We start from the raw sequence: 57,671 nt of genomic DNA on the forward strand, positions 1-57,671 counted from the left end.
TGCTTGTTGGTATGATTCCGCCACTATTCCTGTGGACAGGCGGCTACCCGGAAAAAGATTTTGTAACGGCGTTCGGGGAAGCTGATGGCGCAACGTCCATTTTAATTGCTGCTTTTGTGGCAGCTGTTGTGGCACTGGTCATGGGGATGCAGCAAAAGCTTTATTCGTTTAAAGAATCCATGTCCATCGTAGTCACCGGTTTCCGCAGCATGATGATTGTCTACATTATTTTGACGTTGGCTTGGTCAATTGGCAGTGTGACAACTGAACTTGGAACGGCAGAATATATTGTGAATTTTGCTGAACAGACAACATCACCGGCTATCATTCCGATATTGCTTTTCTTAATCGGTGCCATTGTTGCCTTCACCACAGGAACATCATATGGTACGTTTTCGATTATGATTCCGATTGCCATGCCGCTCGCTGTTTCAATGGATATTTCGATGTACCTGGCAATTGCTGCTGTATTTAGTGGCGGGATTTTCGGGGATCATTGTTCACCGATTTCCGATACGACGATACTGTCCTCGGCAGGCTCTGGAAGTGACCATATTGATCATGTTAATACGCAGATTCCTTATGCTATAACTGCGGGAATCAGTGGTGTCGCCGCCTTCCTGACAGTCGGAATGACAGGTTCAATTGTGCTGGCTATCATTGTTGGTGCTGTTGTATTATTCATCCTGGCCTTTATCTTGAATAAAGTGTGGGGCAAATCGATACCAAATGAACAAGAAGTAACGGTGTAACAAAAAACGGATTGCCGTAATGCGGCAGTCCGTTTTCTTTTCCTGCTTCATATCGGGCCGTTTGTATCGGTAACTTTAATTTTTCTGCATCGATTAATTCCACCTTCCCACAAAGTATTCGACATTTTTTGAAAAAACCTGTTTGCGTGAGGATTAAATTGACTTTGGTTAAGCGTATAGATAAACTGGTATATAGTAAAATAAAGTTTAATGAGGTGAGTATATGTTTAATTTGGCCTTGGTTATGGGGATTTCGTTATTAGTTGTCATTATGATCATCAATATCTTTATTACGATGGCATCATCACCTGGAGGTTATGGCATTTACATTCCCGGCGCGGTGGTGTTCGCTGCTGGTATCATCATGGTGACGATTTCATCATTTGCAAAAATTGAAATGATTGGATTAGGTTTTGGTGGATGGGGCGGCGCCAGTCTGTTTGCCGCAGCAGTTGGCTTTATTATAACGTCACTCGTTGAAACCTATAGGCATTCATGATTGAGAAATGTTAGAACAGATATCTGCCTGTCGAGCAAGGCAGATATTTTTACGTTCTGCAGGGCGCGCTGAACATGTGCAGGGGAATACAACAACGACAGAAAAGAGATCATAGCAACAGAAGACCAATTTAAGCCGGGAATTTTAATTTTCCCGGCTTAAAGTTTTGTCACTTCATCGGCAATCACCAAGGCATCTTTAGGATCAGTCTTGTCCATTAAAACACTATCAGGAATTGCTGCAACCGACTGGTAAGCTTGCCATTCGAATGGTAGACTGGTGAAAGATTTGCTTTTTTAATGGGGATGTTAGGATGGACTTATTTTTTCAAGTTGTGTTACCGATAATGGCGGTATTTGGGGCGGGTTTCCTGCTGCAGTGGATTCGTATACTTGATGTGAAGTCACTTGCCGCGGTATCGATTTACATATTTCTGCCTGCCTTGGTATTTACAAATCTATATGAAGCCAACTTTAATCAGGGTTACACGATTATTGTCATATTTGCGTTCTTCTTATTATTTGCCATGATCTTTTTCGTGAAGATGTTTGCGTGTATATTTAAATGGCGGGAATCGGTGGAAAGCGGTGCGATTCTGACGACTGCATTCATGAATGGCGGGAATTACGGGGTACCGGTAATCCTGTTCTGTGTCGGTGAGGCGGCCATGCCGTATGCCATCTTTTTGATGGTACTTCAGACGATGATCATGAACGTATTCGGGGTGTATTATGCTTCGCGCAGTACGAGCGGGTTTTTCCGGGCGTGCAAGACCATTTTAAAAATGCCGGCAACGTATGCCGCGGTTATTGGGATCGGGCTTCAGGCATTATCAATCAATATACCGGAATCGGTTTATTCGACCCTGACGATGTTAAGTGATGCGGCTATCCCGCTGATGATGGTAATATTAGGGATGCAGCTCGCATCGATTACGTCACTGTCATTCAACTGGCAGGTGATTTTTGCGGCGGCGGGGACACGGATGATTTTATCACCATTGCTTGCGTTTTTGTTTATTTGGCTGGTGCCGGGCGATCCGGTAATCAACGCTGTCCTTGTTATTGTAGCAGCCATGCCCAGTGCTGCCACGACAACCATGTATGCGATTGAGTTTGATTCGGAACCCGATCTTGTTTCCAGCATCACGCTCGTGACAACATTGGTGAGTATTGTGACCGTTACGGTGCTGTTAAACGTTATAACGTAGTAAGCAGGCAGCTGGCTGGGCTGGGGTGAATTGGATAAAAGCCAAAGAGAGTTAATCGGGTACGGCCCGCGTATCTCAGCGGAAGAATGCGGCTTAATGGTGTAAAGGTGTACTGTACAATTGGTGCGATTGTCGTAATTGGTTGGATTCTTTCGATATTATTGCTGGGTTTATCATATTGTTTTATTCGATTGGGGCAGGGCGGTTATTAAATCATATTCAAAATTCCAAGTATCATGAGCAAAAATGGAGGCAGCAGTGTGAGTTGCTGCATCCACTTTTTGGCTGACAAAAAGATGCCCATCCGGACACCACATAATACAAATAGCCCACTCATCAAAGCGATTGAACATGCTGTTATCATGGCTGAATACCCGAGCATAGCAGCGCCCAGTCCTGCTCCGAAAGCATCAATTGCCAGAGCGAACCCCAATAAAACCGCTTCCGTTAGCGATATGCTCCCCGATTGATCCAAATCGGCCTGGTAGGGCTCCCTCATGACGGTTCTGAAATTGTCCCATGCTTCTTCATCGGCAGCGATTTTAGAGGGTGCTTCCTGTTTCGAGCGGACAACATTGTATAAACAGTACGACCCAATAAGGAGCAGAATAATTCCGCCGATATTATCTGTCAGACCAGGTGTTATGAATGACTTGATCACATTGCCGATTGTCATCGATATATAGACGATCAAACCGGAACAGAGCATGATGATCCCTAATGCTGCAAGCGGCACATGGACACGTCGTATGCCATATGACATGCCGACGCCGAAACCATCAATACTGACTCCGATAATCAAGAGAATTAGTCCGGTATAATAAAGCATCGATATCAGTTTCCTTTCCGCTTTGATCCCGTATGTATCTGATCTAAGATAGTGTATGGATTTTTGCGGGATGCGTGAAAACATACATAGCCCTGCAAATTGTGTTACAGTAGCAACATAGAGTTTTTACAAGAGAGGATTTATGACATGAGCAAAACAGTTGTATTAGCTGAGAAGCCTTCTGTCGGCCGGGATATTGCCCGTGTCTTGAATTGCACGAAAAAGGGCAACGGCTTTCTGGAAGGTTCAAAATATATCGTGACATGGGCACTGGGGCACTTGGTAACTCTGGCAGATCCTGAAATATATGAAGATAAATGGAAAACATGGCGCCTTGATGATTTGCCGATGCTCCCTGATCAGTTAAAACTGGTTGTCATCAAAAAATCCGGCAAACAATTCAATGCAGTCAAATCACAATTGAACCGTAAAGATGCCAGCGACATTGTGATTGCCACCGATGCCGGACGTGAAGGGGAACTGGTCGCCCGCTGGATCATTGAAAAAGCGCGTGTCAACAAGCCTGTGAAGCGGCTCTGGATTTCATCCGTTACCGACAAAGCCATCCGTGAAGGCTTCAAAAACCTTAAGCCGGGCAAGCAGTACGAAAATCTTTACGCTTCAGCCGTCGCGCGTTCGGAAGCTGACTGGTATGTCGGGCTGAATGCAACACGTGCACTCACAACGAAATTCAATGCCCAGTTGTCGACCGGACGTGTGCAGACACCGACCCTTGCAATGGTCAGAGCAAGAGAAAAGGAGATTAACGCATTCAAGCCACAGCCATTTTACGGTATTGAAGCCAAAACAAGTACCGGCATGACACTGACGTGGCAGGATGGCAAAAACAACAGCCGGATTTTTTCAAAAGACAAGGCGGAAAAACTGCTGAATCAACTGAAAAACAAACCGGCAAAAATTGTCAATGTGCATAAAGCTTATAAGAAAAAACATGCACCACAACTGTACGATCTGACCGAATTGCAGCGGGATGCCAACCGAATTTTCGGCTTTTCCGGGAAACAGACGCTCTCCCTGATGCAAAAATTGTATGAGCAGCATAAAGTTCTCACATATCCACGGACGGATTCCCGCGTGCTTTCAACAGATATCGTGCTAACGTTGAAGGACCGATTGAAGGCTGTTAATGTGGATCAATATGCGCATATCGCAGGCAAATTAATGAAAAAGGAATGGAAGCTGCCGAAATCAGTCGTTGATAATGCCAAAGTATCCGACCACCATGCGATTATCCCGACGGAAGAGTCCCCCGTACTGGCCGATTTGAATGATAAAGAACGGAAAATTTATGACCTTGTCGTGAAACGGTTTCTGGCTGTTCTGTCCGATCCGCATGAATACGAACAGCTGACGATCGAAGCGGAGATTGACGGTGAGCGTTTTACAGCCAAAGGAAAAAATATCAAAAAACAGGGTTGGAAAGAAATTCACAGCGGTGACGGTGAGCGTGATGAACAGCAATTGCCGGCTGTCCAACAAGGTGCCACCCTTTCCGGAATTAAAATCACGCTGACGAATGGTGAAACCAAGCCGCCGGAACGTTTTACGGAAGGGGCGCTCCTCCAGGCGATGGAAAACCCGGTCCGCTACATGAATCAGGATGAAAAGCATTTGGCCAAAACCATCAGCAAAACCGGCGGAATCGGTACCGTGGCCACACGGGCTGATATCATCGAAAAACTGTTCAACAGTCAGCTTATGGAATTGCGCGGCAAACATATTTTTACCACATCGAAAGGACGGCAGCTGCTTGACTTAGTTCCGGAAGATTTACGCTCGCCTGCGCTCACGGCCCAGTGGGAAAATAAACTTGGACAGATTGCGGAAGGCAAGTTGAATAAAAAGCACTTCATCAATGATATTAAAGGCTATACAAAAGAGGTTGTCCAGCAGATTAAAACGAGTGACGAGACGTTTAAGCATGACAATCTGACCGGCAGCAAATGCCCGAATTGCGGTAAACTCATGATGGAAATAGACAACAAGAAGGGCCGGATGCTTGTCTGCCAGGACCGGTCATGCGGTTACAAGAAGAATATTTTCAAACGGACGAACGCCAGATGTCCGAACTGCCATAAGCGGATGGTATTGCGCGGTGAGGGTGACGGGAAAACGTTCACGTGTCAATGCGGCTTCCGCGAAAAACTATCCGCATTCAACAAACGGAAGGAACAGGAGAAAAGTCAGAAAGTCTCCAAAAAGGATATCAACAAATATTTGAAAAACCAGGATGACGGGTTTAAAAACAATGCATTGGCAGAAGCACTGTCGAAGTTAAAAGAATAGACTTACGGTCAGGATCCCTGCAGCAGCAGGGATTTTTTTATTTTTAATGCGGTTTGCATTCCGGAGACGAACTCTATCCGTCAGTCAAATCTCAAAAATAGTCATTAAACATACTAGTTTTATAGGAATAATTATGTTATTGTATAAAAATGATAAATTGCCAACTGTATTGCATACTATGCATGACTGTTCGACAAAGGAGGAGCTGTGATGGGCAATAAAAGTGAAAAGAAAACCGGGTTTGCCCGTTTTCTTAATGTTATCGAACGCATCGGGAATAAATTGCCTGATCCGTTTATGCTGTTTGTATCACTTGCTATCATCGTTATATTATTATCCTGGTTTATTTCTCTGTTTGATGTGACGTTCACACAGCCTGGCAGCGATGAACAAACCTCAATTAAAAATCTGTTGTCCGGTGCAGGGCTGCAATTTATGGTCACGTCTGTCATTGAGAATTTTGTCGGCTTTAAACCGCTTGGAATCGTGCTGACGATGATGCTTGGGGTCGGGCTTGCAGATAAAGTCGGTTTGTTGGAAACATTTATTAAAAATACGATTTTGCGAGCACCAAAGGCGTTAATCACATATGCAGTCGTATTCACTGGTATCCTCGGAAATCTGGCTGCGGATGCTGCGTTTGTGATTGTTCCGCCGCTTGCAGCGATGGTTTTCTACAATGTGGGAAGACATCCGCTGGCGGGGCTGGCTGCTGGGTTTGCCGGTGTCGGAGCAGGTTTTACGGCCAATATTATTGTGGCCAATACGGATGCTGTGTTATCAGGGATATCCACTGAAGTCATGCAGACGATTGAAGGTGCTCCGATTGTTACACCTGTCGACAATTGGTTCTTTATGTTTGTTTCAACACTTGTGCTGACAGCAGCCGGCGGATTGATTACGGAAAAGATTGTTGAACCAAGGCTCGGTCAGTATGAAGGTGGGTTAACGAAAGCATTTGAGGAAACGACGGCATTGGAAAAGAGAGGTCTTCGCAATGCTGTTATAGCGGCTGCCGTTTATGTGGCACTGCTTGTTCTTGTTTTGGTTTGGCCGGACTCCCCGCTGCGCAATGACCAGGGCGGTATGATTCCATCACCATTCATCTCCGGTATCGTTCCGGTTATTATGCTGTTTTTTATTACAATCGGTGTTGCCTACGGGGTAACATTGAAAAAAATTGAAAACACACGGTCAATCGCTAAATATATGGGGGAAGCGATGAAGGATCTGTCAAGTTTTATCGTGCTTATTTTTGCTGTATCCCAGTTTATTGCCTATTTCGAATGGACAAACATTGGTTCATGGCTGGCGGTCACGGGTGCCTCATTCCTGGAGTCGGTTGACCTGACGGGTATTGTTGCAGTTGTGCTGTTTATACTGCTGACGGCTTTGTTGAATCTGTTCGTCTACAGCGGTGCGGCACAGTGGGCACTTGAAGCCCCGGTATTTCTGAAAATGTTCTACTTTTTGGATTATCACCCGGCTTTTATTCAGGCGGCCTATCGTATTGCCGATTCGTCTACCAATATTGTGACCCCAATGAATCCATACTTTGTGATTGTCTTGGCATTTATGAAGGAATACGATAAAAAAGCCGGGCTCGGGACGCTGATGGCGCTCATGCTGCCGTACAGTCTTATTTTCCTGACGGTCTGGATACTGCTGTTTTTAGCATTCGTATTGTTCGGCATTCCATTTGGACCGGGTATCGATGTTCACGTGTAGATTTTAAATGGCTTCTCAGGGGGTCATTTTTTTATTCATAATTTTCGAAGTCTATGATAAACTGTATAAAGATTAAAATAATTGAAATAATGACGAAGGGGGAACGAAAAATGTCGAACAACGAAGAATTAGAACGGACAACCGGGGACAGGACGATTCAAAAGCTGGATTTCCGGCTCGGGCCATTTGGTGCAGCGGTTCCTTTATTATTCTTTGTCGTCTGGGCGATTACCATCAGTGTGATGCAGTTATCATCCGAAGTGGCTCTGGTATTGGGTGCTGTCATCGGTCTGACACTGGGCTTATTGCTCTGTAGAAGCAAGTGGGCAGACTATGCTCAAGGGTTATTTGACGGTCTTGCACAGCCGGTTGGTGTCATTGCCATGGTGGCATGGTTTTATGCCGGCATGTTCGCACAAGTTCTGCAAGTGGGCGGTCTTGTCGAAGGATTGGTGTGGATTGGATCCGTCACGGGTGTGGAAGGCGGCATGTTCGTTGCTTTAACGTTTCTGTTGGCAGCAACGTTTTCAACGGCTGTCGGTACCGGGTATGGAACGACGGTTGCGTTTTGTACGCTGATGTATCCGGCCGGTGTTGCGGTAGGGGCAGATCCGACATTTATGTTTGCGGCCATTTTGGCTGGAGCCGTGTTTGGTGATAACCTGGCACCGGTATCAGATACGACGATTGTGTCCGCAACAACCCAGGATGCTGACGTACCAGGGGTGGTCAGGAGCCGTTTCAAGTATTCGGTTGTCGCGGCAGTACCGGCTGTCATTTTATTCGCAATCTTTGGCGGCGGTGGTTCACAAGCCGGCGGGACTTCCATAAGTTCCGTCATTGAATCGGTCAATGCGAGCGGTCTGATGATGCTGATACCTTTTGCGTTGGTTCTTATACTTGCTTTATCCGGCCAGCATCTGCTGACATCATTGACATGGGGGCTCATCTCAGCCATTCCAATCATTTTACTCCTGAATTTGGGAACGTTCGGTGACATTCTAAGTTTCAACCCGGATTCAGATGCGATCGTAGAAGGTGCCCTGGTTGATGGATTAACAGGCTATTTTAATATGGCGATTCTCATTCTATTAATTGTAGGGGCTGCACATATCATGCGATTGGGTGGCACAATGGCGGCTATTACGAAAGCGTTAGTGAAATGGATTAAAAATTCTGTCCGCCGGGCCGAGGTGTCGATATGGGCAATTGTCGCATTGCTGAACAGCTCGATCACGATCAATACTGCAGCTGAAATCGCAGCAGCACCGTTTGTTAAGGAGATCGGATCAAAGTATAACATTCACCGATACCGCCTTGCCAATATTCTTGACGCGGTGACATCTGCTTTGGGATATATATTCCCATGGGGTGCACCGGTACTGCTGGGCTGGTCAACAATCCAGACGATGCAGGGGCAGTATGACTGGTTGCCGATCGTTGAGCCTACTGCGGTGTTCCCATTTGTTTTCCAAGGCTGGTTCCTCTTCATTGTCATGCTGATTGCCGCATTGACTGGATGGGGATTGCGCTATGAAGGGAAAAACGGTGAGGAATTGAAAGAAAAACCGCGTGATTAAAACGATTCATGATATGGGATTAGAAAGGATGGAATGGCTGAATGGCCGTTTCATCCTTTTTGTATTATTCATATGGCAAAATCAACTTGAATTTAAAAACAAACAAGCTTCAGTCACTGAAAAGCTATAATTGACGGGGTGGCGATTTTGCTGGCGGATATGGTTAAATAAGAAAGACAATTGTCTTTATGTCAACGCCGGAAAATATATAAGATGGATAACCTTTTAAGGAAAATAGGGACTCACTGTAATGACTTGATAAAAGCCAGGTTTTTCAAGGGAGCGAAAAATATGAAGCATGCAGATATCGACATTATCAAAACGGCTGTGAATCCATTTTACAGTGCCATGAAGATCCATTTATATTATATTGATGGTCTCTTGATTGATACAGGTCCGTTCATAAGGAAAAGACATCTCATTCCTGCTTTCAAGACAAGGGATATCCGTCAAGTTGCTCTGACACATAGTCACGAAGATCATGCCGGGATGGCCCGATGGATTGGTGACCATTTTTCGGCGGATATTTTTTGTCATGAAAAAGCCGTTTCTTTCATAAACAAGACCCCATGGTATCGCAGATTATTCTCCGATCAACATTTAGGTTTTACGGCACGGGCATATCCTGACGTTATTCGAACGGCTCAGTATGAATTTTTACCGATTGCAACCCCGGGGCATACGGTGGATCATGTATGTCTCCTGGAACCGAATAAGGGTTGGCTGTTTTCAGGTGATTTATATATCACCCCTTATCCGAAAGTGTTTTTGAAACAGGAATCAATTAACGCTTATATCGATTCATTGAACAAACTGATGCCATATGATGTTAACACGATTTTTTGTGCACATGAGGGTTTCATCCATAATGGGAAGGAAATGCTGAATCGAAAGCTTGATTACTTGCTGAATATCCGCCGGGACGTGACTGAACTCCATCAGTCAGGCTTTACGGACAGGGAAATCAAGAAACGTTTATTTCCCGATAAGGTTCGCCTGGAATTGATGTCATTTGGCTTATTTTCCCGCCTTAACCTGATCCGGTCGTGTTATCGGGAGTGATTGTCCGTCATAAGTTTTCATACAAATGACGTATAGATATGTAAGATAATATGATGAACCCGACATATTAGGGAATATACTTTTTACTTCGGGCACAGGTAAGATTGAATTATAACATTTTTGAAGGAGGATCAGCATGGCAGATGTAAATCAGATATTCACGGAAATTGAATCAGCAATTAAGGAAGATCCAAGCCGTACGAAAGGGGTGGAAGCTGTTTATCAGTTTAACCTGGACAATGGGATACACCAGATTGTTTTTAACGGTGAGCAAAGTTACACCGCTGATGGTGAACAGGAAACGCCAGATTGCACATTAACGATGAGCACAGATGATTTCAAAAAAATGGTTGATGGTGAATTGAACGGCACACAAGCGTTCATGACCGGCCGTTTAAAGATAAAAGGTGAAATGGGTCTTGCTCTGAAACTGCAGGATATTTTAGCCTCATACAACCAGACAACCAAGTAACACACATAGTCAATTCAATCAGGAAGCAAAGGAGGAGGGCACGTGATTTCCTTTCAACCGACAGAAGAAGAAACATCATTTATTAAGGTAGCCAAAGATTTTGCTAAAAATAGAATTCGCCCTTCAGCCCGTAAATGTGAAGAACAGCGGGCTGTTGATAAGGCATTAAGTGATGAAGCTGCTGAATTGGGTTTTTTATCACTTGAATTATCTGATAATTTGGAAGGGCTGGAATTGCCGCTGATTACACAGGTTCAGCTGATACAGGTACTGAGCTATGGTGACCTTGACATTATTCAGGGTCTCCGTGGGACCGGTGATGCAGCTTCATTCTTCCGACTTCTCAGGGATAATCCAATTTTAGACGGCTATAAAAACGCCCTCGCCAATGGTGCAACGGCAGCGTTTATCGACATGGAAAACACAAAAGAGCCATGGGCAAAACAGCTGAGCATCCGAAATGATCATGACGGCTATGTTCTTCAAGGTGTGTCACAGCCGGTGCTTTTAGCTGCCTTTGCCGATTATGCAGTGGTTGCTTTAAAAGATTCTCAGGGAAATAGTGTTGTTCTCTGGTTGGATGATACGGTTGACTGGACCATTCAACAAGGCGATTATCGTTTGGGACTGCTTGCATCCGGTCTAGGCCGGTTTTCATTTGAAAATGTGAAAATTCCCGGCAGTCATGTGTTTGCAGAAGGGCAAGCTGCTGATGACTTGCTTCGGACAGCACGAACCCGAATCCGTGTATTACAGGCTGCCAAGGAAGTCGGTCTGATGGAAGCAGCACTTGACTATGCAACCGAATATACGGCAGAACGAAAGGCGTTTGGCCGTGAAGTTGCTAAATTCCAGGGCGTTTCGTTCCGCGTGGCATCGATGACGATGGAAACAAGGATGGCCAATCATCTCGTCCTGGAAGCGGCGGTCAAAACGGATGAAAACGATCCTGCAGCGGAACGGTTGTCACTTCGAGCATTGCACCGTGCCCATCGTTCGCTTCGTTACGTGACAGATTCAGCAGTACAGTTGCTTGGCGGACATGGTTTTGTACAAGATTTTCCGGCAGAAAAATGGATGCGGGATGCGCAGGCACAAGTGGCACTTTACGGACGGGAACATGATTTACTTGTCCGATACGGTGAACAGCTGATTGCCGGAGAGAAAGAGGTGACGGCCACATGATCAGTTTTGAATTATCCGAGCAGCAAAAACAGATTAAGGAAATGACCCATTGGTTTGCTGAAAATGAAATCCGTCCGATTGCCATGGAAGCGGACAAGATGGAAAAAGTTCCCGACGAATGGCTCGATAACGTCAATAAAATGGGCATTCATTTAAATACGTCATCGTTCAGCGGAGGCGGAAGCAAATCCTCGTCAGGCAAAAAAGGAAAAAAAGCACGTGAAGGCAATCGCATGGGCGTTTTGGCAACAGAAGAGATGGCATGGGGCGACCCGGCCGTCACGTTATCCCTGCCCGGAGCAGGGCTTGGCGGTCCCCCAGTGGAAAGCAGCGGAACTCCCGAGCAAAAGGAGCGGTTTTTGTCAATTTTCACAAATGATAAACCGAGATGGGGTGCTTATGCGCTGACAGAACCTGATGCTGGTTCCGATGCTTCGGGGATCCGTACCACAGCCACAAAAGTGGACGGCGGCTATATCCTGAATGGCCAGAAAATATTTATCACCAATGGGGCGCGCGCCTCATGGGTTGTTGTCTTTGCAACGATTGATACCTCAATGGGCCGTGCCGGACAACGAGCTTTTGTTGTGGAAAAAGGGACACCAGGGTTCAGCTGCAGCCGTCTTGCTCAAAAAATGGGGCTGCGGGCAAATGAAACAGCAGAACTCGTATTTGAAGATTGCTTTGTTCCACAGGAGAACCTGCTTGGTGGTGAAAAGCAGTACGAAACGAGTGGATCGAAACCATCCGGCTTCCAGGTTGCTATGAAAACATTCGACAGCACACGGCCGATTGTGGCTGCGATGGCTATCGGCATCGCACGGGCTGCCTATGAATATACACTCGATATTGTAAAGCGCGACTATCCGAAACAGGGCCATTCTTTCCGCCTGGCATCCGAACTGCTGGCAGAGGCCGAACAGGATATTGCGGCATCGCGGCTTTTGACGTGGGAGGCTGCGTGGAAGGCTGATCTTGGTTTGGCGAATGCCAAAGAAGCAGCGATGTGCAAAGCGTCTGCCGGGAAGACAGGGCTTGATGTTTGTGCAAAATGTTTGGAATTGCTTGGGCCAACCGGTCTTGACGGGCACCTTGTAGAGAAGTTGTATCGGGATGTCAAAGTGTTCGATATTTTTGAAGGAACAAACGAAGTACAGCATCTGGTTATTGCGCGTCGTCAGTATGCGCCATATAACATAAGAGTTTAAGAGGGGAGGGTTAGTGTGTCCCATCAGACAATTACAATCGATAAACGGAATAAAGGTATTGCCTGGATTACGGTTGATAACCCGCCGGCGAATACAATCGGGGAAGAACTGATGCAGGAATTGGAGGCTGCTGCTGATACACTGGCAGCCGATGATTCTGTCCGTGTGGTTGTTATTGCATCCAATCATGAAAAAATATTCCTGGCCGGTGCTGATTTAAAAGGCATGATTCAAAATAGCGGCGATCACCAAGATGAGGAGAATATGATTGCCAAGCAAAGCGCCAGAATGCAAGCGTGTTTTCACCGGTTTGCCACAATGCCAAAGCCGGTGATTGCAGCGATCAATGGCCACGCACTGGGCGGCGGCTGTGAACTGACGATGGCCTGTGATTTTCGCATCATGGGAAAAGGGCGGATCGGACTCTCTGAGCTATCCCTGGGACTGATACCGGGAGCGGGTGGCACACAGCGGATGACGCATCTCTTGGGCCGTGCCAAAGCGACCGAACTTATTATGACCGCTAAACAGATTGAAGCGGAGGAAGCGGAAAAGATTGGTCTGGTCAATAAGGCGGTTGATCCCGAAAATTTGGAAGCGGAAACAACGACATTTGCTGAACGGCTGGCTGAAGGTGCTGTTCATGCGATGGGACTTGCAAAACGCGCCATCAATGCAGCGAACGGTCCGCTTAAGGAAGGCCTCGAGGTTGAGGCGAATGCGTTCAGTGAAACGTTTCTGACAGATGAGCCAAGTATCGGGCTTGCTGCATTTTTCCAGAAAGAAAAGCCGCAGTTTATCAACTAATAGATTTCATAAAAGGTGGGATTGATGTGTCATCATGGGATGAAATGCTGAAAGGAAAAGTAGCTGTCATCACAGGCGCTTCACGCGGACTAGGGCGTGCGGACGCTTTAGCCTTGGCTGAAGCAGGCGCTGATGTTGTTATAACTGATATATTGATAGAGTCAGATGAAAACAATGAAGCGGAAGCAGAACGATTTGGCCCAATCGCCCAGGTGATGCAGAGCACAAACGTTATGTATGCCGACAAAACAGCTCAGGAAATACAGAAGATGGGACGGCGATCGGTTGCGATTAAGATGGATGTCACCGACAGGGAACAAGTTCAGGAAGTCTTTGAAAAAATTAAAGATGAGTTCGGGAAAATTGATATTCTCGTCAATAATGCCGGTACGCTGGATCATGTGTCACAAATCGAGGACCAGAACGATGATTTCTGGCAGCGGGATCTGAATGTCAATCTGACCGGATCATATAATTGTACAAAAGCGGTCTGGCCGTATATGAAAGAGCAGGGATACGGTAAGATCATCAACATGACTTCTGTGGCCGGTACACTGGGAGGCTTTGGTCAGGCGAGCTACTCGGCCACGAAAGGCGGACTTCTCAGTTTCACCAAAAGCATGGCGCTTGAGGGCGCAAGACACGGCATAAATGTGAACGCAATTGTTCCGGGCATTGTCGGTACCGAAGCTTTTAATATGGGCAATGCCAAAATGAATGAGCGGATGATTAATCGGACAGCATTCAAGAAACCTGGGGAACCGGAAGATATCGCGAATGCCATTACGTTCCTGGTTTCGGACAAAGCGAAATATATTACCGGAATCGGGTTAAATGTTTCCGGCGGGATTGAACTGTTCACATTTTGATGGAAAGGAGGCTAAAACATGACCGAAGCAGTGATCGTGGATGCACTACGGACTGCAGTAGGGCGCAGAAAGGGAAAGATGTCCAAAACCCATCCGGTTGATATGCTGGTCCCCGTATTGAAAGAGCTGACCAAGCGGAATAATGTTGACCCGAAGGAAGTGGAGGATGTCGTAACCGGTTGTGTCACCATGACCGATGAACAGGGCGGAAATATCGGGCGGATGGCTGTGCTTGCCGCCGGTTTTCCCGTTGAAGTGCCGGCATTTTCACTGAACCGAATGTGCGGATCAAGTCAGCAGGCGATTCACAATGCGGCCCAAATGATATTAGCCGGTGACGCAGATATAACCATTGCCTGCGGGGTTGAAAATATGACCCGTGTTCCGATGGGAAGTGATATGGGGAGTTTCAGCAATGATCTGGTCAACCGTTATAACATTGTTCCGCAAGGTTTTTCAGCAGAAATGATTGCCAGTCAATGGGGATTAACCCGTCAAGAACTGGATGAATTTTCACTGGAAAGTCATCACCGGGCTGCTGCTGCAACGGATCAGGGACTTTTTGACCGCGAAATTTTGCCGATTCATGTGGAAACGGAAAACGGCAAAGAGACATTCCGGTATGATGAAGGCATACGCCGGGATACTTCAATGGAAAAACTGGCTGGCCTGACACCGTCTTTTCAGCCTGATGATGGTGTTGTGACAGCAGGTAATTCAAGCCAGGTGAGTGATGGTGCAGCAGGCCTCTTGCTCATGTCCGGCGAAAAAGCAGAAGCGTTAGGTGTTAAACCTAGAGCCAGGATTATCGCACGCGCCGTTGTAGGTGAAGATCCGGTAAGGATGTTGACAGGTGTCATTCCGGCGACACGCAAAGTGTTAAAAAAGGCCGGCTTGACACTTGATCAGATGGATTTGATCGAAATAAACGAAGCATTTGCATCGGTCGTCAAAGCATGGGAAAAGGAATTAGAACCGGATATGAGTAAAGTGAATGTCCGCGGTGGTGCAATCGCCTTAGGGCATCCGCTTGGTGCAAGTGGTGCAAAGCTTGCGACAACATTAATGCATACATTGGAAGATCAGGATGGCAAATATGGTCTGCAAGTCATGTGTATCGGATTTGGCATGGCGACGGCGACGATTATCGAACGATTATAAAGGGAGGACATATCGATGACAGAATTTGTAAAACCGAGTACAAATGAAGTATTTGAGATGATTGATGCAGCGATTAAGTACGATCCGTCTGCAACAGAAGGTAAAGAAGGGATCTACCAATTCAATATTCAGAGTGATGATGACGGCACATACCAGATGATTATTGATGACGACGGTCCACGCGCTGTAAAAGGTGAAGAAAAAGATGCACAAGTAACGTTGACGATTGATCATGATGATTTTCGGGACATGGTGGCAGGTACATTAAACCCGACCGCAGCATTTATGAGCGGAAAACTGAAAATTAAGGGAAATATGGGGCTTGCTTTAAAGCTGCAGACAGTTTTGAATTCGTTTTCATTTTAAAGGAGGCGTGTAAAAATGGCTCATGAAACGTTTCAGACGGTGGAAGGGCAGCTCAATTGGAATGCGCCGATGTTTAAGTTATATGAAAAGGCAAAGAAGAACGGAAAATGGGATCCTGCTGACATTGACTTCAGCCAGGATCAGATCGATTTTCAACGTATGACAGAAGATGAAAGAGTCACTTCGCTGCCGCTGGTTGCATCGTTCTCTGCCGGTGAAGAAGCCGTGACCGTTGATATATTGCCGATGGTTCATGCGATGGCCAATCAGGGGCGGCTTGAGGACACGATGTTTTTGACGACATTTATGTTTGATGAAGCCAAGCATACGGAAATGTTTTCGCGCTGGCAGAAGGCGATTGGTGTCGGCGAGATGGATTTATCCGTTTTCCACAGTGACAGTTACAAACGGATATTTTATGAAGCATTGCCCGAATCGATGAATCGTTTAACGACCGATGATTCCCCTGAAGCAGTCATTCGCGCAGCAACGGTCTATAACATGGTGGTAGAGGGCATACTTGCGGAATCGGGGTATTATTCGTTCCGGCAAATTTTTAAAAAAGCAAATCTGCTGCCTGGTATTTTAATGGGAATCGATTATTTAAACAGGGATGAAGGCCGGCACCTGCAATTTGGGATTTATACGATACAGCGGCTGATTGCCGGCAATGAAAAAAATCGGCTTATTTTTAATGATTATATGGATGAATTATGGCCCGATGCATATGGCGTCATTGAATATTTGACGTCATTGTATGATATACAAATGGCGCAGGACTGGACCAACTCATCACTTGAATTCGATTCGGATGCGATGCGGGAATATGCCAAAAAACAATTCGAGATTCGTAAGCGTCAAGTTAATCGGGCAAAAAATTATAGCAGTGCAGCTGAGCTGGATGAACGGCTAGTGAAATCGAAAGACATTTAAAAGGGCTGGATGATAAATACAGGGAGATTGAAAGGATTAACGCAGGGGGGTTTCTCATGAAACCGAATAATTTGGTGGAAATGCTTGATCGGACGGTGAAGACATTTCCACAAAAAGGTGCTTTGATGTGGAAGGAAGATGGCGTCTATCAAAGCATCACGTACGGGGCGCTTTGGAACCGGATTTACAATGCTGCATCAGGGCTGGCCCATCTGGGGATGGCGGAAAATGATAAGATAGCCATTTTATCAAACAGCAACCCCATGTGGGGGATTACCGATTTTGCGGCAGCGAGCATAGGGGCAGTGACGGTTCCGGTCTATCCGACATTGCCGGCTGAGCAAGTTGCATATATTCTTAAAAATGCCGATGTGCGGGCGGCTGTTGTTGAAAATGAAGAACAGAGACAAAAGATCAAAGCCAGTGATGCCGAAATTGAATGGATCATGACGATGTATCCTGAAAAAGACTTTTCCCCGGCAGATGGCGAATTAACCTTTACACAATTGGAGGCAATAGGCGAAGAATACGGAATCCCGGATTGGGAAGAGAAGTGGCGGGCGATCGATCGAGACCAAGTTTCAACGATCATTCATACTTCCGGTACAACCGGTAAGCCAAACGGCGTTATGCTGTCCCATGGGAATTTCCTGTCAAACGTTGAAGCGGTTCAATTTTGGCTGATTGAACTTTTGCCTGATGATCTTGCACTTTCCTATTTGCCGTTATCCCATGTCTTTGAGCGCATGGCGGGTCACTATACGCCACTGTCAGTTGGCGTAACAATTGCTTATGCGGAAAGTATCCATACCATTCAGGACAATTTAAAGGAAATACGCCCGACTGTCCTGACAAGTGTTCCACGATTGTTTGAAAAAGTTTATGCCAAAGTACGAGAGGAAATTGATAATGGGACGATAGTAAAACAAAAAGTCTTTAACTGGGCTGTTGACATCGGACTGGAACGTTATGAACGGTATCTTCAAAGCCCGATAAATGAGCTGATCCTTGGTGAAGCCATGCCAAAGGAATTAAGGCGAAAGTGGAAAATTGCTGACCGTCTCGTTTATCAAAAAGTGAAATCGGAGTTGGGCGGAAGAATCCGCGGAATGGTCTCCGGCGGTGGCACACTGAATCCTGATATTGCAAAATTCTTCTGGGCGATTGATTTGCCAATACTGGAAGGCTATGGATTAACGGAAACGTCACCGGTGATCACGACAAATCCAATGGTACGTGCTAAAGCCGGAACAGTTGGAAAAGTTATGCCGAATCTGGATGTACGTATTGCAGATGATGGTGAAGTGCTTGTCAGGGGCCCGAGTGTGATGAAAGGGTATTACAACAATGAAGAGGCAACAGACAGAATTTTTGACGGGGACTGGCTGCAGACCGGCGATATCGGCGAATTGGATGAAGATGGCTATTTAAAAATTATTGACCGAAAAAAGCGTATTCTCGTTTTATCCACCGGAAAAAATGTCGCACCGCAATTAATTGAAAATGCCATCAATGAGAGCAGTTATATCGAGCAAACCCTTGTCATCGGAGACCAGCGCAAATATATCATTTGTCTTGTCAATCCGGATTATGAAAATTTATTACCGTGGGCAAAACGGAATGGGATCAGGTCAGAATCGCCGGAAGACATTTGTCGTCATAAAATCGTAAAGGATTTAATTGAAAAAGAAGTGGAAAGTCATACGAAATCCTTCGCCAATTTTGAAAAACCGAAGAAAGTAGTCATTATTGGCGAGGAATGGACAGTGGAAGGCGGAGAATTAACACCGAAATTATCGATGCGGGTTAAGGTGATTGAAAAGAAGTATAAACAATTGATTGAAGAAACTTATGCTGAAGATGCGTCTGCTGATTCCCGGGTAGAAGTGGGGGCATCGGTGGAAGGCGGCTAACTGAAAAACCGAATTTAGATTGGAAGAAATCAGTAAGATAAAAAAGGAGCATCACAGCTGAATGCTCCTTTTCCAATCTCTAAATCAGCCCTTCACGAATCGCCCTGGCAACGGCCTCGGTACGATTACGTGCTTCCATTTTTTGCATAATGGCTGACACATAGTCACGGACAGTATATTCACTTAAGTTAAGCTCGCTGGCGGCCTCATTTGTGGAAGCACCTTCTGCCATCAGTTTCATCACTTCAATTTCCCTTGGAGATAAGTGCAGTATTCGGGATTGATCTTCATTCCCGGGGTGTTCATTATAATATTTTGCCAGAATTTCACCCGCACTCTGACCGAATTTCAGCAATGCAGTAAATGTTTCCTGGGACACCTTGAAGTGTTTACCCGCACCTTGATCCAAAATGACAGCTCCGAAAAGTCTATTGTTTGACGAAACGAAAATGGGTGCAATCACAACCGAACGCAAGTCAAATTGTTTAACGTAATGATCCGGAAAACCGCCCGAGGCATCTTTAATATAGATTGGCTGCAGATAATTCATGGTTTTGCCAAATAATTGCACTAGTTGCAGGCTATCCCTGATCAGTGGCAATTTACTGATATCCTCTGAAATGTTCTGGATTGCTTTATTATCGAGGCGATGCCCAAAAAGTCCAACTCCCGTCTGTTCATTAGCCGAATAGGAAAACAGTGCACAACGCTCGAAAGGCAAATAATTGACAAACCCTGCTGTTATATTTTCAATCGCTTCGTTATAGTTATTTGACCGCATAATCGTTTCATTGAACATGATGACCGAATCTTTCCATTGCTGTTCCTGTTTCGTGATTTCAAATGAATCTTTTCCGTTTTTGAACATTTGCAGTGCGTATGTGATAAAAGGCATGACATGGGATGTATCATCATGATGAACACAAATTAAAAGTGTGACATCCTCATGCGGTATTGGCAGGACATTATATTTTTTTCTGTATTGTTGTGTCATTTGACTGAGCAGCAGTTCGGATAAAGCGTATAATGTATCCGCTTTCAAAGAATCGTTTCCCAATAACAAGTCCTGGCTCATGTTATTGAACCATTTCTCCACAACATAGGATTGCTCCTTTTTGATGGCAATTACTGTCCATTCAATCGGTAATTGATTGGAAGAAACGAGATTTTTTAAAAAGGAATCGATCGAAAAGTTTTGGAGATATGGCTGTGTAAACATATCTTCGCCAATGGTTGAAAATAAATATCGTACTGCCTGATGGTCCTGGTAAGAATGATTTCCTTGTGTCTGTATCACCTTATGTACTGCATTTTCCAGCAATGTAAGTGTGAATTGATTGATTTGAAAGGATGCGGTTCGCTGAGGTATAGCTTTCTCCGGCTTTTCATGCTCCTGTAAAAAAAGGTAATCTGTAAAAAAGTTGATGGCTGATTCCATATTAACAGCAGATTTTTTTCCGGTTCGCTGAAGGTGTGAAAGAACGTTTTCCCATTCATCCATAATCAGGTCCTGATGTGATCGGACAATGTTCAACCCATTTTGAAATAAAGCATTCATCTGATGGTTGATTGTCAGGGACATGTTAATTTTCCCCTTTCATTTAATTTACTCCGTGTAAAGCGTTTAAGGACTTGCCTATTTTCTCAAACAGCCTCTTATTTAAAAGACCAAGAAATAAAGATTTCACACTTCTTTTCCTTTACAGATCAGGATGGACAGCTATGGAGAATTACTTAGTAATCCAGTAGGTATCATTTCAACAAAAATCGTATAAATCCTTCTTTAATGATGACATTTCACAAAGGTCTTCATATTATAAGATCTTTCGATATTTTAAGAATTTAAGGTTGTATTTACTAAATTATAGTATAAAATTATCAATAATTCAAATAAGTTCGAAACCTTTACTTAATTTAGTCGTCTTTAATGTTTATTCAAAACAACCGGATATTATGAAAGAGACCATATTTGTATTCTATTAGAAGTTAATGCACTGGCTCATATAAACGTAGGGTATGTTATGAAATAATTCAAAAAAATCCTATTTTTCTAGGGATTGGTACAAGTTGGTAAGCATTTTATACTAAATATGGAGTCAAAATAATAGACATTAGTCCTAGTAATCTATCAATGTATGCGATTTCAAAATTACATAGGCATAATGACTCCTAAAGCAATCCAGGGTAAATTGATATGGAGGATGTAATCTCCTGTCCGAGATTTGTTAGGGGGTGGTGAGACGGCTTATTTGAGGTGATTCATGATCAAAAATATCATATGTTAAGGAGGCGTTTGCAATTAGTAAGATGTTTAAAAAAGTAGTAGCCGCCATGCTGGTTGTCCCAATGTTTTTGATGTACGCCGGCGGACTGGGTGCGGTTAGTGCGGAAGAATCGACAGAGTTGAAATACGCATGCGTTGGTGAAGTTTTAGGTCAAGAAATTGACGTAGCTATGGATGTTGAAATTAATGCTGGAATACCCGATTCAGTGGAACCAGAAACAGCATTCACTGTTGACAATTCATATACAAATATTAGTTTGACTCTGGAAAATCCAGATCTGTTGGGTTTGATAGCACCACTTCAAGGAGAAGTGACAACATTTAATCTAGGTCTTACTAATGCTACTGATACAGAAACGGGAGAAGATGTTGTTAATGTAGCTTCAGAAGATATTCCAATTGGCCCTGTTGAGATTCCTGAAGGGGCTGATTCAGTTGACTTTAGAGTGCCAGCAGAAGGAGGTATCGATCTAAATTTAACCTCTGGTGAATCTGGAACTGTCGAGATTGAAGCAGGAACAATTATGAATACCGTCTATGCACTAGATGGTGCGGTACCTGTTGAGGTTACATGTAATCCTGCTGAAGGGCAAGATCTTGTTTTAAATGAGATTCCGATTGAAGAAGAGGACACAGTTGAACCAGTAATTACATTAAACGGTGACAACCCAATGGAACTTGAAGTTGGGGAAGAATACGTTGAGCCAGGAGCGACCGCTGAAGACGATGTAGATGGAGAATTAACAGATCATATCAAAATTGACGGTAATGTAAACACGGACGAACCTGGTGAATATGAAGTTACCTATACCGTTTCCGATGCAGCTGGAAACAAAGCCACAGAAACACGGACTGTAATTGTAGTGGATCCCGATGAAGGCGAAGATCCCGCTGAGGAAGCGCTTAAAGATGTGAATGACGCAGACAGTGCTGAGGCTATGCAAGTTGCCCTGGAAAACGAAGCTCTTGGTCTGAACCTTGATGATTACAACGTACTATCCGCGGATAAGAAAGCAGAAGTAGCTGCACTGGTGTTAGAAAATCGCCCTGAAGATGATGAGGGGTATCCTCTTCCAAATGATATCCAAGCAGCCTTGGATCAAGCGGTGGATGAGGTTAGCGGTGAAGAGCCTGAAGAACCAGGTGCTGAAGGTGGAACCTGGTTTACTGGTGAAGGAGCACCAGGTGAAGATTTAGGTGCTGAAGGTGACCTTTATTTAGATGAAACTAATTTCGATATATATAAGAAAAGTGCTGAAGGTTGGGGAGAACCAATCGGCAATCTAAAAGGTGAAGATGGAGAAGACGGTCAAGACGGCGAAGATGGCCAAGATGGAATTGATGGTGCTACTTGGTTAGTTGGTGAAGGAGAGCCAAATGCAGAAAATGGTGTGTTTGGTGATCTATATCTAGATACAGTTAATGGCGATGTATATATTAAATCTGCAGAAGCAGATGGATGGGAATGGGTAGTTAATTTGCAAGGACCACAAGGACCTCCGGGAGAAGACGGTGAAGATGGCCAAGACGGTCAAGATGGAGAAGACGGAAAAGATGGCAAATGTGAATGTGATGAAGAAGCTGCCGGAAGTGATGACAGTGAAGAAGGCAGCGATGAGGAAGAGAATGGAGACGAAAACGGTTCGGATAATTCAGGTGATAAAGGCGGAGACCTTCCTGATACCGCGACAAGCAATCCTCTGTTTATGCTGATTGGTTCATTGATGGCTGTTGCAGGGGGCGCACTTGTATTTATCCGCAAAAAGGTTTTAGGATAATATGAAAAAAATAGGGATCGTACTGATTATTACAGGATCTATAATGGTTGGATGGTTTGGATGGCAATATTGGAATGGCATGCAGTCGGTGGAGCGTCTTGATGGTAATGTCGTCAAAGCTTCAGATAATGAAGATCGTAAAGGTTATTTATCTGTTGATACGGAGTCCGATAACATTGAGAAGACAGATAATAGCGAAAAATTGATTAGCACGGATTATGATAATGGTGAAGGTATAGCAAAACTCGTCATTCCGGAAGTTGATTTAGCGTTTGATGTCTTTTGGGGTACTGGTGACGAAGCACTTGCCAAAGGTGTCGGGATGTATGACAGCAAGTGGACCGCTCCACCGGATCAAGGCCGGCATACAGTGTTATCCGGTCACAGGGATAGCGTATTCCGTCCGGTCGGCGATTTGCAAGATGGCGACTCTCTCTACGTCAACTACCAAGGTGTAGACTATGAATACCAGATTAATAAAATTTGGATTACCGACGCAAACGATCGTAGTGTCATCGTTGAAAAGGATGAACCGACGTTAACGTTATCAACATGCTATCCATTCCGTTTTGTCGGAAGCGCACCAGACCGTTATATCGTCCAGGCCGAACTGGTCAACAAAGGCGATCTCTTAAATTTGGATTAAGAATTGCATGATGATTAAAGACACAAGTTCCGGAATCATCCGGTATTTGTGTCTTTCTTTCTAAACCGGGTAAAAAATAAAATCAGTTATTAAAAAAGGAGTATTATTTCGATGAAGCTAATAAGGCAATCTTGTCATGTTTTTTTGCTGCTGCTTCTTATACTCTTCACATTATCACCACTTAACGTGATGGCAGAATCTAAAGAAGATCAATCATTAAATTATGTTGCACTAGGGGACTCATTAGCAGCGGGGGTTTTAAGCGATAATTCCTTAGGAAGCGGATATCCTGTCTTCATAAAAGATGGTATTAAAAAAGAGCATGGATATGATGTGACTTTGATTAATGAGGGTGTGCCAGGATATACAACAACACAAGTGTTGGAGCAGTTGAAAGATAACGATAATAACGTGCGCAATGCGTTAGAAAACGCCGATCTTATCACGATTGATGCAGGTGCAAATGATTTATTGCAGGCAGTGGATATCGAAAATATTGATCCGGAAAATCCTGGTGAAACGATTAAAGATGTACAAGAAGTTATTAATCTAATCAATATAAACATGTCAACGATTCTTAAAGAGATAAATGAAGTTAATCCAAATGCTCCGATTTATGTCATGGGATATTACAATGCAATGCCTTATTTGGAGGGGATGCAAGACCTAATCGAGTTAGCAGTAGGGATGATGAATGACACTATCCAAGCTTCCACTGAAAATGGAGGAGCAATTTATATACCGACATTTGCAAGTTTTGAAGGGAATTATGAAACCTATTTACCAAATCCGGAAAATATCCATCCAAATGAAGTGGGGCATCAGGTAATTGCTGATGAATTTCTTGACGTGATTATACCAATCAAACCGTTAGATAGAGTTAAACCTGAAATTAAGCTATTAGGTGATAATCCTCTAAAACTAGTAATGGGCGAAAAATACGAAGATCCGGGTTCAGAGGCTGAAGATAATATTGACGGTGACTTATCGGAACAGATTGGAATATCCGGAGAGGTCAATACGAATAAACCTGGCGAATATACTGTTACATATACAGTAACTGATGCAGCAGGGAATACTGCAAAGGCAACACGTCTTATCAATGTAGTCGAGCCGGATCATATAACAGTAGCGCCTGGTGATAAAACAGACGTAAGTCGCGGTGAAACTGTTACAATTGCAGGAACTGACACTGAAGTGACAATGCCTTTAGATCTTCCGGATGGTACCAGTCTGGAAATTCATGATGCAAGTGAAAGTGAAAAAGTTACTGGTGCAGAAGGCTTGGCGCTTGCCGGAGATGTATACAATTTTAAATTGAGTTTCCCATCTGAGGCAGGGGGCACAACCGGATCATATACACTCCAAATGGAATACGATGCAGGCAAATTTAGCGCTGATCAGGTGGCTATTTATGATTATCATTTAGATTCCGGTGAATGGGAGAAAAAGAACGGGACAGTGGACGAAATAGCAGGAACCATAACACTCGAGACTCCCCATTTGTCAACATATGGTGTATTTATTGAGGCAAATAATGACAAGAATCAAAATGGCAACGACGGAAATACCGGGCAAGAGAATAATGACAGCGATCTAAATGGAGATTGCAAGTGTGAAAAAGAGGATACTGGCGAGACAGAAAATTATCAGGACAAGACCGAGAAAAGTACGTACGAACCCGTTGAAGAAGGCGGTGAGCTGCCGGATACTGCCACGAGTAATCCATTAATGATTTTAATAGGTTCGTTAATGGCTCTTACAGGGGGAATTCTTCTAGCTGTCCGTGGTAAATTACCAGATTAAGAGGTACAGCCATACGTTAAAAGCAAATACCTATAATTGTCGGGTATAATTCTTCATGTTTATATTTTACAATGGAATAAGTATAAAAGAATTTTCATTTAATTCAGTTAACATTAGGCAGCTTGGTTTTCCTTCAAGGTTATGCGTGTAAGCCTGATGACACTTATCTGGGGAAATGCTTCATTCCAATATGATTGGAGGAAGGGGGGACATAAAATATGAATGGAGAAACTGCTGTTGGATCAACAGTTAAGAAAAAGTTTTTCACAGCGCTGCTGGCGGGCTTCTTTCTATTTGGCATGCTAATTGCAACGTTTGGATTCACGGGTACGATGTTTGCCGTCCCACTTGGCGGGATGGGGGATTTTTATGTCAGTTTCGATAAATTGGAAGGAGAGGGATTTAAGCTAAATCCAAATATTGGTGAAACCGGAAATCAGGATGAGGCACCATTGGTAAGAAACCGAATGGATTCAGCAACGATTGAAAACTTACACATTTATAAAGACCTCAAGCTGCCTGTTGGAGACTGGGTCCGGGTAAATATCACAGCAAGTCAGCCTGCAACGATTGAAGGACTCATACAGGATGCACGTTTTATTGATGCGAATCTCAAGTTTCATGATATGGCAATTGAGCAATCAAATACCTCTGAGATGTCAGCTGAAGAAGCTTTTAAACAGAATTGGACGCAAAATGCCAATACCGTTACGATCACGGATGCAGTGATTGTAACAGACTATTTATTCCAAAACATGGTAACGTTAAATGGTGCTGAAATTTCTCTTGAGAGTATTTCCGAGCCTGACCAGATCAATCATGAAAGCGATAACAATGGGTCGGATAGCAGTGTTGCAGCCGGATCATCTAATGACGGAAATGGTGACGGCGGTGGAAACTTGCTGCCGGAAACAGCGAGCAATATTTTCTTGCCAATCTCAATTGGTACCGTGCTGGTTATTATCGGGGGAATCCTGCTTTTAGTAAGAAAAAGAAGAAATGGTGGAATAGCGAAAAAGGGAAGTGACATTACCTAAAATTAAAGGGGTGGGACTATTGAAAAACGAAGGTAAGGTAACAGTAGGAAAAACACTGAAAAAGAAATTTCTAATAGCTTTTCTCACTGGTTTTTTAGCACTTGGTGGACTTTTGTCAGCCTTTGGTTTTAGTGGTACGGCATTCGCACTTCCACTTGGCGGGATTGGTGATTTTTATGTGGAGTTCGATGAATTGAATGGAACAAACTTCCAATTACTGCCGCAAATAGGTGAGACAGGAAACTCAGATGCAGAGCCAATGGTTCGGAATAAAATGGATACCGCCGAAATAAGCGGTTTGCATATTTATAAGGACTTACCTTTACCAACCGGCAATTGGGTTAGATTTCATATACGGGCAGAAGGTCAAACAACCATTGAAGGCTTAATCCAGGACGCCCGTTTTATCGACGCTAACTTGAGCTTTGAAGAACTGGCTATTGAGGAATCGAATACCGATGACTTTTCAAAAAATTGGACTCAAAATGCATCGACTATTACGATTACCGATGCCAGCCTGGTAACGGATTATTTATTTCAAAGTGTGGTCAGCTTAGAGGGTGCTAAAATCTCTGTTGAATCTATCGATGAACCGGAGACGATGGAGCAATAAATCCTCACTAATGTAAAGGAGGATAATTATGGATAAGAAGGAAGCCAGGGCATTAAAAAGAGAAGAAAAATTACAAGAGCGATACGCGAAAGTTGAAAATGCCGGTAAATTTAAAAAGTGGCGGAATCGGCGGCCGTTTTGGGGCGCAACTTTAACATTGCTCGCAGGATTGTTGATTTTGTATATTCCATTACATTTGTATGCGATTGCTTTTATCCCAGGGAATCTCGTGTTTGTCGGCTTTATATTCGGTGGACTGATGCTGATCACCGGAATATTCTCGTATATTTATCCGCAATTTTCGACCGTATTTGGTGTTGTTGCTATATTCTTATCTGTCCTGTCAGTCATGGGAGCGCTGGGTGGATTTGTTGTTGGCACGATAATCGGCATTATTGGTGGTGCAATGCTGATTGCATGGGAGAAAAAAGTGGTGACCATTGATAATAAACGGAATAAAAATAACGACAAGAAGAAAACGAAACACTCGAATGAAGAAGTCGAAACGATTCAAGTGTAATGCAATGCAGGAGAGTTTGTTAACAAGGAGAATTCCATATGAAAAACAATCGAAAAGGTCATAAATCTGTTTTTCTTCACCAGGTATTCATACTTGTGTGTACGCTTATTTTTTCGCTCATAGGTGCCTCCTCTGCCTTGGCGGAGGAAGGTAAAGAAAGTGAAAAAAACGGGAACAATGGCGGGTTTACCATTGAATCCGAGAAAGTAGAAGGTGCTATGGATGTACTCGGTGCACTTGAAGGTGAGATTGCTATTGAAGCGGGAATCATCCATGGTTTAACGATAACGAAAACACTTGACCGGGGTGAAGAAGAGGGGCTGATCATTAAAATAACATCACCCGGGCCGATACACGTCACCAATTTAAATGCAAATACGATTGATGGCGGCCCGCCTCACTTCGATGGCCTTTGTGTATCAAAAGAGGTGGGATGGGCCTGCTTAGAAGGTGTGGAAATGACAGTACCTAAACAGACAGCTGAGAATATTTCACTACCTGATGCTGAAGTGGAAACATGCTTTGAAAGTGAATGTGAGGGTTCTTCTTCTGAAACATCAATGAGTGAAAAAGAAATGAAAATGACCCTGAAAGAGATGGAAGAACAGGAAATGACCCTGGAGGAAATGATAGAAGGACTTGAAGATGATAAGAAAAAGCTGCAAACAATCGAGGAACTGCTTAAACAAGCGGAAAAGCATTTTGAGAAAATACAGGACAATGAAAACACGGAACATTTGCAGCAAATGACTGATGTTATCGACAAATACCTGACAGATGACATGACTGAAGAAGAAGTGGTTCAGTTCATGGAGGAAGATTTGGATTCCGACAGAGATACATCTGAAGATGAAGAAGTCAAAACGGACGATGATTCCGCAAGTCCGGTAGTACGACTGACTGATGAAGTCGAGAAAACTTATCAATCATATGATGATACGACTTCTGAATTTCTCAGTACAGCAGAGGAAGCAGCTGAATTAGTCAAGGAACTGGAAGAGAGTATCCAACTGAAAGAAGAATCTCTGGCGGCACTTGAGGCTGAAAAAGACAAACAGGATCCGGAAAAGCAAAAACAAGCCGAAAACTATAAAGAACTGAAGGATAAAGCAGAGGCAGATAAGGGTGAGAACAAAGAGGACAAAGGCGCCAACCATAATACACAAGCTGATTCCGGTTCTGAAAAGGATTCAGATGAAAATAATGAAGACATAACAATCGATGCGTTCAAGAAAGAATTTAAAGCATTTAAAGAAAAAATGGTCAGTCTCCTGAAGCGGCATGATGATTTACAAGAAAATGCAAAGTCCATAATTGAGGAAAAAGAAGACATCACCAATCACATAAAGGATTTAAGAGCTGCCATTAAGGAGTCTGAAGATGATTATTCTGAGGACATCTATCAAATTTTAATGGAAAATCTGTCATTTGTTGAACTTGAAGATAAGCCTGAGAATGAGGATAAAGGAGAAATAGAAGATTCTGAGGGTGAAGAGTCATCTGTAGCAGAGGAGGACTCTGAGGAACAGAACGGAGATACTGATTCCGACCCGTCGAGTGACAGTTCTGATCAAAACGATAAAGCAGAGCCTGCCAACCAGGGCGGAAAACAAGAAATAAAAAGAAATAATAATCGTGCGGAACAGGCCGGGGGTGATAGCGGCAAAAATGAATCAAAGCAGGGCAGTGAAGCTGATCCCTAGCAATTCTTAACAAAATCACATAATTTTTTATAAAGACGAGGTTTGCATGCAAACCTCTGTCTTTTTGTGTCCCGGACATGTGTTATGCCAGGCATTAAAAGCTTGGTAGCATGAATTCTAAGACAACAAAGACCTATCCAGACATTCCAATGCGCAGTAAATTATTGAATTTGACCGTAAGTATGACGGTGTGAAAGGTCGACTATCCCAAACGGGTTCTGTTATATGTCAACATTAGAAAATATGACTATTTGCCATTAAAATTGCATAATCGGTTATCTTTTATGCTATAGTAGAATCTAAAGGAGCGTTGGGTTTTCCATGAGAATAAAAGGATCAATCGATCAGGAAAGGCGCTGTGAACACTATCATGCTGAGAATGATAGAATTGCGATCAAATTTTACTGCTGCGGTGAGTATTTTCCGTGCTATCTATGCCACAAACAGTATGGATGCGGGGGATCGGCTGTCTGGCCGAAAGAAAAGTTTAATCAGAAAGCCATTCTTTGCGGAAACTGTAAAACAGAGCTGACAATAACGGAATACCTCGAAAGCAGTTACCGCTGTCCCTCTTGTGATGCAGCCTTTAATCCGGGCTGTGCATTGCATTACCATCTTTATTTCAAAGGTGATTAATGGATATCAAGTTGTTTACTTGCCATCGTAATATCTTGTATCATGATAATGACAGTAATGGAAGGAGGTCATGATGATAGATGGCTTTTGTCATATTGGATCCATGCCGCGGTGAAAAGTCAGGCGAATGTGTGACGGTTTGCCCGGTTGATTGTATAGAAGAGGGCCCGGAGCAGTTTTATATAGATCCGGATGTGTGTATTGATTGTGGTGCATGTGTATCAGTATGCCCTGTCGATGCCATTGTTGAGGAGTATGACATGACTCCCGATCAGGAAAAATACTTGGAAGAGGCAGAAGCATTTTTTGCAAATAGGTGATTGTTCACGATGATGAAAACCCTTGTACATGTTGCAGAGGACACGGTACGAGGGTTTTGTTTTGATGGATATTTGCTTTGTTTATGTGGGTGCATTGAGGTGCTCATTGGAAATTTGATGCTTTAATTGGGCAATATCGCGTTCATTTTCAACCGTCTTCTTCCAGATATGGTCCTGATCTGCACGCAGAATTTTGAATTCATCCATAATTTCGCGATGACGTCTGTCGCCTTCTGTTTTCATTTCGGATATTTCTCGCCTCATTGGGGATTGCTCTGTTTTCATTGCGGTCTGTTCTTCTCTCATAGCAGCCTGGTTTTCTTTCATCACAGCCTGTTTCTTTACGACCCCGTTCAATTGCTCCTTCATTTCAGTCTGTTCGGTACGCATGCTGTCAACCATTGAGATTAACTGAGAAAGCATATTTTCGATACGCTCATTTGTTTCATCTCTTTTTTTCTAGTATATCTTCTCATCAGATAGAAAGCTATATAAAATTTACGTTTCTTCGACTTTTTCAGCTAATTTACTGGCAATCCAGCGTTCTGCGGTTGATTCGTCAACTTCATAGATTTTTCCGGCACGGAGCAGATCACCGTGGTACATGGTCTGCACATTCATTTTGACTTTCTGCATAAGGATGCTCCTTTGAAAATAAGATGGTTTTATTATTATAACATAGCATTTTTCCGGGTTTCACGGAAATGCCGAAGTTCACAATTAATCTGCCCGAAGTTCACATGCAAAATACCCGAAGTCCACATTTAATCTGCTCGAAGTTCACATCATAACCGCCGAAGTTCACAACTTCAGCGGTTACTTCGGATATAGGCCCATGCTTTTTCCGGATCGGTTGTCGGCTGGTGGCATGCGAAATTTTCACAGACGTAAACCGTCATTTGATCATCCAGCTGTTTATATTCAGATGTGAATGGCGCGACCTCAGCCAGCTGCTCTGAATCGTCGCTCACAAGCAGTGTAACATCAGGCAAAAATGCTCGCTGCAGTTCCCCGGTGAATTGATCCTTATCGCCAAGAACAACTACTTCTTTTGTCCGGTTTTCCATGAGAAGCAAACTTTGAATGAAATGGATGCCGGCTACGGGAACTTCACTAACATCATCGTAAAAGGTATAGTACATTTCCTCCAGCTTATCCAGATAGACTGTTTCACCGGTCAAAAAGCCCATTTTGGCCAGCATAACAGCTGCGACACCATTACCTGATGGCAATGCACCATCATAAATTTCCTTTTCCCGTGACAGCAACTTTTCACTGTCATGGCCGTTGAAGAAAAATCCACCCTGTTCAGTGTCCCAGAATAAATCAATCATATCGTCGGTGAATGCCCGTGCTTGCTTCAGATACGTTGATGCAAAAGTGGCTTCATACAGTTCCACATAAGCCCACAGCAAAAAGGCATAATCGTCCAAGTAGCCATTATGTTTGACTTCCCCATCACGATAACGGGCCATCACCCGCTTCTCCCTGATGAGGTTTGACTCGATAAATCTGATGCTTTTTTCGGCGGCTCTCGTGTATTCGCGTTTCTCAAACACTTTTCCGGCTTTGGCCAATGCGGCAATCATCATGGCATTCCATGATGTCAGGATTTTATCGTCCACGTGCGGGTAAACACGTTTCTCACGCGCTGACAGCAATTGCTTGCGGGCGTCTTCCAGTGCTTGATCGAGCTCACCCAGTGTCATGTCATTTTCTTCTGCGATTGTTTCCATGTCTGTGCCCAGCAGGTTGGGAATGTTTTTTCCCTCAAAATTCCCTTCAGGTGTGATGCCGTAAACTGATGCATACAAGTCACCACGCTCTTCACCAAGAATATTGAAAATCTCATCATCATCCCAAACATAATACTTGCCTTCAACACCTTCAGAATCAGCATCAATGGCTGAATAGAAACCACCTTCCGAACTGTGCATTTCGCGCATCACAAATGTTATAATCTGCTCGCTGATCTTTTTGTACAATGGATTGTTGGTAATCTGGTAGCACTCGGTGTAGGCTATCAGCAGTAATGCATTGTCGTAGAGCATTTTTTCAAAGTGTGGAACGAGCCATTTTTCATCGGTGGAATAGCGGGCAAAACCGAATCCGATGTGGTCATAAATGCCACCGTTTGCCATTGCCTGCAATGTGCTTTCCGCCATTTTCAGTGCAGCGGTTTTGCCGGTAAAATGATAATATCTCAGCAGAAAGAGTATATTTTGTGGTGTGGGAAATTTTGGTGCTGCACCAAATCCGCCATATGTGAAGTCAAATCGCTTCCCAAGCTGCTCAAAAGCTTGATTGGTCAGGTCTTTAGTCAGCCGGTTCTCACTTTTGGCTGTGACTGTTTTTTCCAGTGCATCGGTTACACTTTTCGTTACTTCCGAAATGTGGCCGGGGTCCTCTTTGTATTTTTGATAAAGTTGTGTGATGACTTCCGTGAAACCGGGCATGCCATATTTGCTCTCACGTGGAAAATACGTGCCGGCATAAAATGGCACTTTGTCCGGGGTCATGAAAATGGATAACGGCCAGCCGCCATGCCCGGTCATCATCTGGCAGACTTTCATATAAACGGAGTCAATGTCAGGTCGCTCTTCCCGGTCAACCTTGATGGCAACATAACGGTCATTCAAGTAAGCTGCAATTTCCTCATCTTCAAATGACTCATGGGCGAAAACATGGCACCAGTGACAAGTGGAATAGCCGATGGAAAGGAAAATGGGCTTGTCTTCCTGCTTTGCTTTTTCAAAAGCTTCATCACCCCATGGATACCAATCAACAGGATTATAGGCGTGCTGTTGGAGGTAGGGGGACTTTTCGTTGATGAGCCGATTTGGCTTGTTTGACGTCATATGAGAACACCTTCTTTCATACGGGTTTGTACTCATTTTACCCAACAAAATGTGGAAATAACAAACATAAGAACATTCAAAGCAAAATGATTGAACAAACTTATTATTAAAACCATAATAATAGTTAGAATCAATGATTTGAAAGGATACGGATGTAATGGAGCTGCGACAACTCGAATATTTTATGGCGGTCAGTAAAGAACTGCACTTTTCAAGGGCTGCTGAGAAGCTGAATATCTCGCAGCCAACGTTGAGCCAGCAAATTAAAATATTGGAAGGTGAAATGGGCATCCCCCTTTTTGATCGTATCGGCAAGAAAACAGCCTTGACTGAAGCGGGAAAAATATTGCTGCATCATGGCGAGCGGGTATTTTATGAAATCGAACAAGCCCAGGCTGCCTTAAGGGATTTAAATGGTCTGCAGACGGGAAAACTTACGATCGGTTCACTCATGACATGTGTCAGTTATCTGCTGCCGTCCGCTATATCAAAGTTTAAGCAACTATATCCAAATGTTAATTTATCGGTATACGGGTTAAGAACTGGCGATATCAAATCAGGTTTGCTTGAAAACGGCCTGGACCTCGGAATTTCATTTTTGCCGGTAGAAGAAAACGAGATGGCATCAATCCCATTATTTACTGAAGAGCTGTCATTGGCTGTTCCGGCCAACCATCCACTTGCAAATGAAGACGAGGTTGAATTAGAAACACTTGAACATGTACCGACCGTTTTACTCCCCGAAAACTACTACCTGAGGCAACTAATTGATACGTATTGTGCTGAGCTCGGGATTAAGCTGCTGCCAACACTCGAGATGACAACCCTGGATTCATTGACCCAAATGGTGTCTGAAGGGATCGGTGTCACCATTCTGCCTGCACCTTATCTTGACTTTTTAGAAAATCCCCGGATCGTAAAAGTCAGGCTGATCAACCCAACCATGGAAAGAAGGATCGGATTTATCTATAGAAAAGATAAATTCATGTGCATGGCGACACGAGCTTTTATCGATCAGGTAACAGAAACAAGCGAACAGCTTACTAAGTGAAATTTCATTCAGCGGGGCGTTTTATCCCCGCTGTCGAATGAGTTGGAACATCTGTCGCACGTGATCGGGATACTCCCGCGTGAGTTGGTGCTTTTTTCGCACAAGTTCTGGGATCTCCCGCACAAGTGGACACAGTCCCCGCACAAGTAGATGCCGCTTTTGCACAAGTCCTGGCTTCTTCCGCACGGATTGGTGTAATTCCCGCACGAGTTCGGGAATCTCCCTGTCCCCCCTCACGCGAGTTCAAGGTACGCCCCGTTACGAATCCCCCCTTCTCAACCATACTTTCGAAAATAGTTTCTCTCACAAATATAATCGAATGGGGAAGCCAAAAGGTGTCATAGTTTAATAATATTAGTTTCCAATTATTAAAAGTAATTACTTTTTTTACCAGTTAAGAAGGTATAAAACTCTCCTGCTGCATAAGTTTAACGGGGCCTTTCGCCGTTAAAGCTCGGCAATAAGTTAAACGTTACAATATTTCCCAACTGCCAGTTAAGCTCGGATAAAAATAAAATGAGAGTGCATCATCATGATGCCTCTCATTTTTATGAATTAACCGTTCTTGACGTCTTCCATACTTGCTCCGTAGTTGATGTGGTAGGGTTGGCCATCCAAAACTAATGCAGGAACTGATTTCACCCCAGCAGATTCTGCTTCACTGATACGTGAAGAATCATCGTTAAAGTCAACGATTTCCAAATCTACCTTTGATTGGTCCAAAAATTTCAGCATATTTTTTTCTGCATCTTGGCATACCGGGCAGCCTGCATGATAAAAAATAGCTTTACTCAACTGTATGACCTCCTTAAATATGGTATATATCTATGGTAAATCGTCAGCGATATCTTATCAATTAGCAATTTTCTATTATTATGATAGGCAACGACTATAAAGATGCAATGGCGTAATGGTCTTTTAAAAAAAGGATGCTACTTCTTCACCTTGAACGACCCGTTTGCTAAGATGTTGAACCAATGGAGTAAATAGCTTGGTGAATAGATATTAGTCGGATTAGTTATGATATGCCCTCATCTAATTATTAACCGGAAAAGTAGAAACGCAGGTGTTTTAAATAGCGAGGATCTGGTTAATTGACATGTTACTTTACCAGCAGTCACTAATTTCGTGTATGAGAGGACACAAGTTCATATTTTCATACTATCTTTCGCAATAAACGATATACAAGGGAGGCGCTCTGATGAAACGGTGTCATACCCTGATGATTCACCGCAACCAAGAACATATTTTTGAATAGAAAAGGCACTCTTTTACAACATCCAACTACTCCGCAAATATGTTAAACTATAACAAAGTGGGGTGACGAAATGATTTATGAATTCAAGGTAACGCTAAAGCATGTCGGTGTCCCGGTATGGCGAAAAATTCAGATAGACGGCAATACAACCTTTTATGATTTGCATCGGGTTTTACAGGTTGCCTTTGACTGGGATAATGATCATCTGCACAGTTTTTTTGCGAATAAAACAAATGGCAAGCGTGTTGATGGTTTGGAAATAACAGGTGAGCAACATGATGATGCTACCGACCTATTCGGCAATCGTACGTCATTTAATGAAAACGATGAGGTTTTGGCTGACTGGTTTAAAGTGCCTAAGGATAAAATTACATACGTATATGATTTTGGTGATGACTGGCATCATGAAATTGTTTTAAATAAAACATTAGAACCTGAAAATGGCATAAGTTATCCCCGATGTATTGGCGCGAAAAACCTTGCCCCTGAGGATGATACGAGAGGGGAATTGCTGATGGGGGAAGTCGATCTTGCGCTTCCTGATAGTACACATGTGGCTGAAGACGTGAATGATGAAATACGTTTCCAGCTGAAAGATATACTCACGTCCTGCGAGCAGACTTCTCCCGAAAATGATATTTGGCATGATGTATTTTTAAAAGCAAAAGAACTTCAGAAGCGGAAACCATGGGACATCATGTTTGATAACCATATTTTTGCGGTTGTGGATCCTGTAACAGAGGAGCGGATATACTGCTCTGTCCTCGGTGGTGGCGGTGAAGTGTTCGGACTGGCTGTATACATTGGTGAGGCGGGATATGCTTCCATAATGGATGCGTTGATAGGGGAAGAAACTGACTTCGAATTCGTTGTCAATCAGCGCAGTTTGCTGCTGAGTTATGAGGATCGTGAGGATTTGGAAAAGGAAGATTACAAATTAATAAAGTCGTATGATGTGCCGTTTCGCGGGCGGAAAAGCTGGCCGTCGTTCAGAAGCTACAAACCAGGGTTTTATCCGTGGTTCATGGATGACGAGGAAGCAAGGCTGATGCTTTTGGGGATTGAACAGGCGATTGCGGTTCATCAGGAAATAGCGGATGGATTGCACTTGCCGGATATGCTGATCGATGAAGAAGTGCTTGTGAAAGTCCCTCATGAAAAAAATGGTAAAATTGTATTTAACAACCAGATTGTTGAACTGAAAGAAACGGAAGATGATGCCGAGGAATCAGAAGTACCACTCGCTGTTTCGGAGCTTGAATTGAAACGGATTGAGAAACTGAAAGCAGCATTGCCGGTAACGATTGAATTTTCCATGGAATATATGGATATGCCTGTTCAAAATGAGCCGGATGAACGCCCGGTTTTTCCACAATTGGTATTGGCGGTTGATCGGACACAGGGAATGGCTATTTACTATAACTTGCTGACGGATGGCGCAGATCCTGTTGTCCTTCAGAATGAATTTGTTAAGATGATTGAATCATTGAAAGGCATCCCGGAAAATGTCCTGGTAGATCAACGAACGGCTCATGTACTGGCACCGCTTATTGAAAAGATAAGCCTGAATGTTGAAGTGGAAAGTGATTTACCGTTCATCCGACAAGTGGTGAATATGATGCATGACGATTTGCTGCCTTATTAAAAAGGCAGCGGGTCCAATTGATTCGTTTAGATTTTTTACGGCTTATATCATCACATTTTTGTCACAATCATTGTAAAATATACCATTTCGTCTGATTGAACAATTGCTTAGGCCTATCAGCATCCTTAAAATGATATTAGATACGTCTTAGGATTTGAGAGGGATGCGCGATGGGAAAAGTTCTGCTCCTTTATGCCAGTATGACTGGGAATACGGAAGCAATAGCCCACATTATCAGGGAGGCCGTTGAAAAGCACGGCCATGAAGTGCTGACCAAAACGTTTGAAATGGATCCGATTGATGCGGCAGAGCTAGCCGATTACGACGGTTTGCTTGTCGGAACCTATTCAGAGGATGACGGCGAACTGCCTTTTGAAGTGGAAGATTTTTATGAGGAATTGGAGGATGTGGACATCACCGGGATGGCTGCCGGGGTGTTTGGCTCAGGCGATTCGATTTATGATACATTCGGTGGTGCTGCCAACCTGATGGGCGATCGTTTGGAAGCAAAACAAGCCAGGCTGGTCCCGGAACGGCTGATTGTCGATTTGGAGCCTGATGAAGAAGATGCTGTCAGGTGCCGGACATTTGCTGATGTGTTTTGCGGAATGCTGGAAGACAGGTTAAGAAGGGGCCTGATGGTGATTGAATAGATTAAAATAGAAGGCTTGCCGCCAAAACATATTGACGGCAAGCCTTCTATTTTAAGAGGGGGAATTAAAAAGCGTTATATTATTATTATACCCTTATGGGAATTTTTTAAAATTGTTTTTATATATATGAAAGGTAATCCTGCTTTAGCAGAGTGTGACCTCCTCGCAATAGAATGATAGAGGACATTTATATGTCATGGGAAGGTCCGATTTTACTGATAAGAAGATTTTCGACCAAGGCCGTAAATCAACGGTATTGATTTGACATCGTGCGGACGATTTGGCCTTGAATTGTTTGGGATTGTGATATGCCTGTGCGAATTGGTGCTGCTCCCGCACGAGTTAGAGCATTTCTCGCACGAGCTGGCGGCGCCCTAGCGCGGGCTTGTGCTCCTATCGCTCCTTTACAAAAAAAAGTTTTCACCCACCGCCCCGCCAACATTCTTCCATTAAATACATATTTATTTCCTTCAGCATTTCTGTTCCCACTGGATTAACTTTATTACAAAAGAACTTGTTTAACTATTTCAAGTTATATAATATAAAAGAAGAGATATTGAAGGATGGGGAGAAATTATGGAATATGTCGCTGGAATTGATGGCGGGGGGACGAAGACGGTTGCTGCCATAGCAGATGCAAAAGGCAGTGTTTTAGCAAAAGCAGCGGCCGGTCCTGTCAATCCAAATGTGGTTCAAAAAGAAGAATTGTTTCAGACATTACACGCATTAATCGAGGATCTGAAAAATCAGAGTGGAGCCAAGTTTGGGCAAATCACCAGTTTATTCGCCGGCATGTCGGGTGCAGGTAATGATAAAACGGTCAACATGTTAACAGAAATGCTCTGTGAACTTGTGCCAAGTGACACAAAAGTTCAAGTCGAGCCCGATACCGTTAATGCCCTGTATTCCGGCACTTATGGCCAGCCGGGTATTGTACAGATTTCAGGAACAGGGTCGATCACATTCGGTATTAATACTGAAGGAGAACGTGATCGTACAGGTGGTTGGGGGTATTTGTTCGGTGATGAGGGGAGCGGCTATGATATTGGTAGAGCAGGGATTATCGCGGCGTTAAAAGCGTTTGACAGGCGTGGTAAAGACACAATATTGCTTGATATGGTCCGCACCCATTTTCGTATTGATAATCCCTATGATCTGATCCAACACATTTATGCTGCCGAGTCCCCGAAAAGTGACATTTCGCCGGTCGCTAAACTGGTCTTTGCTGCTTATAAAAATGATGACACTGCCGCACATGAGATACTCACAAATGCCGTCACGGAGATAAGCGACAGCATCCGGACATTAAAAGCTAAACTTTTTCGCCCTGAAGAAGAGGTGGTAGCCGTTTTATGCGGCGGCGTATTTGCCGATAAAGCCATTTTACCGGCATTACTGGTAGCGGAACTGCAGGAAGATCAACAATTAACAATCATGACGCCTGACATGGAGCCGGTGGGCGGTTCCATCATTGGCGCCTTATTAATGGAAAATATAAAACCGGATGATGCGATAATCCAAATGATTAGTTCAACATATTAAGAGGTGATATGGTTGTCACAAGTAAAAGGCGGCCTGACCATTTTAAGGGAAATGGCCCATACCCTGCCGCCCTCAGAAAGAAAATTGGCCGATTATATTTTGGCGAATCCGGAAGAGTCGATTATGTTGACGGCGTTAACACTTGGTGAAAAAAGCGGCACCTCGAGTGCAGCTGTCATTCGATTGTGCAAATCGCTTGGCCTGAAGGGTTTTCAGGAATTAAAAATCCGGGTAACCGGTGATCTGCAGGAACAGGAAGAGCAAGAATATCGGGACATTGAGCCGAATGATAAAACAGAAAATGTAATTGAAAAAATTACATCAAACACCATTCAAACGATCAAAGAAACAGTGGATATGATGCGTGTTGCCGATCTGGAAAAGGCTGTTAACGTTTTATCCAAAGCGAAATCAATCGTTTTCATTGGATTTGGCGCATCGTATATTGCCGCCAAGGATGCGGAACAGAAATTTACACGAATTGATAAATTTGTACAAGCCTTCTCAGATGAGCATATGGGTGCGACAGCCATTGCCAATAAAGGACCTGACGATGTCGTTGTCGGTATTTCCTTTTCGGGGAAAACAAAACAGGTCATTGATTTGTTGAAATTGGCCAAGCAAAAAAATGTTAAAACAATCAGCATTACCAAAACCGGCAAGTCACCCGTCAGCAATATGTCAGATATTCAGCTTCATACATCTGCAGCAAGAGAAGCAACGTTTAGGAGCGGTGCAACTTCCTCAAGGATGGCCCAGCTCCACGTGATTGATATCCTGTTGATGGTGCTTGCTTCCAAAGAATACGAAGATATTGTTCAGCACCTTGATGAAACGCGGGAAGCGATAACGGGTTTGAAGGAAAAATAACCTTAAATGTCTGCATATAATGAAATAATATTACATAAAATTAAAAGTAATATTGACAAAATAATTCAAAATGCTATACTTAACTCAAATTAAAGTTTGCTAGATTTATTCGATTCTTTGAAAGCGCTTCATCATTACGAGACAGGGAGATTCGTCATATATGGAATTGGCAAAGTTAACCACTGAACAGCGGAATAAAGCAAGTATGAAATTGGATCAAATGTCTACAATGGAAATTTTAAACGTCATCAACAAGGAAGATAAAAAAGTGGCAGCAGCTGTTGAAACAGTCCTACCCAAAGTTAATGAGGCAATCGAACATATTTACGAAGCATTGAAAAATGATGGACGTTTGTTTTATGTCGGTGCAGGGACAAGCGGCAGACTTGGTGTGGTGGATGCATCAGAATGCCCCCCTACATTCATGACGTCAAACGATATGGTACAGACCGTTATGGCAGGTGGGAACGGCGCTTTTTTCAATGCAGTGGAAGGATCAGAAGACGAGGCGGCTCAAGGTGCACACGATATAAAAGCGAAACATTTGACGAATAAGGATGTTGTGGTGGGCATTACAGCAAGCGGTAGAACCCCGTATCCGATCGGGGCATTGGAGTATGCACGGGGGATCGGTGCTTACACGGTTTCGTTATCGTGTAATGAAGATTCTTTTATTAGTCAGTTTGCTGATACAGAAATTGAAGTGGTTGTTGGTCCCGAAGTGCTGACAGGCTCAACCCGGATGAAAGCAGCAACTGCCCATAAGATGATTTTGAATATGATCAGTACAACAACAATGGTTAAACTAGGGAAAGTCTATGAAAATCTGATGGTGGATGTCCATGCCAGCAATTATAAATTAATGCAGCGCGCAAGGCGCATCATCATGGAAATTACCGGTGTTGATTATGATGAAGCTGATCAGACACTGGCTTTAACCAATAATCAGGTCAAGCCTGCCATTGTCATGATTAAAGGAGGTGTTACATACCAAAAAGCAGAAGAAGCCATCAAGCGCAGTAACGGTTATGTCCGTGATGCGATTGCTCTGGCCATTAATTTCAATGTCTGAAACTTCATTAATAGTCACATGAACAATTAATGAGTTTCATATATTTTCATTAAACAAAGGGGGAAGATCATTTTGATGCGATTGCTGAAAAATCCTTTCGTGCTATTATTGATGGTTGCTTTACTCATGATTGCTGTCGCCTGCTCAGACGACAGCGCATCGGAAGGGTCATCGGACGACAGCGGTGATAATTCAGGTGAAGCAGCCAGTGACGGCGAAGGGTTAAGCGGAACACTCGAGATTCAGTATTTTGTCGGTGGTTATGGTGACTCATGGTGGAAGGGAGTCATCGGTGATTTTCAGGAACAGCATCCTGATCTGGAAATAGTCGAGCATGCCGGCCCGAACATTAATGAAGAAATGAGGTCGCGCTGGGTTTCCGGCGACCCGCCCGATGTTGTTTACATCGATGGTGCCGGTTCAAGTGAGACACAGATGGTGGAAGACGGCCAGCTGATGGATCTTACCGACTGGGTACAGGATATCGAGGTTGATGGAACGCCGCTGATGGACAGTTTCATTGTGCCGCCGTCAGATTTTGATGGTAGTGTCTACAGTTTGCCGCTGGTATTTGATACGTGGGGCACATGGTACGACAAAGCCTGGTTTGATGAAAACGGCTGGGAAGTCCCATCCGATTTTGACAGTTTCATGAGTTCAATGGGGCAAATTCAGGAAGATGCTGATATTCCAGCATTTACAACAAGTGGCCAGCATCCATATTATTTCTTGCGTGGTATGCTTTATCCAGCATTTGGAGCAGCCGGCGGTGACGAATTACTAAATGACGTCATTACAGGTGCTGAAGGTGCATGGACAAGTGAACCTGTTCTAAACGTTATGAAGAACGTGGAGAAAATGCAGCAGGAAGGCTACATTGACGAAGGGTTTGGTGCGATTAACCATACACAGTCACAAATGAATTTCCTGCTTCACGATAATGCTTACATTCCGGTAGGGTTCTGGCTGCCGAATGAAATGGAAGGCGACAAACCTGAAGATCTGGAGTATGGCTTTATCCCGTCACCAATGAACGAGGCTGGTGAGCCGATGGCAGTTGTCCCGGATCTGCGTCCATTGGCCATTGCCGAACAGGCGGAAAATCCTGAAGCAGCCAAAGCGTTTGTTGAGTTTGTGTTCACAAAAGAATATGCAACATTATTCTCTGAGCATACAGGTGCAATCATGAATCTGCAGGGAGTTGATTTGTCAGCAAATGAGAACGTACCACAATACTTGATTGATGCCAACGAAATGATCAATGATCCGGAACAAGTCCAGATCTATCATAAGCCGCATCCAATGAGTGCTGATTTGGAAACACCGATCAGTGATTCACTCGTTTCGTTGATGCTGGGGAATATTACGGCAGAAGAGTTTGTTGAAGAAGCTGAACAAGCGGCTGCTGAGTATCGGGAAAGCCAATAAAAATAGATCTGTATGGAATGTGAAGACAGCTCGTCTTGACATTCCATACCTTATTTAACAAGAAAGAGTGATTGGATGGTACAATCTAAAAAGCAAAAATACCTGTTTTTGGCTTTTTGCCTGATTCCGACATTTATTATGTTCAGCATTTTTACCCTTTATCCATTATTCAGCGGATTGTATTATTCCTTTTTTGAGATGTCGGGTTCATCACAGGCTAAAGAATTTGTCGGATTTGACAACTACATACAATTGTTTAATGACGAAATCATACCGGCGACAATCTGGCATGATTACTTCCTTGTCATTACAAAAGTCATCGGGATCATGATTATGGCAATGTTTATTGCGGTCGCCCTGACACAGCTTAAAATTAAAGAGGCGCCATTTTACCGGATTATCTTTTTCTTCCCGAATATCATGTCGGTTGTTGTCATTGGCATTTTGTGGGCATTCATTTACAACCCGGATTTGGGTCTTGTCAATTCAGCGCTTGAATTTCTTGGGCTTGAAAATTGGACCAGAGCGTGGCTGGGGAATGAAAACTGGGCATTGACAAGTCTTGTTCTGCCATCCATCTGGGCTGGTATCGGCCTGTTCATGCTGCTGTTAATGGGGGGAATCGCCAATATTTCCAAGAGCTATTATGAGGCGGCGCGGATTGATGGGGCGAGCGAATGGCAGCAATTTTGGAAGGTGACATTACCACTTGTATGGCCTCAGATTAAAATTTCCATCCTTTATATCGTGATTACAACGTTAAACGGCTCCTTTATCATTGTACAGGTTATGACTGGAGGCGGACCGAATAACGCAACACATGTGATGGGATCGTATCTTTATCAGCAGGCATTCCAGCAGTATAACTTCGGGTATGGCGCAACCATTGGTGTCATGATTCTGGTGATTTCACTCATTACCGTACTATTACTGCAACTGTTGCTGCGACGAGACAAGGTGGAATACTGATGGAGAGGGTGAGACGGCATGAAGCGAAGTGTGGGTGACATGATATCAAGAACTGGCATAAGAATTCCGTTGGTACTATGGTCAATTGCCGTGCTGTACCCGATTATTTGGATGTTTATTGGTTCGTTTAAATCGAACGCTGAAATATATGCCAATCCCTGGGGCTTTCCAGAAACATGGAACTTCCAAAATTTCGTGACAGCGTGGACGGAATATAACATTGATACGAGTGTTTTCAACAGTTTGATCGTAACAGTTGTTGGTGCGGTTTTGACGCTTGTTTTGGCGATTCCGACTGCCTATGCGCTTGAGCGGATCCGCTTTAAAGGGAGCAACTTTTTATTCACATTATATATTTCTGCGATGATGATTCCGATGGTACTCGGCTGGATTCCACTGTTTTTCCTGCTGGGGCAGTTCAATCTTCTGGATAATATTTTCGGGCTTGCGATTGTATATGCGATCAGCCAGCTGCCGTTTTCGATTTTTGTCCTGACGAGTTTTATGAGTACAATACCGAAATCATTGGAAGAATCTGCAGCAATGGACGGCATGTCGCCGTACGGTGTGCTGTGGAAAATTATCACACCGCTTTCCATGTCCGGTATCATTACAGTGACCATCATGAATGCCATCCAATTTTGGAACGAGTACTTTATGGCCCTGATTTTTTTACAGACGGAAGAAAATTATACGTTGGCACTGGCGATTGACTTTATCAGCAGTGAAGCGCAGTATACCAATGCATGGGGAACACTGTTTGCAAGCTTGGTGATTGCGATTGTTCCGGTCATCATTTTGTATTCGATATTCCAGCAGCGAATTGCAAAAGGGATGACAGAAGGGGCGATCAAAGGTTAATACAGAGCTCAGACTCGGAGAAATCGGCGCTTCAGCTGATGTCAGGGTTGAAAACTTTATCCAAAATGAATCAGTTAAAGAGGTGTCCAGCGTTTTCGAAACGTGGCATCTTTTTATTTGTTCAAATTGCCGTGGGAGGCAAAAAAATGGTGTCCCGGACGAAGCGGGGCACCCAAAATAAAAAGGGGGAATCTTTCAACTTATTTCCATCATAATCCAATTATGTCCAAACGTCCATCCAACTTCATGATTAAAAAAGTTGTGCAAGTGCTGTCAAGCGATGTCGAATGACCCGGTCGTAAAGTTTGATAAATAGAAATGAAGCGGGGGGGACCGATGTGGCTGAGAAATTGAATTTGGCTGAAGTTGTCACAAAATCGACTGAAGTTCGCCCAAAATCGGCCGAAGCTGTCACAAAATCGACTTAAGTTCACAATGTTTCGGCTGAAATGTTCACAATACATTCGGTAAACTTGCTGGAAGCAAATGGCTGTTGTCTGTATCAGGTCAAAAAAGAGATGCACTGCCCTCATGGCGGATCCTTCTGCGTTCAAAGATTTTTATCAGCAGTCTCACGCTTCCCCTTTGTCCGTCCCTGAAGATTGCTACCTTTGCCATAAAATGTTTATACTAATGGTATTATGCAAGATAAAGAGGTTTTGAGATGATGGGGAATGCGTTGTTGAAACATAAATGGGTCGTATGGGCGTTAGTATTGCTTATTACGGTCATTTGGGGCTATGCATGGGTGTTCATGAAAGCTTCACTTAACTTTATGGGGCCATTCACGTTTTCAGCGTTTCGTTTTGGCACGGGCGCGGTGACTCTGCTGCTGGCTGTGTGGCTTTTGAAAGCAGGCAAGCCACCAAGACGTATGTGGAAACATTTAATCGTCGTCGGACTGCTGCAGACAACTATTGTATTTACGTTTGTGATGTACGGCATGCAGTTTGTCGATGCCGGAAAATCGTCTGTCCTGCTCTATTCGATGCCGCTCTGGAGCAGTCTGTTTGCCGTGAAAATTCTGGGTGAAACAATCACAACGGGAAAAGTCATTGGACTGGTGGTCGGCATGTTTGGTCTGATCACGATTCTGGGCTGGGATATTTTCTTCGTTCAGGATCCGGCCATCATTTTCGGTGAAGTGCTGATTATCGTCGCAGCGGTTGCATGGGCTGCTTCGAATGTCTATTATCGGATCAAACTCGAGGGGATGACGCAGCTGCAGGTGTCCGCTTATCAAATGCTGTTCGGGACGATTGGAATCATCACCGCAACACTGTTTGCCGAATGGGGCGATCCTGTCAAGCTGACCGGTGAGAGCATTTTTTACATACTATTTACGGGCGTGCTTGCGTCAGCATTATGTTTTACCGTCTGGTTTATACTGCTCAGTGTGATTGATATGGTGACCGCCACATTGTCAACGCTCCTGGTTCCGGTGTTCGGTCTGTTTTTCGGCTGGCTGATCTTGGGAGAGGAACTGACGAACGGCATCCTGATCGGGTCAGGGATGATCATTGCTGGGATTGGCGTTGCCCAGATTTTTGGGAAGAAGAGATCCCGGCGTTCAGCATATCGCCCTTAATGAGGCTAAAGAAGCCGGGCGAAATTCTTACAAATTAAGGGAATTCACAGTTTCCCCGATTGCATAACTGCATAATTGATAGAGGACAAAATCTGAGATGCTGTCGTCAAAAGTTGGTTTTTTGTGACAGCATCTTTTTGATTTATAGGAATAATAGTCCGATTGCGATTGGGATGAAGCTGTAAAATAGAATCAGCACACAGAAGCCCATGATGTCACGGACTTTCAACCCTGCAATGGCTAAGAGCGGTAAGGCCCAGAACGGCTGGATCATGTTCGTCCATGCGTCACCCCACGCAACGCCCATTGCGGTTTTCGCTGTATCGGCACCAATCTCGAGAGCGGCCGGGACCATAATCGGCCCTTGGACTGCCCACTGGCCGCCACCGGATGGGACGAAGAAGTTGACGATACCGGCACTGATAAATGAGAACAGTGGCAGCGTCACTTCATTTGAGATGCTCACAAACCACATGGACATTTCCTGTGACAGCCCTGATTCAACCATCATCCCCATAATCCCTGCATAGAATGGGAATTGGATGATGATCCCGCCAGCGTTTTTGACAGCTTTTGTAACACTGTTCAAAAAGCGGCGTGGTGTTTTGTGAAATAGAATCCCCAGAAATAAGAAAATGAAGTTGACGATATTGAGGTTCAGGTCAAACCCATTTTGTACGAAATGAAAAATAATAAATCCAAGCCCCATCAGCCCGATAATGAGTGATATGATCCGGCTGTTCTCCAAACGCTCGGCTGGTGTTTGCTCGCCCGTCGGCTCCGGTTCCTCTTCAACAGCCTCATAGTCCTTCGTGTCCCAAGTTGACGCGTCCGTGTTGGTAAAAGGATCGCGCGCTTTCATCAAATACCAGTTAAGAAATGGTAACGTCAAGAGCAGGAATAGGACAATAAATAGATTATAGCTGCTGAAAAGTGTTTCCGTAACCGGTACAGTGCCAATCGCATCCATTAAAAAGTGGTCTTCAGTCGCGATCAACAGTGGAATCGATCCGGAAAGCCCGCCATGCCAAAGTAGAAATCCGCTGTATGCACTGGCCACCAGCAAGCGGTAATCGACTGATGTGACGCGCCTTGCCACGTGGATGGCGAGCAGGGCACCGACAACGAGTCCGAAACCATAGTTGATGAGACACGCAATGGATGCCACAAAAGTCACGAGTAAAATTGCCTGCCCGGGTGTGTTAGCCAGTGTGCTGATTTTCTGCAAGATGTTACGGACGAACGGCGTGCTTGCCAGAATATATCCCGTCACGACAATCAACGTCATCTGCATGGCAAATTCAAGCAGATCCCAAAAGCCGGTGCCCCAGTATTCAACCATCTCAACAGGCGAACTGCCCATAACGCCCATCCCCAACAGAAATACCACAATCGTCAGGATAACAGCGAAAAGAAAGGCATCCGGCAAGTACCTTTGCACCATCCGGTCAAAAAAGGATGTGATGGCTTTCAATTTTAAGTCCTCCTTTCATTTGTAAGCGTTTTAACAAACATCTATTAAACTAGCAGAAAACACAGCATCTAGTCAAATCGAATTGTTTCATTTGTATGAGAAGAGTCTTGAATGGTGACATATGAATCCACTGCTTTTTCCATAGACATTGCCAAGCTGCAGACGTACAATAGAAGAAAGTCGAAAAATGCGGGTGATGACAATGCAAACGCAGGTCTTCAAAAAAGTGCAGGAGGCCAGCTATTTAACAGCCGATAAAGCGTGGAGCTATCGGGCGATTTTGCGCTATTTTTATGTGCAGCATGAGCGCATGCGGGAATTTCTTTTTCCGGAAGAAATTTTTGCGCATCTGAAGGATTTGGACGGTTTTCAGGACTATACGGAAGACCAGCTGCACCAGGATCTTGACCAGCTGGAAAAATGGAACAATCTGGTTGCACGGCAGGAAGTGAGCCGGGCAAGCACGATTGAAGAGTTCAAGAAAAAACGCTACCGCTATCAATGCACACCGTATACAATCGAGTTTGAACGGATGCTGCAGCAGATGGAAAAAGGCGGCGATGTATTTGGCGGCTCGCTTGAACGAAAGGAATTTGAACGACTCTACCAGGAACTCTTAAAAGTGGAGGAAATTATTAAAAAAGAAGACGTTCCACCACCTGACGAATGCTCACAGCTTTGGAACGATATTTTCGCCTATTTCCGTTCCATTAACCAAAACACGTCGGATTACATGGCCCACATTAACAGCGAAGAAGCTGAGGAGCGCATGCAGACAGAAGCATTTCTCGCCTATAAAGATCAATTCACCACTTATTTGCGCGATTTCATTATTGGGCTTCAGCAGACGGCCCTGAAAATTCAGCAGCTTCTGGAGACAATCAGTATTCCACAGCTGACCCCACTGATCAAAAATGTTGTGATCCACCAGCAACATGTTCCGCGTTTTGAGGATGTTGGACTGGATGAACAGGAACTCATCAAAGACCAGGAGGAAAAGTGGCGCAGTTTATGTGAATGGTTTCTTGGCAATGCACATGGGGAGAGCAATTTGGACATGCTGCAGACACGGACAAATGAGCAAATCCGCCGCATCACACGGATTGTGCAGCGACTCGGTGAACGCCATCACTATTTTCGCAGCCGTAAAAAAGATTACCTGCATCTGGCAAAATGGTTTGATTCGTTCGATGATGTCAAACAAGCACATGAACTGTCCGCTGTTGTGTTCGGCGTGTTTCATACACGGCACTTATTCAGTGATCACGTCCCGACCGACGATATTTATACCGATATTTGGGATGAAGCCCCGATGGAACACGAAACGAAGCCGCGTATCCGAAATTACCGTGAAAAAACCCGTCCAGGTGCGATCATTAGTCAGACAGAGCGGAAGGAAGCAGCACGTGCTGAGCATTTGCGGAACAAACAGCTGGAACAGGAGACGCTGGAAAAATACATGAGCGGGAATGAAATCCGGCTGAAAGAATTGCAGATAGTGGAACCGTATGTACGGAAGATGCTGTTAAGCTGGGTCGGTAAAGCAATGGCGAGCAAAGACAGGACGTTTAAAACGGAATACGGCCGGCAAGTGAAAATCATCATGCACCAGGACGAGCGTGTGGTGCTGCATGCGGAAGACGGCGACATCGAGATGCCTGCCGTGACATTCCGGTTTTTGGATGAGGTGAACGTATAAATGGAAACGAATCAATTTGATGAAAAAGCTGAAAAAGCACTGGGCTTGCTGTTGGAAAAATTTTGGGTGCTCCGGCTGCATGAACCGGAATTATATCAAATGATCCGTGAACGTGAAAAAGTGCTGAAACGGTATGTGGACGATAAGCTGGGGTTTGAGCTGATCGTCCATCAGCATTTTATTAAACTGGAGAAAATACCGGTTGAGGCGAAAAGCTGGATGGGGATTCAGGATTTTCAGGAGCCGCGTGACTATGCCATGTTTTGCTGTGCGCTGGCATTCACCGAAAATCGTTCGGTCGATGAACAGTTTTTGCTGTCCGATATTTGTGAGGAGATAAAAGATTTGTATCCGGGCGAATTTCCACTTGACTGGACGAACTATAACCATCGCCGCTCGCTCGTCCGGGTGATTAAGGTGCTGGAAAAACTATCAATCCTTAAGTCGGTCGAAGGTGAAATTGACCATTTTACCATGAATCAGGAACAGGAAGTGTTGTATGAAACGACCGTTTACGCACGTTATTTCATGCGTTCTTATCCGAAAGATTTATTCGAATATGATACGGCGGAAGCTATTTTGGCGAGTGAATGGGAGCGGCACGAAGCAGATGAACGACGTAAGCGGGTTTACCGTAAACTGTTTCTTTCGCCAGTGGTGCACCGTGAAGGTGAAGATGATGCTGATTTTGCCTATATCCGCAACTTCCGGAACCGGCTTCGTGAGGACATTGAAGCACACAGTCAATTCAGGCTTGAAGTCTTCAAAAGTGCCGCGCTGCTTGTGGCCGAGGAAAAGAAACAGGAATTAACGCTTTTTCCCGATCAAAAAGCGATTATGGATGTGGCGCTGCATATTGCAAGTTTCCTGAGAAGACAGGATTCCTATCAGCCGGATGAACTTGGTACGATCCGGATTTCAAGGATTGCACTTGAAGAAATCGTCGCCAATGTCCGAGAGATTTACGGAAAGGGTTGGAGCAAACACTATCGCGAAGCATCCATTTCGACGATCACAAACGAGCTGGTCGATTTATTGTTTGATTGGGAGATGCTCGAAATCGAACCGGTCACACATGCGTATGTGATCAAACCGTTATTCGGACGGGCGACAGGACATTATCCGAAAGACTTTTTGGACAGTGAGGATGAGGCACATGAACAAAAATCATAAATGGAAAATGAATCGGGCAGGGCTGTTGAACTTCTGGTATTATGATGACGAAATTTTTGACTTTGCGGATGGAAAACTATTGCTTCGCGGCTCGAACGGCTCGGGGAAATCCGTGACAATGCAAAGCATACTGCCGGTTTTATTGGATGGAAAAAAATCACCCGACCGGCTCGATCCATTCGGGTCACGGGCGCGGAAAATGGAAGACTATCTGTTAGGGGAAAAAGACGTCGTTGACCGGGATGAACGGACCGGCTATTTATTCCTTGAATATAAGCGTGAGGATACCAATCAATACATCACAACCGGCATCGGGCTGCAGGCGCGCCGGCATAAGAATATGAATTTCTGGGGATTTGTCATGACCGATAACCGCCGTATCGGAAAAGATTTTGCCCTTTATGAAATGGAACATAATGGTGGTGAGAAACAGCGGATTCCACTGTCACGTGTACAGCTGGAAAACCGGATCGGGACAGGCGGGCAGGTCGTTCGGACACAGGGCGAATATATGAAACTCGTCAACAAGCATATTTTTGGATTTGACGACTTGGAAGCCTATGACGATCTTATCAAACTATTGATTCAGCTGCGCAGTCCGAAATTATCCAAGGAATTCCGCCCGACTGCCATCTATGAAATTCTGGAAGCATCCCTGCCGCCGCTGACCGATGATGATTTGCGCCATTTGTCCGATACGATCGAGCATATGGACCAGACGAAACAACAGATTGAGCAGCTGGAACGGGAACAGACGGCACTGGATAAATTGCTGAAGCGGTATGATGGGTATAATCAATACAAATTAGCTGACAAAGCTTACAACTATGTGGAAGCCAAAAAGCGGTATAACAAGGAAAAGAAGGTATTTTCCGACAAGCAGGAAAAGGAACGAGAACTAGTAAACGACATCAATGCGCTTGAAGCGCGGAAGCGGGAGCTCGATCAAACACATAGCGTGCTGGAGCAGAAACGTACCCGCCTGCAAAGCCATGAAGTATGGAATCTGGAAAAAGAACGGACCGATGAACTGGAGGCATTAAGTGATCTTCAGAAAGATTATGGCAAAAAAGATAAAACCCTGACAGAGAAGAAACAGCAAGAGCTATCCACCAAAGAAAAACAACAGCAGCTTGATGCCGAACTTGACGAACTGGACCGTGAGCTGGCTGACAGGCTTGATTATCTTGATCATGATGCAGACGATGCTTCCTTTATGCAGCACAGCATTAATAAAGATGATTTTCAGCGCCATAAAGACACGGATCATGATTTTGCCATCTGGAAAAAGGAAGCGGAACAACATTATCAAGCGATCGAGTCCATTACAGACCAGCTGCGCGAATATGAACAAATGAAGCAAAAGATATCCGAACTCGACGGTGACATCGCCTCCACCAGAATGGCTATGGATACGCTGAAACAGGAAGAACAGGACTGGCTGGGGATTTTTGAAAAGGACAAGCAGGATAAACTGTCGGAAATTCATACGTGGGCAGAGCAGCATGCGTTTTTGCCGATCAGTGATGACGTACTAAAGCAGACAGCTCGTGATATGTACCGCTTATATGAGCCTGTCAGCTATGAAACGATCCGGAGTCCTTTTGTCGAAGCGGCAAACGATTATCAGCTGGAAATCAATAAACAGATTGCGTTAAAAGACAGCCGGATTACGTCGCTTAATGAAGATGTTCGGGCAAAAGAACTGGCGTTGGATGAATTAAAAGCAAAGCGTGATCCCGAGCCGCCGAACCAGCAGGAAGTGACACGTGAAGCACGTGAAAAGCTGGCGGAAGCGGGACATACTTTTGTGCCGTTTTATGAAGCGGTCGAATTTCAGGCGCATGTTCCGGACGATGTGCGCAGGCAGATGGAAGCAGCACTGATTGATACAGGTCTTTTGGATGCGTTGATCACGAATGAAGCGGTACCGATTCAGCATGACCGGATTTTGGAAGCCAGCCCGCACATGATGGCGCACACGCTTGCTGATTATTTGCAGCCTGATTTGGATGATGATTCAGCTTTAAGTCCGGTGAAAGTCGATGAGGTGCTCAGGAGTATCCTGGTTGATGATGATGCTGACAGTGCCGCCATCAACGGTGATGGCACATACCGGATTGGCCTGATGCATGGGCATGCCGTACCGGTTGAGCAGGTGCGGTTCATCGGCCGGAATGCCCGCAAACGGTACAGGCAGGAACAAATTGATCAATTATTGGCTGAAATCGAAACGCTTGAGGCTGAAAAACAAACGGCAGAACAGGCTATTGAGGCATTACGGATTGACATCAAGCGGGCTAAAGAAGCGCTTGCTCATTTCCCGAATGATGAGGACCTGTCGGAAAGCTTTTCCCATATAAAAGAGAAGCGGTTCGACATCAAACAATATGAAAAAAGGCTGCATGAACTGGATGAGCAAATGACCGGCATGAATCAGACGTATCGGGAAATCAAAAGTAAGCTGGACACGGCAACACGGGATTTCAATCTTGAATTTTCCCTTGAAGCATACCAGGAAGCGAAACAGATCATGCGCACGTATGAGAAAGGCTTGCATGGACTGATAAATGAGCATACCACATACCGCCATACAGCCCAGCATTTACAGCAGGCAACAGAACGGCTCGAGGAATTGGCTGCGGAAGTCGATGAAATGCAAGGGGAATTAAACGTACTGGCGGACAGACAATCACAGAAACAACAGAACATCGCTGAAATCGAAAAGCAGCTGGAATCCCATGGTGTGGCCGATATCCGCAAACAAATTCAAGAAGTTCAGGCGGATATCACCGCAACCAATCAGGCGCTTGATCAGATTAAAACGGATTTACCGCAAAAAGAAGCTAATAAAAATGTGCTGGCTGATGAAATGACGACAATCCAGCAGAAACTTGAGTTTTTGGAAAACATGATTGAAGCATGGAAAAAATCTTTTCAGCAGGAGGTCAGCCTCGGCTTTGTCGACATGCCGGAAGAGTCCGGGGGAACGGATGAACTGGCACAAACAATCGCCAAACAGTATAAAACATTTTTGAAGGAAAAAGATCCGTCCGCGATTGAAAGCCAGCTGACGAGCGCTTATTTTGAACAGCAGTCCAATCTGATGGAATATCGGATGACCGATACGGAAATACCTGCAGCAGATCATGACTGGATGCATAAGGACTGGACCGATGAGCAGCACATTCAAATCATGAACTTGCAGCAGAAAACAAAGCGGCGGAAGATCGAGCTTGATTTTCAGGGTAAGCGCGTGAGTCCGTACTTCGTTAAGGAAAAAGTTGAAAATGACCGGGCACAGCAGCAATCTATGCTTGATGATCAGGATCGTCAATTATATGAAGAAATTCTGTTTGATTCGGTCGGTAAAAAACTGCGCAGCCGTATTGCCAGGGCACAGGACTGGACTGAAAAAATGAATAAACTGATGACGGGCAGCGATTCCTCGTCAGGCTTGTCTTTTTCCATCAAATGGAAGCCGCGCACAGCGGAAACGGAAGCCGAGATGGATACGAAAGAACTTGTCGATTTGCTGCGGCGTGATGCACGTTTATTAAAAGAAGAAGATATCAATCAGGTGATCGAGCATTTCCGTTCCAAAATTGAACGGGCAAAAGAGCTTGTCGAAGTGAAAGGTGAAGGCAACACCTTGCTGCAAGTGCTGAAAGATGTGCTTGATTACCGGAACTGGTTTTCGTTTGTTTTATCATACCAGCGTGAGGGCGAACCGAAACGCGAACTGACGAATCATGCGTTTTATAAGTTCAGCGGTGGCGAAAAGGCTATGGCCATGTACATTCCGCTGTTCACGGCATGTTACTCGAGATATTTGGAAGCGGACGATACGGCGCCATATATCATTTCATTGGATGAGGCGTTTGCCGGGGTTGATGAGAACAACATCAGGGAAATGTTCGAGATTGTCGAGGAGCTCGGATTCGATTACATCATGAACTCGCAGGTGCTCTGGGGTGACTATGATACGATTTCGTCACTCGCCATCTGTGAACTTGTCCGCCCGAAAAACGAGGGCTTTGTTACCGTCATCCGCTACCATTGGGACGGAAATACACGGCACCTGGTTGTTGATGCGGAAGATGAAATTGCGGCGACTGAGTCGTAAAAGGAGTACGTTATGGATAAGGAATTACAAGATGCCGTTTCATTTTTTAATAGTGAAACGGCCTATAAGAAATTGTTCAGGGAGTTTAAAAAGAAATATGAATCACTGGGGAGAATCGGCGGAACCGTTCCAACCAGACTGTTTACCGAAGACGAACTGGAGGTAATTGGCAGCTTTTTTGGGATACCTGGGTCGAAAATGGCCGCAAAAGGATCCATTTCTATTGAGGGGTTTGAACGACAACTGGAAAACACCCGCTTCAGTGATATTGGCTTGAAGCAATTGCTTGATGCGTTTTTTGGTGAAGAGATTATTTCCAACAAACAGCGGAAGCAGGAGAAAGAAGCGAATTTGCGCAGGTTTGTGGAAGATCTTAAGGAGCGGTATGGTCGGTTGGCATTTTGGTTTGATTTTTTGCTGGAAAACGCCGGTGAGGTTCGCTGGATTTGGACGCTAATCGAACGGGAGCCGGACTGTTTTGCGGAGATGGCTGGCCGGCTGCGTGATGCTTGGAGTCGACTGCCAGCGTCACCGGAGCGGCTGCCGATGTTCAGCCAGCGCGTGACAGGTGATCCGCATGCGTTTGACTTGCAGACAGACCAGGGGAAATTGTGGCTGAACGTATTGGCTGTCGAAGCCGGTCAGGCTGTTCCTTCAAACACGGAGGCTATTAATGAGTTGCTGCAGCATTATAACATCTATCGTGATGATCTGCTGAATTATGTCACCTGTGCAGGGCTTTATGCTGAGACAGAAGATGGCATGCATCCTGTGTGGAAAGCCGCGGTTCGTGAAAATACCGTACAGATTGTACCGATTCGGGAGCTTGTTGTTTTGACGAATATTTATCCAGCTAGCGGATCAGATGTCTGGATTGTGGAGAACTCCGGTGTTTGTGCGACATTGCTGGATTATCGGCCGGGTGTCCCAATTGTCTGTACCAATGGCCAGTTCACGCTGGCTGCATTGATGCTGCTGGACAGGCTTGTGGAGTCGGGATGTGTCTTGCACTATGCAGGTGATTTCGACCCGGAAGGTTTGGGCATGGCGCAACGGCTGCTGGAGCGGTACCCAACAGGATGTGTCAAATTATGGCATATGGATCGGGAAGCATACGTCGCAAGCAATCCGGTGATAAAACTGTCCGAGGAGCGGTTGGAGAAGTTGAATCGGATTGAGCATGAGGCGCTGGCGGAAGTGGCTGAGGTAATGTATGAAAAAGGCAAGGCTGGCTATCAGGAAGCGCTGGTGGAACAGATGGTGGAAGATATAAAATGGTGAATTTGAAAAATAAATCAAAGCCTTTGTGATAAGATTATCAATAAGTATACACCCATCCCTAAACATTCACCCGCCCCCACCCGATATAATAGGAAACGGCAAAATCCATGACGATATTAATATAACAATTAACTCCAGAGGTGAACAATATGCGAATTGGCGGTCTGGCATCAGGTATGGATATTGATAAGATGGTTAATGACCTGATGAAGGCGGAGCGGATGCCGCTGCAGAATATGGAACAGGATCGTACGTGGCTGACGTGGCAGCGTGATGCGTACCGCGAAGTGAATAAAAATTTAATGGAGTTCCGCTCACAGCTGACGGATATGAAGATGTCGACTACATTCCGGGCACGGACAACTTCTTCAACGAATAGTGATCTTGTTACGGCAAGTGCTACCAGTGCGGCAAGTCAGTCGTCTTACAACATATCGGAGGTTAGTCAGCTTGCAAGTGCTGCGACGAAGGTGAATAATAATAGTATTTTTGATACCAATGACCCATCTTCTATTGATACGAGCAAAAGTCTTAAGGAACTGGAATCGAAATTTGTTTACAGCTCTTTTGATTGGAAGCAGGGCAGTGTCAAGTCAGAATCCATCTCAGTAAAATCGGACAACAATCAGTTTTCGCTTAATTTGCAAGCAGGTACGAACATAACTGCTTTAGATAATATGTCGGTTCGGGTCGGTAATGAGTATTATACGGCAGTGAAAAAGGATCCGGGTAAAACGATAGATGATTATGATTTGGCTGAAAATGAAGTATTGGTCGATATCGGCACAGGTGAATTAACGTTTAAAGACAATTTGTCCAAGGGCTCGGACATAGAAGTTAAATACGTTACAGATTATCAAGTAGATACGATGACGACACCTGAAGAAGGAACGACGATTAAGCTTTCGAATGAACAGATAAGTAAAGGAAGTGTCTCATTAACGATAGGTGATGACGATAACTATACGATAAATGACTCGGGAAAGGTCATTAATGACGGAGTTGAGGTCGGAACCATTAACTATGATAAAGGCATCATAACGATGAACGATGAGCACGCTATAGCTGCTGATACGGAAGTTAAGGTTAAGTACAACTATGACTATATCAACTTCGGGATAGGTGCGCATACCGAAGAAGGATTCAAAGATGAAATTTTCAACATTAAAGCCAGCCAATCATTTGATTCCATGGTCAGTGAAGTCAATCGGGCAGACAATGGTGTCAGCATGTTTTATGACGAGATGACAGGTCAGATATCGTTAACACGGACGGAAACAGGTAATTTTAACGATAGTGGAGATGAAATTAAAACGTCAGGTGACTTTGCAATAAACCAACTAAATTTTAGTGATACGACGGAAGAAACCGGCGGACAAAATGCAAAATTCACTCTAAACGGCTTGACGACAGAAAGAACTTCCAACTCATTTGAAGTTTCCGGCGTAACGTTTAATCTGAAACAAGAATTCAGCGGTGAAAATGTAAGGGTGAATATCACCAATGACACGGAAGCGGTTTTTGAAAACATCAAAGGGTTTGTCGAAAAGTATAATGAGCTGATTGGAAAAATACAGGACAGGCTGCAGGAAGAGCGGCACCGGGATTATCGACCACTTACGGATAAACAGCGGGAAGCCATGACTGAAAGACAGCAGGAATTATGGGAAGAAAAAGCAAAGAGTGGCATGCTGCGTCGTGATCCCATTTTATCGGGTGCGCTAAATGATATGCGGCGTGACTTTTATACACAGGTTGAAAACAGCGGAATACCGTCCGGGTATGATCAGCTTGCCAGTATAGGTATCAACACAACGTCCAATTATCTTGAAGGTGGAAAACTGGAGATTAACGAAGCGGAATTAAAGTCTGCCATTCAGGATAACCCGGAAGCTGTTG

The 57,671-nt window shown here is 44.3% G+C and carries 47 protein-coding genes (1 of these 47 running past the window's edge); 40 read left to right on the forward strand and 7 right to left on the reverse strand.

Translation table 11 applies throughout. The annotated features are described in order from the left end of the window. The 3 genes from VK080_RS08840 to VK080_RS08850 form a co-directional block, all read left to right on the forward strand. Positions 1-752: Na+/H+ antiporter NhaC family protein (locus VK080_RS08840; RefSeq protein WP_324224402.1), on the forward strand; the 752-nt coding region annotated here is incomplete at its 5' end. Positions 753-975: 223 nt separating this feature from the next. Then, the gene (locus tag VK080_RS08845; RefSeq protein WP_324224403.1) at positions 976-1,251 is read left to right on the forward strand and encodes a hypothetical protein; all 276 of its coding nucleotides are present in this window, start codon (positions 976-978) and stop codon (positions 1,249-1,251) included. A 313-nt stretch (positions 1,252-1,564) separates the two neighbouring features. After that, complete coding sequence (locus VK080_RS08850) at positions 1,565-2,461, forward strand: AEC family transporter (RefSeq protein WP_324224404.1); 897 nt, start codon at positions 1,565-1,567, stop codon at positions 2,459-2,461. A gap of 208 nt (positions 2,462-2,669) precedes the next feature. On the opposite strand, the gene ytaF is transcribed toward VK080_RS08850, so the two are convergent. After that, a complete protein-coding gene (gene ytaF / locus VK080_RS08855; protein ID WP_324224405.1) occupies positions 2,670-3,374 on the reverse strand; it encodes a sporulation membrane protein YtaF in 705 nt (234 codons plus the stop codon). A 63-nt stretch (positions 3,375-3,437) separates the two neighbouring features. On the opposite strand from ytaF, the gene VK080_RS08860 reads away from it, so the two are divergent. The 13 genes from VK080_RS08860 to VK080_RS08920 all read left to right on the forward strand — a co-directional run bounded on the left by VK080_RS08860 (position 3,438) and on the right by VK080_RS08920 (position 18,881). Beyond that, a complete protein-coding gene (locus VK080_RS08860; protein WP_324224406.1) occupies positions 3,438-5,597 on the forward strand; it encodes a DNA topoisomerase III in 2,160 nt (719 codons plus the stop codon). A gap of 210 nt (positions 5,598-5,807) precedes the next feature. Continuing rightward, positions 5,808-7,325, forward strand: a complete 1,518-nt coding sequence (locus tag VK080_RS08865; RefSeq protein WP_324224407.1) for an AbgT family transporter — start codon at positions 5,808-5,810, stop codon at positions 7,323-7,325. Positions 7,326-7,435: 110 nt separating this feature from the next. Beyond that, positions 7,436-8,905, forward strand: coding sequence for a Na+/H+ antiporter NhaC family protein (locus tag VK080_RS08870; RefSeq protein ID WP_324224408.1), 1,470 nt, complete (start codon positions 7,436-7,438; stop codon positions 8,903-8,905). A gap of 291 nt (positions 8,906-9,196) precedes the next feature. After that, positions 9,197-9,967: an MBL fold metallo-hydrolase gene (locus VK080_RS08875; protein ID WP_324224409.1), complete on the forward strand. Its 771-nt coding sequence runs from the start codon at positions 9,197-9,199 to the stop codon at positions 9,965-9,967. Positions 9,968-10,103: 136 nt separating this feature from the next. Continuing rightward, the gene (locus tag VK080_RS08880) at positions 10,104-10,439 is read left to right on the forward strand and encodes an SCP2 sterol-binding domain-containing protein (protein ID WP_324224410.1); all 336 of its coding nucleotides are present in this window, start codon (positions 10,104-10,106) and stop codon (positions 10,437-10,439) included. A 42-nt stretch (positions 10,440-10,481) separates the two neighbouring features. After that, entirely contained in the window at positions 10,482-11,624 is a 1,143-nt protein-coding gene (locus tag VK080_RS08885) for an acyl-CoA dehydrogenase family protein (RefSeq protein ID WP_324224411.1), read from the forward strand. Next, the gene (locus tag VK080_RS08890) at positions 11,621-12,832 is read left to right on the forward strand and encodes an acyl-CoA dehydrogenase family protein (protein ID WP_324224412.1); all 1,212 of its coding nucleotides are present in this window, start codon (positions 11,621-11,623) and stop codon (positions 12,830-12,832) included. Before VK080_RS08885 ends, VK080_RS08890 begins: the two co-directional genes overlap by 4 nt. 15 nt (positions 12,833-12,847) lie before the next feature. Next, positions 12,848-13,639: an enoyl-CoA hydratase/isomerase family protein gene (locus VK080_RS08895; RefSeq protein WP_324224413.1), complete on the forward strand. Its 792-nt coding sequence runs from the start codon at positions 12,848-12,850 to the stop codon at positions 13,637-13,639. A 26-nt stretch (positions 13,640-13,665) separates the two neighbouring features. Then, complete coding sequence (locus tag VK080_RS08900; protein WP_324224414.1) at positions 13,666-14,508, forward strand: 3-oxoacyl-ACP reductase family protein; 843 nt, start codon at positions 13,666-13,668, stop codon at positions 14,506-14,508. A gap of 18 nt (positions 14,509-14,526) precedes the next feature. Continuing rightward, positions 14,527-15,669 carry a thiolase family protein gene (locus tag VK080_RS08905; protein WP_324224415.1) on the forward strand — a complete coding sequence of 381 codons (1,143 nt, stop codon included), beginning with the start codon at positions 14,527-14,529 and terminating at the stop codon, positions 15,667-15,669. Between the two features lie 15 nt (positions 15,670-15,684). Beyond that, positions 15,685-16,035, forward strand: a complete 351-nt coding sequence (locus VK080_RS08910; protein ID WP_324224416.1) for an SCP2 sterol-binding domain-containing protein — start codon at positions 15,685-15,687, stop codon at positions 16,033-16,035. A 15-nt stretch (positions 16,036-16,050) separates the two neighbouring features. Then, on the forward strand, positions 16,051-16,968 hold the full coding sequence (locus VK080_RS08915) for a R2-like ligand-binding oxidase (RefSeq protein WP_324224417.1): 918 nt from the start codon (positions 16,051-16,053) through the stop codon (positions 16,966-16,968). 56 nt (positions 16,969-17,024) lie between these two features. Continuing rightward, complete coding sequence (locus VK080_RS08920) at positions 17,025-18,881, forward strand: long-chain fatty acid--CoA ligase (protein WP_324224418.1); 1,857 nt, start codon at positions 17,025-17,027, stop codon at positions 18,879-18,881. 79 nt (positions 18,882-18,960) lie between these two features. Here VK080_RS08920 and VK080_RS08925 read toward each other — a convergent pair whose 3' ends face one another. After that, entirely contained in the window at positions 18,961-20,463 is a 1,503-nt protein-coding gene (locus VK080_RS08925; protein WP_324224419.1) for a response regulator transcription factor, read from the reverse strand. Positions 20,464-21,188: 725 nt separating this feature from the next. Here VK080_RS08925 and VK080_RS08930 point away from each other — a divergent pair. From VK080_RS08930 to VK080_RS08970, 9 genes are all read left to right on the forward strand, one after another. Further along, a complete protein-coding gene (locus tag VK080_RS08930) occupies positions 21,189-22,943 on the forward strand; it encodes an immunoglobulin-like domain-containing protein (RefSeq protein WP_324224420.1) in 1,755 nt (584 codons plus the stop codon). A gap of 1 nt (position 22,944) precedes the next feature. Continuing rightward, positions 22,945-23,589, forward strand: a complete 645-nt coding sequence (locus VK080_RS08935; protein WP_324224421.1) for a class D sortase — start codon at positions 22,945-22,947, stop codon at positions 23,587-23,589. Between the two features lie 111 nt (positions 23,590-23,700). Next, on the forward strand, positions 23,701-25,395 hold the full coding sequence (locus tag VK080_RS08940) for an immunoglobulin-like domain-containing protein (RefSeq protein WP_324224422.1): 1,695 nt from the start codon (positions 23,701-23,703) through the stop codon (positions 25,393-25,395). Positions 25,396-25,613: 218 nt separating this feature from the next. Next, entirely contained in the window at positions 25,614-26,432 is an 819-nt protein-coding gene (locus tag VK080_RS08945) for a DUF6230 family protein (RefSeq protein WP_324224423.1), read from the forward strand. 10 nt (positions 26,433-26,442) lie between these two features. Further along, positions 26,443-27,045, forward strand: a complete 603-nt coding sequence (locus tag VK080_RS08950; RefSeq protein ID WP_324224458.1) for a DUF6230 family protein — start codon at positions 26,443-26,445, stop codon at positions 27,043-27,045. A gap of 28 nt (positions 27,046-27,073) precedes the next feature. Then, entirely contained in the window at positions 27,074-27,565 is a 492-nt protein-coding gene (locus VK080_RS08955) for a DUF6114 domain-containing protein (RefSeq protein ID WP_324224424.1), read from the forward strand. A 38-nt stretch (positions 27,566-27,603) separates the two neighbouring features. Then, complete coding sequence (locus VK080_RS08960; RefSeq protein WP_324224425.1) at positions 27,604-29,268, forward strand: hypothetical protein; 1,665 nt, start codon at positions 27,604-27,606, stop codon at positions 29,266-29,268. 321 nt (positions 29,269-29,589) lie between these two features. Then, positions 29,590-29,904 (forward strand): CHY zinc finger protein, encoded by a 315-nt coding sequence (locus VK080_RS08965; RefSeq protein WP_324224426.1) that lies wholly within the window; start codon positions 29,590-29,592, stop codon positions 29,902-29,904. Positions 29,905-29,984: 80 nt separating this feature from the next. After that, positions 29,985-30,224, forward strand: coding sequence for a DUF362 domain-containing protein (locus VK080_RS08970; RefSeq protein WP_324224427.1), 240 nt, complete (start codon positions 29,985-29,987; stop codon positions 30,222-30,224). Positions 30,225-30,305: 81 nt separating this feature from the next. Here the strand turns inward: VK080_RS08970 and VK080_RS08975 are convergent, their stop codons facing one another. From VK080_RS08975 to VK080_RS08985, 3 genes are all read right to left on the reverse strand, one after another. Further along, positions 30,306-30,647, reverse strand: a complete 342-nt coding sequence (locus tag VK080_RS08975; protein ID WP_324224428.1) for a hypothetical protein — start codon at positions 30,645-30,647, stop codon at positions 30,306-30,308. Between the two features lie 75 nt (positions 30,648-30,722). Next, positions 30,723-30,860 (reverse strand): hypothetical protein, encoded by a 138-nt coding sequence (locus tag VK080_RS08980; RefSeq protein ID WP_324224429.1) that lies wholly within the window; start codon positions 30,858-30,860, stop codon positions 30,723-30,725. A gap of 173 nt (positions 30,861-31,033) precedes the next feature. After that, on the reverse strand, positions 31,034-33,082 hold the full coding sequence (locus tag VK080_RS08985) for a thioredoxin domain-containing protein (RefSeq protein ID WP_324224430.1): 2,049 nt from the start codon (positions 33,080-33,082) through the stop codon (positions 31,034-31,036). Between the two features lie 157 nt (positions 33,083-33,239). On the opposite strand from VK080_RS08985, the gene VK080_RS08990 reads away from it, so the two are divergent. Continuing rightward, entirely contained in the window at positions 33,240-34,133 is an 894-nt protein-coding gene (locus tag VK080_RS08990) for a LysR family transcriptional regulator (RefSeq protein WP_324224431.1), read from the forward strand. Between the two features lie 555 nt (positions 34,134-34,688). On the opposite strand, the gene VK080_RS08995 is transcribed toward VK080_RS08990, so the two are convergent. Next, positions 34,689-34,928 carry a thioredoxin family protein gene (locus VK080_RS08995; RefSeq protein WP_324224432.1) on the reverse strand — a complete coding sequence of 80 codons (240 nt, stop codon included), beginning with the start codon at positions 34,926-34,928 and terminating at the stop codon, positions 34,689-34,691. Between the two features lie 533 nt (positions 34,929-35,461). On the opposite strand from VK080_RS08995, the gene VK080_RS09000 reads away from it, so the two are divergent. The 9 genes from VK080_RS09000 to VK080_RS09040 all read left to right on the forward strand — a co-directional run bounded on the left by VK080_RS09000 (position 35,462) and on the right by VK080_RS09040 (position 46,019). After that, positions 35,462-37,036, forward strand: coding sequence for a plasmid pRiA4b ORF-3 family protein (locus VK080_RS09000; protein ID WP_324224433.1), 1,575 nt, complete (start codon positions 35,462-35,464; stop codon positions 37,034-37,036). Between the two features lie 170 nt (positions 37,037-37,206). Further along, positions 37,207-37,689, forward strand: a complete 483-nt coding sequence (locus tag VK080_RS09005) for a flavodoxin domain-containing protein (protein WP_324224434.1) — start codon at positions 37,207-37,209, stop codon at positions 37,687-37,689. Between the two features lie 576 nt (positions 37,690-38,265). Next, positions 38,266-39,231, forward strand: coding sequence for an N-acetylglucosamine kinase (locus VK080_RS09010; protein WP_324224435.1), 966 nt, complete (start codon positions 38,266-38,268; stop codon positions 39,229-39,231). Between the two features lie 3 nt (positions 39,232-39,234). Then, complete coding sequence (locus tag VK080_RS09015; RefSeq protein WP_414672234.1) at positions 39,235-40,101, forward strand: MurR/RpiR family transcriptional regulator; 867 nt, start codon at positions 39,235-39,237, stop codon at positions 40,099-40,101. 160 nt (positions 40,102-40,261) lie between these two features. After that, the gene (gene murQ, locus VK080_RS09020; protein WP_324224437.1) at positions 40,262-41,173 is read left to right on the forward strand and encodes an N-acetylmuramic acid 6-phosphate etherase; all 912 of its coding nucleotides are present in this window, start codon (positions 40,262-40,264) and stop codon (positions 41,171-41,173) included. Between the two features lie 75 nt (positions 41,174-41,248). Continuing rightward, complete coding sequence (locus VK080_RS09025) at positions 41,249-42,601, forward strand: extracellular solute-binding protein (protein WP_324224459.1); 1,353 nt, start codon at positions 41,249-41,251, stop codon at positions 42,599-42,601. A gap of 75 nt (positions 42,602-42,676) precedes the next feature. Continuing rightward, a complete protein-coding gene (locus VK080_RS09030) occupies positions 42,677-43,570 on the forward strand; it encodes a sugar ABC transporter permease (protein ID WP_324224438.1) in 894 nt (297 codons plus the stop codon). Between the two features lie 18 nt (positions 43,571-43,588). After that, positions 43,589-44,431 carry a carbohydrate ABC transporter permease gene (locus tag VK080_RS09035; protein ID WP_324224439.1) on the forward strand — a complete coding sequence of 281 codons (843 nt, stop codon included), beginning with the start codon at positions 43,589-43,591 and terminating at the stop codon, positions 44,429-44,431. Positions 44,432-45,113: 682 nt separating this feature from the next. After that, positions 45,114-46,019, forward strand: a complete 906-nt coding sequence (locus tag VK080_RS09040; RefSeq protein ID WP_324224440.1) for a DMT family transporter — start codon at positions 45,114-45,116, stop codon at positions 46,017-46,019. A gap of 142 nt (positions 46,020-46,161) precedes the next feature. Here VK080_RS09040 and VK080_RS09045 read toward each other — a convergent pair whose 3' ends face one another. Further along, positions 46,162-47,493, reverse strand: coding sequence for a short-chain fatty acid transporter (locus tag VK080_RS09045; RefSeq protein ID WP_324224441.1), 1,332 nt, complete (start codon positions 47,491-47,493; stop codon positions 46,162-46,164). A 202-nt stretch (positions 47,494-47,695) separates the two neighbouring features. On the opposite strand from VK080_RS09045, the gene VK080_RS09050 reads away from it, so the two are divergent. From VK080_RS09050 to fliD, 5 genes are all read left to right on the forward strand, one after another. Further along, positions 47,696-49,192 carry a TIGR02677 family protein gene (locus tag VK080_RS09050; protein ID WP_324224442.1) on the forward strand — a complete coding sequence of 499 codons (1,497 nt, stop codon included), beginning with the start codon at positions 47,696-47,698 and terminating at the stop codon, positions 49,190-49,192. Beyond that, positions 49,193-50,365, forward strand: a complete 1,173-nt coding sequence (locus VK080_RS09055) for a TIGR02678 family protein (RefSeq protein ID WP_324224443.1) — start codon at positions 49,193-49,195, stop codon at positions 50,363-50,365. It begins immediately after the preceding gene. Next, positions 50,349-54,491 carry a TIGR02680 family protein gene (locus tag VK080_RS09060; protein ID WP_324224444.1) on the forward strand — a complete coding sequence of 1,381 codons (4,143 nt, stop codon included), beginning with the start codon at positions 50,349-50,351 and terminating at the stop codon, positions 54,489-54,491. Before VK080_RS09055 ends, VK080_RS09060 begins: the two co-directional genes overlap by 17 nt. A 12-nt stretch (positions 54,492-54,503) precedes the next feature. After that, the gene (locus VK080_RS09065; RefSeq protein ID WP_324224445.1) at positions 54,504-55,772 is read left to right on the forward strand and encodes a TIGR02679 family protein; all 1,269 of its coding nucleotides are present in this window, start codon (positions 54,504-54,506) and stop codon (positions 55,770-55,772) included. Between the two features lie 149 nt (positions 55,773-55,921). Next, positions 55,922-57,671: the 5' portion of a flagellar filament capping protein FliD gene (gene fliD, locus VK080_RS09070; RefSeq protein ID WP_324224446.1), read on the forward strand. 296 nt of this gene lie beyond the right edge of the window; 1,750 of the gene's 2,046 nt are visible here — the first part of the coding sequence; the start codon lies at positions 55,922-55,924; the stop codon falls past the right edge of the window.

It is taken from the genome of Lentibacillus sp. (assembly GCF_035301925.1).
In the GTDB taxonomy this organism is placed as follows: domain Bacteria; phylum Bacillota; class Bacilli; order Bacillales; family Amphibacillaceae; genus Lentibacillus.

What these genes read in the sequence shown, in the direction of transcription:
- VK080_RS08960 (WP_324224425.1), top strand. Translation starts at nt 27,604, where the DNA reads ATGAAAAACAATCGAAAAGGTCATAAATCTGTTTTTCTTCACCAGGTA.
- VK080_RS08860 (WP_324224406.1), top strand. Translation starts at nt 3,438, where the DNA reads ATGAGCAAAACAGTTGTATTAGCTGAGAAGCCTTCTGTCGGCCGGGAT.
- VK080_RS08945 (WP_324224423.1), top strand. Translation starts at nt 25,614, where the DNA reads ATGAATGGAGAAACTGCTGTTGGATCAACAGTTAAGAAAAAGTTTTTC.
- VK080_RS08930 (WP_324224420.1), top strand. Translation starts at nt 21,189, where the DNA reads ATGTTTAAAAAAGTAGTAGCCGCCATGCTGGTTGTCCCAATGTTTTTG.
- VK080_RS08915 (WP_324224417.1), top strand. Translation starts at nt 16,051, where the DNA reads ATGGCTCATGAAACGTTTCAGACGGTGGAAGGGCAGCTCAATTGGAAT.
- VK080_RS08865 (WP_324224407.1), top strand. Translation starts at nt 5,808, where the DNA reads ATGGGCAATAAAAGTGAAAAGAAAACCGGGTTTGCCCGTTTTCTTAAT.
- VK080_RS08880 (WP_324224410.1), top strand. Translation starts at nt 10,104, where the DNA reads ATGGCAGATGTAAATCAGATATTCACGGAAATTGAATCAGCAATTAAG.
- VK080_RS09060 (WP_324224444.1), top strand. Translation starts at nt 50,349, where the DNA reads ATGAACAAAAATCATAAATGGAAAATGAATCGGGCAGGGCTGTTGAAC.
- VK080_RS08870 (WP_324224408.1), top strand. Translation starts at nt 7,436, where the DNA reads ATGTCGAACAACGAAGAATTAGAACGGACAACCGGGGACAGGACGATT.
- VK080_RS09025 (WP_324224459.1), top strand. Translation starts at nt 41,249, where the DNA reads ATGCGATTGCTGAAAAATCCTTTCGTGCTATTATTGATGGTTGCTTTA.
- VK080_RS09035 (WP_324224439.1), top strand. Translation starts at nt 43,589, where the DNA reads ATGAAGCGAAGTGTGGGTGACATGATATCAAGAACTGGCATAAGAATT.
- VK080_RS08890 (WP_324224412.1), top strand. Translation starts at nt 11,621, where the DNA reads ATGATCAGTTTTGAATTATCCGAGCAGCAAAAACAGATTAAGGAAATG.
- VK080_RS08920 (WP_324224418.1), top strand. Translation starts at nt 17,025, where the DNA reads ATGAAACCGAATAATTTGGTGGAAATGCTTGATCGGACGGTGAAGACA.
- VK080_RS08940 (WP_324224422.1), top strand. Translation starts at nt 23,701, where the DNA reads ATGAAGCTAATAAGGCAATCTTGTCATGTTTTTTTGCTGCTGCTTCTT.
- VK080_RS09000 (WP_324224433.1), top strand. Translation starts at nt 35,462, where the DNA reads ATGATTTATGAATTCAAGGTAACGCTAAAGCATGTCGGTGTCCCGGTA.
- VK080_RS08980 (WP_324224429.1), bottom strand. Translation starts at nt 30,860, where the DNA reads ATGCAGAAAGTCAAAATGAATGTGCAGACCATGTACCACGGTGATCTG.
- ytaF (WP_324224405.1), bottom strand. Translation starts at nt 3,374, where the DNA reads ATGTTTTCACGCATCCCGCAAAAATCCATACACTATCTTAGATCAGAT.
- VK080_RS08985 (WP_324224430.1), bottom strand. Translation starts at nt 33,082, where the DNA reads ATGACGTCAAACAAGCCAAATCGGCTCATCAACGAAAAGTCCCCCTAC.
- VK080_RS08975 (WP_324224428.1), bottom strand. Translation starts at nt 30,647, where the DNA reads ATGCTTTCTCAGTTAATCTCAATGGTTGACAGCATGCGTACCGAACAG.
- VK080_RS08905 (WP_324224415.1), top strand. Translation starts at nt 14,527, where the DNA reads ATGACCGAAGCAGTGATCGTGGATGCACTACGGACTGCAGTAGGGCGC.
- VK080_RS08875 (WP_324224409.1), top strand. Translation starts at nt 9,197, where the DNA reads ATGAAGCATGCAGATATCGACATTATCAAAACGGCTGTGAATCCATTT.
- VK080_RS08925 (WP_324224419.1), bottom strand. Translation starts at nt 20,463, where the DNA reads ATGTCCCTGACAATCAACCATCAGATGAATGCTTTATTTCAAAATGGG.
- VK080_RS08955 (WP_324224424.1), top strand. Translation starts at nt 27,074, where the DNA reads ATGGATAAGAAGGAAGCCAGGGCATTAAAAAGAGAAGAAAAATTACAA.
- VK080_RS08970 (WP_324224427.1), top strand. Translation starts at nt 29,985, where the DNA reads ATGGCTTTTGTCATATTGGATCCATGCCGCGGTGAAAAGTCAGGCGAA.
- VK080_RS08965 (WP_324224426.1), top strand. Translation starts at nt 29,590, where the DNA reads ATGAGAATAAAAGGATCAATCGATCAGGAAAGGCGCTGTGAACACTAT.
- VK080_RS09005 (WP_324224434.1), top strand. Translation starts at nt 37,207, where the DNA reads ATGGGAAAAGTTCTGCTCCTTTATGCCAGTATGACTGGGAATACGGAA.
- VK080_RS09030 (WP_324224438.1), top strand. Translation starts at nt 42,677, where the DNA reads ATGGTACAATCTAAAAAGCAAAAATACCTGTTTTTGGCTTTTTGCCTG.
- VK080_RS09050 (WP_324224442.1), top strand. Translation starts at nt 47,696, where the DNA reads ATGCAAACGCAGGTCTTCAAAAAAGTGCAGGAGGCCAGCTATTTAACA.
- murQ (WP_324224437.1), top strand. Translation starts at nt 40,262, where the DNA reads ATGGAATTGGCAAAGTTAACCACTGAACAGCGGAATAAAGCAAGTATG.
- VK080_RS08850 (WP_324224404.1), top strand. Translation starts at nt 1,565, where the DNA reads ATGGACTTATTTTTTCAAGTTGTGTTACCGATAATGGCGGTATTTGGG.
- VK080_RS09055 (WP_324224443.1), top strand. Translation starts at nt 49,193, where the DNA reads ATGGAAACGAATCAATTTGATGAAAAAGCTGAAAAAGCACTGGGCTTG.
- VK080_RS08990 (WP_324224431.1), top strand. Translation starts at nt 33,240, where the DNA reads ATGGAGCTGCGACAACTCGAATATTTTATGGCGGTCAGTAAAGAACTG.
- VK080_RS08910 (WP_324224416.1), top strand. Translation starts at nt 15,685, where the DNA reads ATGACAGAATTTGTAAAACCGAGTACAAATGAAGTATTTGAGATGATT.
- VK080_RS09065 (WP_324224445.1), top strand. Translation starts at nt 54,504, where the DNA reads ATGGATAAGGAATTACAAGATGCCGTTTCATTTTTTAATAGTGAAACG.
- VK080_RS09010 (WP_324224435.1), top strand. Translation starts at nt 38,266, where the DNA reads ATGGAATATGTCGCTGGAATTGATGGCGGGGGGACGAAGACGGTTGCT.
- VK080_RS08845 (WP_324224403.1), top strand. Translation starts at nt 976, where the DNA reads ATGTTTAATTTGGCCTTGGTTATGGGGATTTCGTTATTAGTTGTCATT.
- VK080_RS08935 (WP_324224421.1), top strand. Translation starts at nt 22,945, where the DNA reads ATGAAAAAAATAGGGATCGTACTGATTATTACAGGATCTATAATGGTT.